39 protein-coding genes, 1 tRNA gene and 2 pseudogenes are annotated in these 42,896 nt (G+C 65.3%); 18 read left to right on the top strand and 24 right to left on the bottom strand.

Annotated elements, in window-relative coordinates:
• Positions 1-34: 34 nt before the first annotated feature.
• Both crcB (A9W95_RS06485) and crcB (A9W95_RS06480) read right to left on the bottom strand, forming a co-directional pair.
• The gene (crcB, locus tag A9W95_RS06485) at positions 35-400 is read right to left on the bottom strand and encodes a fluoride efflux transporter CrcB (protein ID WP_067409831.1); all 366 of its coding nucleotides are present in this window, start codon (positions 398-400) and stop codon (positions 35-37) included.
• Complete coding sequence (gene crcB, locus A9W95_RS06480) at positions 397-795, bottom strand: fluoride efflux transporter CrcB (protein WP_067409829.1); 399 nt, start codon at positions 793-795, stop codon at positions 397-399. The genes crcB (A9W95_RS06485) and crcB (A9W95_RS06480) overlap by 4 nt, the downstream gene beginning before the upstream one ends.
• Positions 796-876: 81 nt before the next feature.
• Here crcB (A9W95_RS06480) and pgm point away from each other — a divergent pair, with 81 nt between their 5' ends.
• Together pgm and A9W95_RS06470 are read left to right on the top strand one after the other, a co-directional pair.
• Entirely contained in the window at positions 877-2,508 is a 1,632-nt protein-coding gene (pgm, locus tag A9W95_RS06475) for a phosphoglucomutase (alpha-D-glucose-1,6-bisphosphate-dependent) (RefSeq protein WP_067409828.1), read from the top strand.
• Between the two features lie 62 nt (positions 2,509-2,570).
• Positions 2,571-2,643: transfer RNA gene (locus tag A9W95_RS06470), tRNA-Ala, on the top strand.
• A gap of 798 nt (positions 2,644-3,441) precedes the next feature.
• Here A9W95_RS06470 and A9W95_RS06465 read toward each other — a convergent pair.
• The 7 genes from A9W95_RS06465 to A9W95_RS06435 form a co-directional block, all read right to left on the bottom strand.
• Positions 3,442-4,140, bottom strand: a complete 699-nt coding sequence (locus A9W95_RS06465) for a hypothetical protein (protein WP_156746047.1) — start codon at positions 4,138-4,140, stop codon at positions 3,442-3,444.
• A 286-nt stretch (positions 4,141-4,426) separates the two neighbouring features.
• Complete coding sequence (locus A9W95_RS06460) at positions 4,427-5,233, bottom strand: DUF1906 domain-containing protein (RefSeq protein WP_067409825.1); 807 nt, start codon at positions 5,231-5,233, stop codon at positions 4,427-4,429.
• A gap of 78 nt (positions 5,234-5,311) precedes the next feature.
• The gene (locus A9W95_RS06455) at positions 5,312-7,987 is read right to left on the bottom strand and encodes an adenylate/guanylate cyclase domain-containing protein (protein ID WP_253851581.1); all 2,676 of its coding nucleotides are present in this window, start codon (positions 7,985-7,987) and stop codon (positions 5,312-5,314) included.
• 38 nt (positions 7,988-8,025) lie between these two features.
• Positions 8,026-8,505 carry a nitroreductase family deazaflavin-dependent oxidoreductase gene (locus A9W95_RS06450; protein WP_067409843.1) on the bottom strand — a complete coding sequence of 160 codons (480 nt, stop codon included), beginning with the start codon at positions 8,503-8,505 and terminating at the stop codon, positions 8,026-8,028.
• A gap of 56 nt (positions 8,506-8,561) precedes the next feature.
• A complete protein-coding gene (locus A9W95_RS06445) occupies positions 8,562-9,566 on the bottom strand; it encodes a glycoside hydrolase family 6 protein (protein WP_067409823.1) in 1,005 nt (334 codons plus the stop codon).
• 210 nt (positions 9,567-9,776) lie between these two features.
• Positions 9,777-10,130: a hypothetical protein gene (locus A9W95_RS06440; protein WP_067409821.1), complete on the bottom strand. Its 354-nt coding sequence runs from the start codon at positions 10,128-10,130 to the stop codon at positions 9,777-9,779.
• A gap of 54 nt (positions 10,131-10,184) precedes the next feature.
• Complete coding sequence (locus A9W95_RS06435) at positions 10,185-10,931, bottom strand: alpha/beta fold hydrolase (RefSeq protein ID WP_067409819.1); 747 nt, start codon at positions 10,929-10,931, stop codon at positions 10,185-10,187.
• Positions 10,932-11,078: 147 nt separating this feature from the next.
• On the opposite strand from A9W95_RS06435, the gene A9W95_RS06430 reads away from it, so the two are divergent.
• Positions 11,079-11,954 (top strand): CoA ester lyase, encoded by an 876-nt coding sequence (locus A9W95_RS06430; protein WP_067409839.1) that lies wholly within the window; start codon positions 11,079-11,081, stop codon positions 11,952-11,954.
• On the opposite strand, the gene A9W95_RS06425 is transcribed toward A9W95_RS06430, so the two are convergent.
• Positions 11,944-14,463, bottom strand: coding sequence for a glycogen/starch/alpha-glucan phosphorylase (locus A9W95_RS06425; protein ID WP_082982938.1), 2,520 nt, complete (start codon positions 14,461-14,463; stop codon positions 11,944-11,946). The genes A9W95_RS06430 and A9W95_RS06425 overlap by 11 nt on opposite strands.
• A 264-nt stretch (positions 14,464-14,727) precedes the next feature.
• Here A9W95_RS06425 and A9W95_RS06420 point away from each other — a divergent pair, with 264 nt between their 5' ends.
• Entirely contained in the window at positions 14,728-15,378 is a 651-nt protein-coding gene (locus A9W95_RS06420) for an HD domain-containing protein (RefSeq protein ID WP_067409817.1), read from the top strand.
• Between the two features lie 9 nt (positions 15,379-15,387).
• Positions 15,388-16,221 (top strand): alpha/beta fold hydrolase, encoded by an 834-nt coding sequence (locus A9W95_RS06415; RefSeq protein ID WP_067409816.1) that lies wholly within the window; start codon positions 15,388-15,390, stop codon positions 16,219-16,221.
• Between the two features lie 3 nt (positions 16,222-16,224).
• Here A9W95_RS06415 and A9W95_RS06410 read toward each other — a convergent pair whose 3' ends face one another.
• The 4 genes from A9W95_RS06410 to A9W95_RS06395 form a co-directional block, all read right to left on the bottom strand.
• Positions 16,225-16,467 (bottom strand): hypothetical protein, encoded by a 243-nt coding sequence (locus A9W95_RS06410; RefSeq protein ID WP_067409814.1) that lies wholly within the window; start codon positions 16,465-16,467, stop codon positions 16,225-16,227.
• A 178-nt stretch (positions 16,468-16,645) separates the two neighbouring features.
• Positions 16,646-17,209 carry a hypothetical protein gene (locus A9W95_RS06405; protein WP_067409812.1) on the bottom strand — a complete coding sequence of 188 codons (564 nt, stop codon included), beginning with the start codon at positions 17,207-17,209 and terminating at the stop codon, positions 16,646-16,648.
• 121 nt (positions 17,210-17,330) lie between these two features.
• Positions 17,331-17,879, bottom strand: coding sequence for a TetR/AcrR family transcriptional regulator (locus A9W95_RS06400; RefSeq protein ID WP_067409810.1), 549 nt, complete (start codon positions 17,877-17,879; stop codon positions 17,331-17,333).
• Positions 17,876-18,199 (bottom strand): multidrug efflux SMR transporter, encoded by a 324-nt coding sequence (locus A9W95_RS06395; RefSeq protein ID WP_067409838.1) that lies wholly within the window; start codon positions 18,197-18,199, stop codon positions 17,876-17,878. The genes A9W95_RS06400 and A9W95_RS06395 overlap by 4 nt, the downstream gene beginning before the upstream one ends.
• 88 nt (positions 18,200-18,287) lie before the next feature.
• Here A9W95_RS06395 and A9W95_RS06390 point away from each other — a divergent pair, with 88 nt between their 5' ends.
• Complete coding sequence (locus tag A9W95_RS06390; protein WP_067409809.1) at positions 18,288-18,722, top strand: DoxX family protein; 435 nt, start codon at positions 18,288-18,290, stop codon at positions 18,720-18,722.
• Positions 18,723-18,760: 38 nt separating this feature from the next.
• On the opposite strand, the gene A9W95_RS06385 is transcribed toward A9W95_RS06390, so the two are convergent.
• The 5 genes from A9W95_RS06385 to A9W95_RS06365 form a co-directional block, all read right to left on the bottom strand.
• Positions 18,761-20,035 (bottom strand): serine hydrolase domain-containing protein, encoded by a 1,275-nt coding sequence (locus A9W95_RS06385; protein ID WP_067409807.1) that lies wholly within the window; start codon positions 20,033-20,035, stop codon positions 18,761-18,763.
• Positions 20,036-20,159: 124 nt separating this feature from the next.
• The gene (locus A9W95_RS06380; protein WP_156746046.1) at positions 20,160-21,491 is read right to left on the bottom strand and encodes a glycosyltransferase 87 family protein; all 1,332 of its coding nucleotides are present in this window, start codon (positions 21,489-21,491) and stop codon (positions 20,160-20,162) included.
• A gap of 61 nt (positions 21,492-21,552) precedes the next feature.
• Complete coding sequence (locus A9W95_RS06375) at positions 21,553-23,079, bottom strand: Hsp70 family protein (RefSeq protein WP_067409803.1); 1,527 nt, start codon at positions 23,077-23,079, stop codon at positions 21,553-21,555.
• Between the two features lie 38 nt (positions 23,080-23,117).
• A complete protein-coding gene (locus tag A9W95_RS06370) occupies positions 23,118-25,382 on the bottom strand; it encodes a carbon starvation CstA family protein (RefSeq protein WP_371328031.1) in 2,265 nt (754 codons plus the stop codon).
• 51 nt (positions 25,383-25,433) lie between these two features.
• Positions 25,434-26,963, bottom strand: a complete 1,530-nt coding sequence (locus A9W95_RS06365; protein WP_067409799.1) for an ATP-dependent DNA ligase — start codon at positions 26,961-26,963, stop codon at positions 25,434-25,436.
• Between the two features lie 103 nt (positions 26,964-27,066).
• On the opposite strand from A9W95_RS06365, the gene A9W95_RS06360 reads away from it, so the two are divergent.
• Together A9W95_RS06360 and A9W95_RS06355 are read left to right on the top strand one after the other, a co-directional pair.
• Positions 27,067-27,825, top strand: a complete 759-nt coding sequence (locus tag A9W95_RS06360) for an SDR family NAD(P)-dependent oxidoreductase (protein ID WP_067409797.1) — start codon at positions 27,067-27,069, stop codon at positions 27,823-27,825.
• Positions 27,826-27,922: 97 nt separating this feature from the next.
• Positions 27,923-30,088, top strand: a complete 2,166-nt coding sequence (locus tag A9W95_RS06355) for an acyl-CoA dehydrogenase (protein ID WP_067409795.1) — start codon at positions 27,923-27,925, stop codon at positions 30,086-30,088.
• A gap of 77 nt (positions 30,089-30,165) precedes the next feature.
• Here the strand turns inward: A9W95_RS06355 and A9W95_RS06350 are convergent, their stop codons facing one another.
• Positions 30,166-30,507, bottom strand: coding sequence for a Zn-ribbon domain-containing OB-fold protein (locus A9W95_RS06350; protein WP_067409794.1), 342 nt, complete (start codon positions 30,505-30,507; stop codon positions 30,166-30,168).
• A 55-nt stretch (positions 30,508-30,562) separates the two neighbouring features.
• Here A9W95_RS06350 and A9W95_RS06345 point away from each other — a divergent pair, with 55 nt between their 5' ends.
• From A9W95_RS06345 to A9W95_RS06330, 4 genes are all read left to right on the top strand, one after another.
• Positions 30,563-31,756 carry a thiolase family protein gene (locus A9W95_RS06345; protein ID WP_067409836.1) on the top strand — a complete coding sequence of 398 codons (1,194 nt, stop codon included), beginning with the start codon at positions 30,563-30,565 and terminating at the stop codon, positions 31,754-31,756.
• Positions 31,735-33,189 carry a FadR/GntR family transcriptional regulator gene (locus tag A9W95_RS06340; protein ID WP_067409792.1) on the top strand — a complete coding sequence of 485 codons (1,455 nt, stop codon included), beginning with the start codon at positions 31,735-31,737 and terminating at the stop codon, positions 33,187-33,189. The genes A9W95_RS06345 and A9W95_RS06340 overlap by 22 nt, the downstream gene beginning before the upstream one ends.
• Positions 33,190-33,309: 120 nt before the next feature.
• On the top strand, positions 33,310-34,281 hold the full coding sequence (locus tag A9W95_RS06335) for a sensor histidine kinase (protein ID WP_067409791.1): 972 nt from the start codon (positions 33,310-33,312) through the stop codon (positions 34,279-34,281).
• Positions 34,282-35,031: 750 nt separating this feature from the next.
• Positions 35,032-35,568 (top strand): homocitrate synthase, encoded by a 537-nt coding sequence (locus tag A9W95_RS06330; protein ID WP_067409789.1) that lies wholly within the window; start codon positions 35,032-35,034, stop codon positions 35,566-35,568.
• A gap of 11 nt (positions 35,569-35,579) precedes the next feature.
• Here A9W95_RS06330 and A9W95_RS06325 read toward each other — a convergent pair whose 3' ends face one another.
• Complete coding sequence (locus tag A9W95_RS06325; protein WP_067409787.1) at positions 35,580-37,070, bottom strand: cytochrome P450; 1,491 nt, start codon at positions 37,068-37,070, stop codon at positions 35,580-35,582.
• Between the two features lie 116 nt (positions 37,071-37,186).
• Here A9W95_RS06325 and A9W95_RS06320 point away from each other — a divergent pair, with 116 nt between their 5' ends.
• Both A9W95_RS06320 and A9W95_RS06315 read left to right on the top strand, forming a co-directional pair.
• Positions 37,187-37,864 (top strand): TetR/AcrR family transcriptional regulator, encoded by a 678-nt coding sequence (locus A9W95_RS06320; protein ID WP_067409785.1) that lies wholly within the window; start codon positions 37,187-37,189, stop codon positions 37,862-37,864.
• A complete protein-coding gene (locus tag A9W95_RS06315; RefSeq protein ID WP_067409784.1) occupies positions 37,861-38,763 on the top strand; it encodes an SDR family oxidoreductase in 903 nt (300 codons plus the stop codon). The genes A9W95_RS06320 and A9W95_RS06315 overlap by 4 nt, the downstream gene beginning before the upstream one ends.
• On the opposite strand, the gene A9W95_RS06310 is transcribed toward A9W95_RS06315, so the two are convergent.
• Together A9W95_RS06310 and A9W95_RS06305 are read right to left on the bottom strand one after the other, a co-directional pair.
• The gene (locus tag A9W95_RS06310; RefSeq protein WP_067409834.1) at positions 38,731-39,774 is read right to left on the bottom strand and encodes a DNA polymerase IV; all 1,044 of its coding nucleotides are present in this window, start codon (positions 39,772-39,774) and stop codon (positions 38,731-38,733) included. The two genes, A9W95_RS06315 and A9W95_RS06310, sit on opposite strands and share 33 nt — an antisense overlap.
• Before the next feature lie 11 nt (positions 39,775-39,785).
• Positions 39,786-40,382 (bottom strand): TetR/AcrR family transcriptional regulator, encoded by a 597-nt coding sequence (locus A9W95_RS06305; RefSeq protein WP_067409782.1) that lies wholly within the window; start codon positions 40,380-40,382, stop codon positions 39,786-39,788.
• Positions 40,383-40,472: 90 nt separating this feature from the next.
• On the opposite strand from A9W95_RS06305, the gene A9W95_RS06300 reads away from it, so the two are divergent.
• The 4 genes and pseudogenes from A9W95_RS06300 to A9W95_RS06285 all read left to right on the top strand — a co-directional run.
• Entirely contained in the window at positions 40,473-41,039 is a 567-nt protein-coding gene (locus A9W95_RS06300) for an NAD(P)H-dependent oxidoreductase (protein WP_067409780.1), read from the top strand.
• Between the two features lie 493 nt (positions 41,040-41,532).
• Complete coding sequence (locus A9W95_RS06295; RefSeq protein ID WP_067409779.1) at positions 41,533-41,772, top strand: redoxin NrdH; 240 nt, start codon at positions 41,533-41,535, stop codon at positions 41,770-41,772.
• A 34-nt stretch (positions 41,773-41,806) separates the two neighbouring features.
• The gene (gene nrdI / locus A9W95_RS06290) at positions 41,807-42,319 is read left to right on the top strand and encodes a class Ib ribonucleoside-diphosphate reductase assembly flavoprotein NrdI (protein ID WP_253851580.1); all 513 of its coding nucleotides are present in this window, start codon (positions 41,807-41,809) and stop codon (positions 42,317-42,319) included.
• Positions 42,286-42,742, top strand: a pseudogene (locus A9W95_RS06285) (ribonucleotide-diphosphate reductase subunit alpha); the annotation flags it as partial. The gene nrdI and the pseudogene A9W95_RS06285, both read left to right, overlap by 34 nt.
• Before the next feature lie 53 nt (positions 42,743-42,795).
• Here the strand turns inward: A9W95_RS06285 and A9W95_RS28370 are convergent.
• A pseudogene (locus A9W95_RS28370) lies at positions 42,796-42,858 on the bottom strand (hypothetical protein); the annotation flags it as partial.
• Positions 42,859-42,896: the final 38 nt, after the last annotated feature.

The raw sequence follows: 42,896 nt of genomic DNA, 5'->3' as shown, positions 1-42,896 counted from the left end.
CCGAAGTAGGCGGTCAGCTTCAAGCTCGGTCCGCTCATATATGCTCGGCAATCCATTGACCGGCCAGCACCGCCGCCAGCCCGAGCACGACGCTGACCGCGAGGTTGGCGAACGCTGCAGGCAACTGGCGCTCCTCGCCAAGCCGTTGCGTCTCGAGCATCCAGGTGGAGAAGGTGGTGTAGGCGCCGACGAAGGCGGTGCCGGCAAGGAGTGCCACGTCCTTCGAAAGCGCTAGTGCGCCGAGGAATCCCAGCAGCGCGGCGCCGCTGATGTTTACCGTCAGGGTGCCGAACGGAAACGATCGGGCGACTCGCCGGGCGACCGCGCGATCTATCAGGAAGCGCGACACCGAACCGACTCCGCCGATGAGCGCGACACCGACCCAAATGGCGGCCGTCACGCGCGCACCCGCGCGCGGCGCACCAGTCCACTGGCCAGATGGACCGCCAGGAGTCCGACGGCGATGCTCACCGCGGTGTACGTCGTGGCCAATACCCAATGTCCGTGTTCGAGCATCTTCACCGTCTCGACTTGCATCGTGGAGAAGGTGGTGAGCCCGCCGCAGAATCCGGTGCCCAGCAGGGGGCGGCGGTAGCTGGACAATGGCAGCCGTTCCAGCAGTCGGGTGGTGAAGTAGCCGACCAGAAAGGCGCCGGCGATGTTGACGATGAATGTCGGCCAGGGCCAGCGTGCCGGGTCGGTGACGAAGAGTGTGGCCAGGCCTGCCCGGGTCAACGCGCCCACGGCTCCGCCGGCGAAAATTGCGGCCAGCTCCCGATAGTCGCGGCTTGCCACTGGTTGTTTCCCTTCGCTGTGCCAAATGTGCGCCTACGCAGCCTAGGGCCGGACCGGCCGGTATGGGCACAATTGGTAGCCATGGCCCACCCGCGCGCCGGACAGCCGGCCCTGCCCGAAGACCTCGTCGACCTGCCGCACCTCGTGACGGCGTATTACTCGATCGAGCCCGATCCCGATAACGTCGCCCAGCAGGTGGTGTTCGGCACCTCGGGGCATCGCGGTTCGGCCCTCAATGGAGCCTTCAACGAGGCGCACATCGTGGCGATCACGCAGGCGATCGTCGAGTATCGGGCGGCGCACGGCACCACCGGACCGCTGTTCATCGGTCGTGACACGCATGGCCTTTCCGAGCCCGCCTGGGTGTCGGCCTTGGAGGTGCTGGCCGCCAACGACGTCGTCGCCATGATCGACTCGCGGGACCGCTACACCCCGACACCCGCGGTCAGCCATGCCATCTTGACCTACAACCGTGGCCGCACCGACGCGCTGGCCGACGGCATCGTCGTCACGCCGTCACACAACCCGCCACCGGACGGCGGCTTCAAGTACAACCCGCCCAACGGCGGGCCGGCCGATACCGACGCCACCAACGCAATAGCCAAGCGCGCCAACGAAATACTGCGCGACGGGTGGGCCGCGGTGCAACGGGTACCGCTTGCCCGCGCGCTGGACAGCGTGCAACGGCACGACTACGTGGGCAACTACGTCGACGACCTGCCCAACGTTGTGGACCTCGCGGCGATCCGCGACGCACAGGTTCGCATCGGCGCCGACCCGCTGGGTGGGGCCAGCGTGGATTACTGGGGCGAGATCGCTGAGCGCCATCGGCTGGATCTGACCGTCGTCAATCCATTGGTCGACGCGACGTGGCGGTTCATGACGCTGGATCACGACGGCAAGATCCGAATGGATTGCAGTTCACCGGATGCCATGGCGTCATTGATTGCCAACCGGGATCGCTACCAAATCGCCACCGGCAACGACGCCGACTCCGACCGGCACGGCATCGTCACCCCGGACGAGGGGCTGCTGAATCCGAACCACTACCTGGCGGTGGCCATCGACTATCTCTACACCCATCGGCCGAACTGGCCGGACGGTATCGCTGTCGGCAAGACCGCGGTCAGCTCGTCGATCATCGACCGGGTGGTGAACGGGCTGGGCCGCAAGCTGGTCGAGGTTCCGGTCGGGTTCAAGTGGTTCGTCGACGGGCTGATCAGCGGTTCGATCGGGTTTGGCGGCGAGGAGTCGGCGGGGGCGTCGTTCCTGCGGCGCGACGGCTCGGTATGGACGACCGACAAGGACGGGATCATCCTGGCGCTGTTGGCCTCGGAAATCCTGGCCGTCACGGGCAAGACACCGTCGCAGCGGTACGCCGAACTGGGCGCCGAGTACGGCGCTCCGGTCTATGCGCGGGTCGACGCGCCCGCCAACCGCGAGCAGAAGGCGCGGCTGTCACGGCTGTCCGCCGAACAGGTCAGCGCCACCGAGCTCGCAGGGGAGCCGATCGTGGCGAAGTTGACCGAGGCGCCCGGCAACGGCGCACCGCTGGGCGGGCTGAAGGTGACGACGGCCAATGCGTGGTTCGCCGCTCGACCGTCGGGGACCGAGGACGTCTACAAGATCTACGCCGAGTCCTTCAAGGGCCCGGATCACTTGGCCGAGGTGCAGCAGACAGCACGCGAGGTGGTCAACGCGGTCATCGGGTGAGGATAACCAGCGACTTTGAACCCGTTCGGCCGGTGGTGTAGCTTCGATGGGCACGACTTCTCGGGGCTATGGCGCAGCTGGTAGCGCACCACACTGGCAGTGTGGGGGTCAGGGGTTCGAGTCCCCTTAGCTCCACCGTATAATCGCAGTTCAGAGCGTTAAAAACACCACTCAGTACGCTGCGTCAACCCTGCGTCAACGATGCACGGTGCTACGCGAAGTTGGCGGCACATGCAGCCCCAGTCAATACTGGCCTCGACGGTTCCAGCCAATTCGGTAACTGCAGTAGCAGGAGAACTTACCTGCGGTCGAGGCCAGATGTCTGTTGCGTAATACATGAGCGGTGGTCACAGTCGCGCTTGCATTCCGCAAAGACATAGACGACGACCGAGATTGCAGAGCCCGATCATGGTCGACTGGGCGCGTAGGGGGTTGAGCTGCTAACCGTGACACTTTGAGTCTCCATTGGGCGAAATCGGTGTGACCTCGCCTTCCACCCCGCCGACAGGCCCCGATACGGCGATTGCTCATCCGCTGCGCCATCCACACTGGCGCATCAATACGATTTTCCAACTAAGCGCAAAGCGGGCAAGCGGGCCAATTACGGCTGCCGTCGCGAACTGCTAGGCAAGGGCAACAACGAGAATCACAATGACGATTGCGGCGACAACGAGCAGGCCCATGACAACCCAGAACCGCATGTTGTCGTTCTTTCGGTCTGTCCCGCTCGAGTGGGCCGTGGGAGGGTACGACCGAGGCGCGCCGGCGCTCGGCGGTGCTGCTGAAGGAGGCGGTAAAGCGCGGGCACCTGTGTTGTTCCAGCTCCCATACTCCTCTGGCTTCCCTCGCTGTAATGCGTTCGACCGATCCGCATTGGAGGCGCTTTGTGGCCCGAAGTCTCCGTTGCCCATAAGCGTGTCCGTTCGAGTTCAGCTACCCTTTGCTGCTGAGCTTATCGCTTAAAGTGTCTTCTGGCCCAAGGATTCTTCGTGCGAAGACTTCGATATCGTCAGGGCTGAATTGGTCGGCATGGTCGCCGGACAGGGACCACAAGAGCGCCAATTCGAGTTTGTAGATGGTCGGCCTGCTATTCAGATCGAGAAGCAAGTCGTCCGAAACCGTTTCTCCGGGTTCGATCCAAGCATGTTCTCGCAGGATTTCGAATACACGGTCGACGGTTTCGGCGGCCGAAGCGGTTCGTCTCGCAAGCTGTAGGAACTGCCATCTGAACTCGTTGTGTTCTGGATTGGCCGGCAAACCCACCCGTAGGCCAGAGCCATACTGGTTTAGCGCGACCATCGAAGCACCGATGTTGGTGACCCGAACTCGGACATGGAGCACGTCTGTGTCGTTCAACCGTCTCCACTGGCCGGACAGGTCGACGGCGAGCCTCGGCCGATACGTTCGACCACGTACGAACTTGAAGTAAGCCCAGCAGCCACCGACCACCACACCGGCGGCCGTAACGAGGCTCTGTATGCCGCCGGTTAAGTCTTTGAACGACGCTGCACCAAAGTGTAGGTGCCACGGCCCGAGCCCGGACACGGTCAGCACAACTACGGCAATCGAGCCGCCGCTCAGCAGCAGCAGGATAGAAGCCCAACGAAAGCCCCTTGGCCTCCACTTCGACACGTTGAACAGTGTGAACTGCAGACCCGGCGGAAATCCGTAGCGACGCGAATCGGGCTAAGAGAAATCCGCAGTCGGTGTCAGGCTTCTCCCGACTCTAACTTGAGGGCCACGAGTCGACTTTTGAGTGAGATAGCCGGTTGCACCGTTGACATCTTCACTCGCGCGCTGATTCGTCGTTTATGGAGCCGCTCACCTTAAGAGTCGCCGGTGCTCACCTGACATTGACATCAAAAGAATTCTGCTGAACCAACTTAGCTCCACCGAATTTCCCGCCCATGCCACGGGCTCAGCGGTGCAGGCTCCACTGACCGCAGTCCTCGGCAAGAACATCGTTGACGTCGACTTCCAGGCCCCCGACAACCGGACCCGGATTCGACGCCGTACTGACCACCCGTTGGTACAGGACCGCTGCCGGATAGATCTGACCGTGGGACCAGGCCTTCGTCTGCCAGGCCCACTTGTGGCCGGGGGTGCGCGAGTTCCCGATGACGCCGTCGTCGGCAGCCCACTTGCACACGTCGAGACCGCCGTAGACGCCGGTGCGCTGCACGCCCAGTACCGAATTAATTCCGCGAAACCACTTGAGGGCCAAAGTGTTCCAGGTGTCGTGATTGATGTCCTCGTCGATGCTGAAGAAGATCGGGGCACTCTGACCGCCACCGGCCGCGGTATGCAGCTTCCAGGCGGTGCGGGCATCGGCGACACCACCGTCGAAACCGCGCCGGAAATCAGACGGTGCTGTCCCGCCCGGCTTGCCGTATTGGTAGTTGCTGACGATCATCAACCCGGCAGCGGTCAGCTGCTCGGCGTACGGCCGGGTGATCGGCTTGGCGCCCATGGACGAGCCGGGACGCGATAGCGAGACGTAGTTGATGACCCCGTTGTAGCCAGCAGCTCGAATGTGCTCGGCGGGAATCTGGCGCATGGCGAAGTCGATCAGTTTGGGAGGGGCGGCAGCCGCCGCAGGCAGAGGGACACTTGCCGCTGCCGCGTACAACCCTGGCAGTGCCGACACGGCGATGGCATAGCGCAATGCGTCGCGCCGGGAAATTTCTGATCGCCGGAGGCGCGACTCCAGCGACAAATCGTGCATCGCGTGATGTTAAATATGTGACTTCTGTCAACAGAAGTAGCGTGTGTCAGCTGATACCGAATTGGTCTCGTTTGTGACCTATTCAGAAACCGCATTGAGTTCTATTCGGGCTTGGTCGATCTGGTCGTAGGCGTATGTCGCCATGGCCGCGACGGTCATCGTCTCGCCCTGGCGGGCGAGCACTTCGTAGGTGTGGTCGCCGAGGACATCCCGGAGGTGGGTAATCGCGGTTCCGAGTTCCGGCAGGGTCACTGCGGCCATGGGTTTGACCGCTGCGAAACCGGCGATGGTGGCCGCTGGCTCGTAGCGCTCGAGCCGGTCGAGAAGAACGGCCAGCACGGCCAGTGGGTTGGACAACATGCCGATGTTGCCCGACTCGTGGTGGTTGCGGATAGCCACGGCTAGGTACGCCAGCGCCGCCATCGGATCCCCCTGCTGAGCCTCGAGTCCGGAGAACCAATAGGTGAACTGAGTCTCGTAGAAACGGTTGCCGCTCTCCCGGGAGACGAGCACGCTGCGGCGCAACGCCCCGAGCGTGCGGCCTGGCTCGGTGTCGCGGAACGCGTACCCCCAAGCGAAAAGTGCGTACGCAAGCACCCACGGATTGCCCGTCGCCTCAGCGTCCTCGATGAGGCCGCTGGCGGTTACCATCGCCTCTTCACTCGAACCGGAGACGGCCAGGGCGAACACCAAATTGGCCTTGCCCATCACGTTGGTCGGGCCGGTGCGGGTCAGCTGGGCGCGGCATAGCTCGACATACCGTTCGGGCCGACCGACGAACAGGTACGCACTGCCGAGGAAGGCTTCGCCGAAGTACGCGACTTTATCCCGGGCAGCGGCGATGACTGTCTGGCCGACGTCGCTGTAGTGCACGGCATCCTCGAAGCGCCCGACGAGACCGCACAACGATGCCCCGACGCATGCGGCGGGGAGCCGGGGATGTGTGACGGCCCGCAGGGGTTCTATCAGTTCTTCGGCCCACGCGATGGGTTCGTAATTCTCGAGGAAGGGGCCAAGCAACGCCGAATACGCCGCGATCGCGGCCGCCGCGTCCAAATCGCCTTGCTCGGTGGCCCACCGAAAGGCGGTGCGCAGATTGGCCCACTCGAGCGTGAGCCAGTCATATGCCTCACGCTGGCGCGGGCCGTCCCACAAGCCCATGGTGTCGGATTCTCGTCCGGCGTAGTAGCACGCGTGGGTGGTCCGAATTTCGGGTGCTTCCCCGCGGGCGATCAGTTGCTCCTCGGCGAACTGGCGGATCGTTTCCAGCATCGAATACCGGGTCCGCCCGCCGGACCGCACAGCCAATACGAGGGATTTGCGGACTAGAGCGTCGAGCGCCTCCAGGATGGCGTACTCGTCGCGGTCCGCTGATCCGGCCACCGCGCAGGCGCTCTGCAGGTCGAATCCACCGGCGAACACCGAACATCGTTCTAGCACCGTCTTTTCGGCGTCTCCGAGAAGGTCGTAGGACCAAGCCACAGCGTGGCGCAGCGTGTGGTGGCGTTCCAGACCGCGCCTCGAGCCGACCAACAGTCTGAAGCGGTGATCAAGCCGATCACGCACTTCGCTGGCGGTCATCGACGCCATTCGGGAGGCGGCCAGTTCGATGGCCAGAGGGATCCCGTCGAGACGCTGGCAAATCTCGGTGACCGCGGCGGCTTCATCGGGATCAACCATCGAGAATCCCGGCGCAATGCCTCGTGCGCGTTCGACGAACAGGCGCACCGCCGCAGACTCGACTCCGGCTGCGGCGTCCAGCGAGCGCACCGGCCGAACCTGCTCGTCCGCCACGCCGAGTCCTTCGCGGCTAGTGGCGAGAACGCGTACCGATACCGAGTCTGCGAGTATCGCTTCGATCAAACAGGCGGCAGCGTCGAGCACGTGTTCACAATTGTCGACCACCAAGAGCCGGACCCGGCCCTCCAACGCAGCGGCCACCGACTCACTGACTGTCTTACCCGGCTGCTGGGTGATGCCCAGCACCGCCGCCACCGCATCGGGTACAGCCGCAGGATCGGTCACCGCTGCTAATTCGAAAAGCCACACCCCGTCGGGAAACTCGTTAGCCAGGTACGTCCCGACTTCCACCGCCAGGCGGGTCTTGCCGACCCCGCCCACGCCGGTCACCGTGACCAATCGATGGGCCTGCACCGCCGCTGCGATGTCGGCGACCTCGGACGCCCGTCCGATCAAGCTGGTAGTCGCAGGACGCAGATTTCCCGGATCTGTATCGAGCGCCCGCAACGGGGGAAAGTCCGTGCGAAGCCCCGCGGCGCACACTTGAAACACCCCTACCGGCCTCGGTACATCGCGCAACCTTCGCAGCCCCAGGTTGACGAGGTCTACTCCACCCAGCAGACCCGCCGTCGACTCCGCCACGAGAATTTGACCACCATGGCCGACGGCCATCACCCGCGCCGCGCGATTGAGCACCGTACCGAAGTAGTCCCCATCCCGCGGTTCGGCTTCGCCGGTTGCGATGCCCATCCGGACCGGCAATTCCAGCTCCCGCTGTGCGGCCACCGCGGCATCCACCGCCGATCTGGGTGAGGCGAACGCGGCGCAGACACCGTCGCCGGTGTGCTTGAACAACCACCCGCCATGCGACTCGATCGCGTGACGCAGCACCTGATCGTGGGCGGCGAGCGCCGCGCGCATCTCATCGGCATCGGCTTCCCACCGACGGGTCGAGCCCTCGACGTCGGTGAAAAGAAAGGTCACCACCCCGGTAGGCGGCACCTCCGTAGCCACCCGCAAAGAATGTCACATAAGGCCAGCGCCGAGGTGCGTCAGCGCGGCTGCAGGATGATCACTGGGATCTCCCGTTCGGTCCAGCTCTGATAGGTGTCGAAATCTGCGTAGAGGTCGACCAGACGCGGCCAAAGCCGTGCTCGCTGCTGGGCGTCGGCCACGACAGCGCGCACGGCGTGCCGCTCGGAGCCGATCTCGACGAATGTGTCCGGGTTGGCTACCAGGTTCCGGAACCACTGGGGGTGTTCTGCCCGGCCGCCCTGCGAACCGACGATCACCACATCGACCCCGTCGCGCATGTACAGCAGCGGCGTGACAAAGACCTTGCCGGACTTACGGCCGCGATGTTCGAGCAGCAGAGTGGGCACCGGCTTGCGGAAACCCGCGCCAATGCGCCATTTTCCGCCGATGCGGCCCCCGGTGCGACGGTAGATCCACACGTGCCCTTTGCCGACGTACTTGAACATCTTGGGCAACACGGGGGAGTCGAGTTGCTTAGGTCGATTGGGTGCGGCCATCACTGCCTTCCGAGGTACTGGGCGGCTGAGCTACCGTCGCTTGGCCACCGGGCTTGCTAGTGGCCTGCACCGCGAGCCAGGTCGATGGCGAACTGGTTGACGAAGGTGCCCGCCGGTGGGTCGCCTTTGTCGCAAGTGCCGTCGGATTCGCCGGGACGTTTGATCCATAAGTAGGCGTCGGCGTGCGCACCCCCGGTGGCCGCGGTCGGCGCAGTGCCGAGTGCTCGGCCGCTGGGGTTACACCAGTTGAGCGCCGAGTCGGGCGCTGGTCCGGCGCCGTTGCGCGAGGTGTCGATCACGTAGTGTGAACCATTCGTCAGCCCCGAAATGGCTTCGCCGTAGCCGATTTCATCCTCGGTGGTGAAGAAGTTCGCCGTGTTGACGCTGAAGCCCCGGGCGCGGCCCACACCGGCCTGGTTGAGCCGGGCGGCCATGTCCTCGGCACTGTGCCAGCGCAGGTGCCCGGCGTCGACGTACACGGCGGCGGCCGGATCGCGGGTCAGCGTTTCGACGGCGTAGCGAATCAAGTCGTAGCGTTCCTGGCGCTGGTCGGCCGAAAGGCAGTCGGCCATGGCCAGGGCATCGGGTTCGACGATGACTGCGGCCGGCGAAGAACCCAGGTCGGCGGCGATGCCGTCGATCCAGCCGCGGTACTGCGCCCCTGACCCGAATCCTCCCGCGGCGAAGCTGCCGCAGTCGCGGTGTGGAATTCCGTAGAGCGTGAACACCGGCATGGCGCCGGCGGCAGCCGCGTCACCGGTGTACTTGGCGACCGTGGCTGCCGAGGATCCGGGAACAATCCAGTACGCCTGCGGCGTATTGGCGACGGTAGACAACTCCGCGCTCGGGGGGTTGGCCCCTTGCGCGGCGCGCATAGCCGCCGAGTTGGGATTGACGTAGAACGGCATGCCCGCCAACGGATTAGCGTCAGCAGTCAAACGCAACCCCGGCGCGGGGCTGACCCGCGTTGGGCTGACGACAAACCCCATGGCGGCAACGGCCGCCATCGTCAACAAAGGGGCTATCCATCTCGTGACCGCACCAGCAGCTGAGAACATCACCCCAGGAAATTAGCGTCTGAGGACACAGCCGGCCAATCGCGGGGGGCCTCGCGCCGCATCGTGGCCTCTCCAGTGGTCACTTCAGTCACTTCGGTCACTGGGGGTCGTTGCTGTCTTTCTGCCCGCCTGCTAGCGACAACAGGGTCTGTCGCTGTGAGGCGGGCAAGAATCAGGTGGTTGTGGCGGACGCACCGCCCGCCCGGTGAGCCCCTACTTCCGTTGCTGGTGCTTAGGGTCGCGAACGGCGTCGGCCGCTTCGCGCACCTGCCGGAACAACTGTCCGAAATCAGGCATCCGGGCTCGTGCGGCTACCAGCGGCGCCGGCGAGCCCGCCACTTCGGGCAGATCGAGAACGAGCCACGCCCCGAACTGGTGGGGTTGTACTCGCAGTTGCAGCGTGTCGAGTTCGTCTTCGAGCACGACGGGTACCTTGACGAACTCACCTTGTTCGGCGTCGTCGAGCCGCCGGCGGACGTCCTCGAGATCGACGTCGGTCGCCAGACGCCAGCGCAGTTCCTGGCCAGTTCGGTGAGTCGACGAGTAGAGCACGAGATACTTCGCCACGACTTGTCCTTCGCCTAGTGCCGACTACGAGAGCCTAAGAGAACGGCCGTCCGATTAACCAAGCGAATCCCAGAACTTGGTGAGGGCGGCCGCGCCGCGCTGCGGGTCCTGCGTCATCCACCAGTGGCCCAGCCCGTCGAGCACCTCAATGCGCGCCCCAGCCCGCTCGGAGGCCCGGCGCCGGATCTCCTCGGGACCCGCGTATGGATCGTCGGTGGCAATCAGGGACAGGCCCGGGCGGGCTGCCGCCTTTTCCAATTCCCGACCGGCTTCGGCTATAGCCGGTTGGGCCGCAGAACGGTAGAGCTGCAGGATGGCCCGGCCCATCTCCGGGCCCTGCGCCACGGCAAGAGAGGTCGCGATGTCAGTGGGTATCCCCAACCCGGCCATCTGGTTGGCTCGGTCCCGCAGCGTTCCACCGAGCATGGTGCTGACCAATTGCTCGCCTTCGCCGGGGGTCTGCCACACCTGGGCCAGGTCGTGCCAGACGTAGTCCGGGTCGAAGACACCGACGACGTCGCTGACCCAGCTGCGCACCAACTCGGGTCGGTGCATGACCACGTTGACGACGTGCCCGCCGCCCCAGTCGTGACCGACGAGATCGATCGCGTCGTCGATGCGCTCCAGTTCCTCCTCGAGCCAGTCGCGGTAGGCGAGGTAGGTGGCGGGGAAGTCGTCCGGTAACGGTGCGCCGAATCCCGGCGGCGACAACCGCACCACGTCTTCGCGACCGAGGGCATCGACCAGCGGGCCCCAAATAGCGTCGGTCTCGGGATTGCCGTGCACCAACACGACGGTCATAGTGGGCTCCTTTGGTCGCCGAACCCGCTTATTGTCGCGCCGAGGCGGGCAAAAGCGACACCCTCTCTTCCGGACAGCACTGCGGCAATGTCGATGCCCTACGCTGACGGATGCTCGATCACCGCACCAGAAGAAAGCGAACTCGCCATGGCGCCGACGCTGCGCCCACGCCGATCGGCCCTCTACCTTCCGGGCAATAAGCCCCGCGCGCTGGAGAAGGCGCAGACCCTCCCCGCGGACGTTCTGATCTTCGACCTGGAGGACGCCGTTGGCCCGGACGCGAAAGTCGAGTCCCGGAGCAAGGTCTGCGAGGCCATCTCGTCGGGCAACTACGGCCCGCGCGAAATCGTGGTGCGCATCAACGGATTGGGGACCGAATGGCACGACGACGATTTGGTCGCCGTGACCGAGTCGGCGGCCGACGGCATTCTGATACCCAAAGTCGAAACGGGGCCGCAGGTTCAAGCGCTGGCCGGCAGGCTGGCGAACGCCCCGGAGAATCTGCAGCTTTGGGTGATGATCGAAACGCCCAAGGCCTTCTTGAGGATTGAGGAAATCGCCTCGGCCAACGACCGCCTCGCGGTGCTTGTCGTCGGCACCAACGATCTGGTGAACGAGCTGCACGGGCGGCACGTGCCTGGGCGCGCACCGATCGTGCCCGCGTTGGGACTGGCGGTGTTGGGGGCGAGGGCCGCCGAAAAGGTCGTTCTGGACGGTGTATTCAACGACATCACCGACACCGACGGCTTTGTCGCCGAGGCGCGCGAGGGCCGCGACATGGGTTTCGACGGCAAGACGCTGATCCATCCCGCACAAGTCGCGCCGGCCAACGAGGTGTTCGGCCCCTCCGAGGAAGAGCTTGCCGACGCCAACAAAATCGTCGCGGCTTATGAGCAGGCTCGGGCCGCAGGGCAGAGCGTCATCACCGTCGACGGCCGCATGGTCGAGAGTCTGCATGTGCGCGAAGCGCAGCGTATTCAGACGCTGGCCGCACGCATCGCCGAGGCGCGCTTCACATCTTGACGGTCAGCGGCCACACGTTCCAGATGTCGTCGCAGTACTCCGCGATGGCCCGATCCGACGAGAACTTCCCGCTGCGTGCGGTATTCAGAATGGACATCTTCGTCCAGGACTCCTTGTCCTGCCAGGCCGCGCTCACTCGGTCCTGACAGTCGACATAGGCCGCGTAGTCGGCGAGCACCAGGAACGGGTCGTCGTAACGCAGATTGTCCACCAGTGGCTTGAACACTTCGCTGTCACCGTTCGAAAATGTCCCGCCGGCAATGAGATCGAGCACCGCGCGCAGTTCCTCGTTGCGGTCGATGTAGTGGGCCGGGCGGTAACCGGTCGCCTTGAGCGCCTCGACTTCCTGCACCGTCAACCCGAACAGGAAGAAATTCTCGGCTCCGACCTCTTCGCGCATCTCGACGTTGGCTCCGTCAAGCGTGCCGATGGTCAGCGCCCCGTTCATCATGAACTTCATGTTCCCGGTGCCCGAGGCTTCCTTGCCCGCAGTGGAGATCTGCTCGGACAGATCGGCTGCTGGGTAGATCAGGTGTGCGTTCTGCACGTTGAAGTTCGGGATGAACGCCACCTTGAGGAAGCGGTTCACCTCGGGGTCGCTGTTGACGGTCTGGCCAACGGCGTTGATCAGCTTGATGATTCGCTTGGCGATGAAGTAGCCGGGCGCGGCCTTGCCGCCGAAGATAAATGCGCGGGGCGGAATCGACGAACCGGGGTTCTGCTTGAGCCGGTGATAGAGCGTCACGATGTGCAGGACATTGAGATGCTGGCGTTTGTACTCGTGGATGCGCTTGACCTGGATGTCGAACATCCAATCCGCTTTGAGCTCAACACCCGTCGCCGAACGGATGTAGGCGGCCAGGCGGGCCTTGTTACTGCGTTTCACATCGCGCCACTGCTGGCGGAACGAGGAGTCGTCGACGTACCGCTCCAACCCACGCAGGCGATCGAGATCGGTCAGCCAACCATCGCCGATGGTGCGATCCAGCAGTTCGCGCAGCCCGGGATTGGCTAATGCGACGAAGCGTCGAGGCGTCACGCCGTTGGTTTTGTTGCTGAACCGCTCCGGCCACAGCTCGTAAAAGTCTTTCAGCACACTGATTCTGAGCAGGTCGGAGTGCAGCGCGGCGACGCCGTTGATGGCGTGGCTGCCGACGGTCGCCAAGTGCGCCATCCGGACGTTCTTGCCGCCGTCTTCGCCGATCAGCGACATCCGCCGCAGTCGGTCCTCGTCGCCGGGGAATCGGCCGCGCACCTCGTCAAGGAAGTGGCTGTTGATCTCGTAGATGATCTCGAGGTGGCGAGGCAGCGACTGGGCGAACATCTCCAGCGGCCAGGTCTCCAGCGCCTCGGGCAGCAGGGTGTGGTTGGTGTAGCCGAACGTCGCTACCGTGATCTCCCAGGCGTCCTCCCACTCCATGTGCCGCTCGTCGATCAGCAGCCGCATCAGCTCGGCAACTCCGATCGAGGGGTGAGTGTCGTTGAGCTGCAACGCGAACCGTTGAGGAAGTTCCTGAACCGAGACGTCGGCCAAATCGTCCATGATGTGCAGGACGTGCTGCAGTGAGCAGGACACGAAGAAGTGCTGTTGCAGCAGCCGCAGCCGCTTACCCGCCTCCGGTTCGTCGTTGGGGTAGAGCACCTTGGTCACCGTCTCGGAGGTGACCTCCTCCTCGACCGCCTTGTAGTAGTCGCCGGTGTTGAAGGCGTCCAGCGCGAACGACTTGACCGCCCGCGCGCTCCACAGCGTCAGCACGTTGCAGGTGTTGACGCCGTAACCCTGGATGGGTGTGTCGTAAGCGACGCCTTTGAGCATCATGCCCGGGACCCAGCGCACGCGTTCGTGGCCGGAGTCGTCCGTATAGCGCTCGGTGTGCCCACCCCACTTGACCAGATAGTTGACGTCGGGTTTCGGGATCTCCCAAGGGTTTCCGCTGTCCAGCCAGTTATCGGTCTGCTCGACTTGCCACCCGTCGTGAATTTCTTGGTCGAAGATGCCGAATTCGTATCGGATGCCGTAGCCGATGGCCGGACGCTCCAAGGTGGCCAGCGAATCCAGGTAACACGCGGCCAGCCTGCCCAGGCCGCCGTTGCCCAGCCCGGGTTCCTCCTCGCAGGCCAAGACCTCGTCGTAGTTCTGACCCATCGCGGCCAGCGCGGCTCGCGCGTCTCGCTCCATGCGCAGGTTCAGCAGATTGTTACCCAATTGCGGACCCATGAGGAATTCGGCCGACAGGTAGCACGTCACTTTCCGGCCCAGGTCGAGCGACACCTGCGTCGACGCCGCGCGGCGGTCCTGCATGCGGTCGCGCACGGCCAGTGCCAAGGCCCGGTAATAGTGCACCGGCCGCAGGGCCGCGGCCGGACGGCCGATCGAATACCGCAGATGATCGGTGATTGCGCGCTGTAACGCGGCGGCGCTCATCCCGGTGCGGGAGTGCTCGGAAAGTTCGCGCCCGGTGCTGGCGGCGGAAAGCCCGTCCGAGGGTGTCTGATCAAGGTCGGTCATGGTGAGTCCTACTCCCTAGCGCTTGCTCAAGGCACCCGTCAGTCTGGCAGCGATGTTTGCACACCGGACCGGCAATTGACGTCAGTTACGTAAACGCAATCCCACGTATGCGCGACGGATCGGCTTCGCCGGCCGTCGGAGGCGTTCTCGCAGCGACCGCGCCGCGGCGATGGCACGTTCTGTGGGAAATGTGGCACTAGCAAACATCGCAGATGAGCCCGATTCGGCGTTTGATCGAGTACATCAGACGGAAAGGAGCGAGCCATGACCGCCACATCCACCCAGTCCACCGCTGGCATCGTCATTCCCGACACGCCGCTGGTGCGTGACATCACCGAGTACATCCGCGACACCGAAGACGAGTTGCTGTTCAACCACTCGCGCCGGGTGTATCTGTTCGGCGCCTTGCAAGGGCAGCGGCGCGGTCTGCAGCCCGACCTGGAATTGCTCTATGCCGGCGCTATGTTCCACGACATCGGGCTGACCGAGGGCTACCGCACCTCCTCGCTGCGCTTCGAGGTTGACGGCGCCAATGCCGCGCGCAAGTTTCTGTTGGAGCGGGGCGTCGACGAGGCCGCCGCGCGCAAGGTGTGGCTGTCCATCGCACTGCACACCACCCCGGGAGTCCCGGAGTTTCTGGAGCCCGAGATCGCGCTCGTCACCGCGGGCGTGGAGACCGACGTGCTCGGCATCGGCCGCGACGACCTGTCCAGCGAGGACATCGAGGCGGTGACTGCCGCCCATCCGCGGCCCGACTTCAAGAACCGCATCCTGCGGGCGTTCACCGACGGTATGAAGCACCGGCCGCGCAGCACCTTCGGCACCGTCAACGCCGACGTGCTGGAGCACTTCGACGACTCGTTCGTCCGCGACGACTTCGTCGAGATCATCCGCAACAACAGCTGGCCCGAATAGGACGTCGTGATGGCCACCGTGGTTTCCCGCGACGGGACCGTCATCGGTTACGAAACATGCGGTGCGGGAATGCCTTTGCTGCTTGTGCATGGCAGCACAGGCACCCGCGCCCGGTGGTGGGCGGTGCGGGCCCGGTTGGCGCAGCGCTACACCGTCCATCTGATGGACCGGCGCGGCCGCGGGCTCAGCGCCGTTGAAGCCCCGGGACCCTACCGTCTGCAACGTGAAGCCGAGGATGTGGCGGCCGTCGCCGAAGCCGTCGGTGGCAACGTCTATGTGGTCGGGCATTCCTACGGAGCATTGGCTGTCCTGGAGGCCGCGCTGATCACGCCGGCGTTTCGGCGCATCCTGCTCTACGAGCCGCCGCTGCCCACCCCGGGCCGGCAGGTCGTCTCACCCGACGCGTTGGCGCGACTGTCCGCCATGGCCAACCCGCGGGAACTTCTGCAACAGTTCTACCGCGAAACCCTGCGGCTGGCCGAACCTGCTGTCAAGGACCTCGCCGATCGCGAATTTCCTTACGTCGCAGACTCTATCGCGCATACCGCCGTCCGCGAGCTCACCGAGGTGGGCGCCTACCGCCCCTCTGAACGGCTCGCTGGCATTGAGGTGCCTACACGAATCCTCCTGGGCAGCAAGAGCCCAGAGTACTTCCGCACGGCCGCGGCCGCTGTCGCCGCCCGCATTCCCGGCGCCACGATGGCTGCGCTACACGGGCAAGGGCATCAGGCCATCGACTACGACCCGCGTCAGTTCGTGCGCGCGGTCATCGATTTCGACGCGCGCCGGAACGCGGGCGCCGTGATGGTCCGCCGGGGCTGCTTGAGCCCCGAACGCTGCTAGGTCTCAGTACAGGGTCCCCGGTGTGCCCGGAGGCGGCGGCGCGGGCATCACCCAGTTGCACGGCACCCAGGTGCGAAACGCGATCCAGGCGCACTGCTGTTCTGGACTAAGCTGCGGACCGGCCGGGGGCCCAGGTGGCGCCGGCTCGGGATCATCGGGGTCGGCCTGCGCCAGGCCGGCCCCGGCGAAGCCACCCACGACCGTGGCAAGTGCTGTGACGGCCAGCAAACGTCGGAATCGAATCATGTTGGGTCACAACTCCTCCCATATCACCGGACGCGGTCGCAACTATTCAGCATGCTGGGTCGTGCCGCTCACCCGCAGAGGGCGTCTGAACAGCACTTTGACAACAATCCTGACACGCAGTCGCAGTCATGGGAATACCTTCGACGGACACCTCTGCTGGGCGGCCGCAGGCTACTGATCAGTTGCCGGCAACGCGTGCCAGCTTCCGGCTGACTCCAGTCGCGATCTGCCCGGGACGTTGTTGTTCGCCCTGCTGAGCGCCCAGCAGGAGGATCGTGCCCGTCAGCGCGGGCACCAGCCACTGGGCGTAGCGCAGTTGCTGCTGTGCCGAGGCGACGTCACTCGGTGTCGACGAGGACGGTTCGGTCGCCCCCTGCACCGAATCACCTTGCCCCTGAGCGGCTTTCATTCCCAGCACGCGAGTGTAGACGGTGGCGCCCAGAGCGGCGCCCGTGACGATCAACTTCGTGACGGTATTCGACGTGACGCCACTTTGATACTTGGCGCGATCCCGGTTGTTGTAGAGGATTGCGCCGCCACCGATTAGGTGCGCGCCGATGGCGGCGGCGTTGACCGGCGCCCATTTCGCCCAGCCCGCGGCTGCGACGCGAGCGCGGTCTTTGGGGTCTCGGACGGCGGCGCTCGCGCCGTTGACGCCGACGGCGCCCATCAACGACCCGCCGAACCAGGCGGCCGCGCCCAGGTCGTGCAGGGAACGAACAAAAGTATTGCGTGACGACATCGACGTCTTTCCTCTCAATTGGCATGCGCGACATGGCGGGGCGCAGTGGGCAGGGTTCACGTTTCCGAGGGGCTGAAACCAGAACCTGCCGAGGGAAACTGCCGAAGGGTTACCGGCTTGGTCACACGAGCCGGGTGATCGCGTCGGTCAGAGCCGCCGTGCTCAGCGGGGTACCCGTGATGAGCGAATGCAGCGTGGCTCCGTCGAGAAAGACGGTGACCGCCTCGGCGGCGCGCCGACCGATCCGCGGTTCGAGCAGCGCCAGGAGGCCTTCCGGCCACATCTGAGCGAGCCGTTGCAGTTCGGGCTGATGGCTGGCCGCGACGTACAACTCGTTGAGAGTACGGTGGCGGTCTTGGTCGGTGAGGTATTCGGCGGTGAGCCGCGCCAGGGTAGCGGGCAGATCCTCGTTGTCGTCCAGTTCGTGTCGCCACTGCTTCAGCCAGCTGGCCGCGCTGGTGGCGGCGTGAGCCAGTGCGGCTTCGCGCAGCGCGCGCAAGTCGCTGAAGTAATAGGTCGTCGACCCCACCGGAACATCGGCTTCCGCGGCCACCCTGCGGTGGGTGAGCTGGCCTAGGCCGCGGCGGGCGATCACCCGTCCGGCCGCCTCCACGATCGCCTGCCGGCGACCCACCGGGTCGCGCGGCCGTCGATCAGCCACGGCCGTCAATGTGCACCGGCCAAGTTCAGCGTGAGGACGCCGGCAATGATCAGACCGACGCCCACCAGTTTGGGCAACGACAACGTCGAGCCCAGAAACAACACCGCGATCAAAACGATGGCTGCCGTTCCGATCGCCGACCACAGCGCATACGCCACATCCGTCTGCATCCCGCGCGCGATCGACATCGCCAACAGCGCGAACGCCGCGGCATAACCGATCAGGCACACCACCGTCGGCCACAGCCGAGTGAAGCCTTCCGTGCTCTTGAGCAAGCTGGTCGCCACCACCTCCGCGGCGATCGCGCACAACAGCAAGAGATAAGCCACCACGCCTCCCACATGTACCGATGTACATGTACAAACGTACAAAACGCTGCTGCGGTGCTGTCAGAGCCACGTCGTAACCTCTGTGGGCATGACGACTAACCTCGACCGGCGGCTTGCCGGTTATTCACCGGTGGTGCTGAGCTTGTTCCGGTTGGTCTACGGTCTACTTTTCGCCGGCTACGGGTCGATGATCCTGTTCAGCTGGCCGGTGGACTCGGGTCATCCGGTGCGGGTCGGGGAGTGGCCGGGGTGGTATGCCGGATTGATCGAGTTCGTCACCGGCTTGTTGATCGGCGCCGGATTGTTCACCCGCGCCGCGGCGTTCGTCGCCTCAGGCAACATGGCCGTCGCCTACTTCTGGATGCATCAGCCGAAAGCGCTGTGGCCGATCGGCGATCCGCCTGCAGGCAACGGCGGAACCATGGCCATCCTCTTCTGCTTCGGGTTTCTTCTGCTGGTGTTCACCGGCCCGGGGCAGTACTCGATCGACATGGTGCTTGCCAGGAGATCGCGCCGCCGCTAGTCCATCGATCTCCCGTGCGCGGCGGGCATGCCGCTTCGTTACCGCGCGCTGGAACTCGGCAGCGCGGGTGCTGTAGCCGGCGCACCGAACCTCGGCACCGGGATGAAGCCGCTGGCGTGCGCCGCCGTCGTAGCCCGGCGAATCGGGAAAATCAGCGGCCCCATCAAGATCTGGTCCACCAGGATCGGGGTGACGAGCCGGTTGTGCACAAAGGCGAACGCGCTGCGGCTGGCCGGATCCGCCCAGCCGATCGTCCCGCCCAATCCGGCGTGCCCGTAGCCTCGCAGCAGCCCCGGTACCGGCGAACCGTGGTAGCCGAGGTGAAAGGACATCGGAACGACCATGTTCAGGTCGGGCCGCAAGCTCAATTTGCCCAGCAGGCCACGCGCCAGGTCCTTGGACACCAGCTGCGTATCGCCGGCGCGACCGCCGTTGGCCAACGCGCCATACATCCGCGCCAGACCACGCGCCGTCACCACGGCGTTGACCGACGGAATCTCACTGTCGAGCAGGGGAGTGTCGCCCTGAATCAATGAGGTAATGCCGCGTACATACATCGCCCCCAGGCCGCCTGCGACGGGCAGCTCAGCAAGCCGGGGCGCCAGCAGGTCGAACACCGGATTGGCCCGCTGGGTCTGCGGGAACATGATCTGCGCGGCGGTGGTCGGCGCGTCGGCCGGGGGGCGGCCCAGGTGGATGCCGTCGGTGTCCAGCGGCTCGGCGATCTCGCTGCGGAACAACTCCCGCATGCTTTTGCCCGTCACCGCCCGGGCCAGCCCCGATGTCAGCCAGCCATAGGTGAACGCGTGATAGGCCGCGCGACCGGCATTGCGGTCGACGGGCGCGGCCGCCAGCCGTTCCTCCATGAGGTGTTGGTCGAGCAGTTCGTCTTTGGTGACCCTCGGCAGGTGGGACAGGCCCGCGCGGTGCGCGAGCATCTCTCGCACCGTGATCTCGGATTTGCCGTTGGCGCCGAACTCTGGCCAGTAATGGGCCACGGGTTCGTCGTAGGAGAGCAGTCCGCGGTCGGCGAGCCGGTGGATGACGGTTGCCGCCACCCCTTTGCTCGCCGAGAACACCATGGCTCCGGTGTCAGCGTCCCAGGGCGTCTCGCCGTCGCGGTCCGACCAGCCGGTCCACACGTCTACGACGGGTTCTCCCTCGACGTAGACAGACAGCGCTCCGCCGCCGAACCGCGGACCGGGGAACAGCTTGCCGAATGTGTTCACCACGCACGCGAAACGCGGATCGGCGGCGCCCTGAACGTGCGACGGAAGACCGTCCTCCGTCTCCAGAAGTGATGCTTGCGTCATTGCCAGCTCCCGTACGTAGGGCCTACCGCTGCTCCCGACCTGAAGAGCGGCAGTGGAGGTATATGAGAACGATGTTACCAATGACGATAACGTCGTTTTAGCACTCGTCGGACTGGCCTGCGCGTCACTGCTGTGGCGCCGGTTCGGCGGCGTCGGTAACCGTCTTTCGCCGGACGCGGTCGCGACTGATGACCCATGTCGCCGCCGCGGCGAGGATGACCGCGTAGAGCAGGATGTACAGATTGGCCAGCACTTCCCACGGCGCCCACGTGTCAGGGAACATGAACAGCCCGATCCGCGGCTCGAGGTCCATGGGAAAGCGGTAGGGCCAGGCTCCGATCAGCAGGAACAGGCCAGCCGCGGGGAGCCACCACCGGGCGTTGCCTTGGGCGCGATGGACCAGGTAGACCAGCAGCGGCACGAACCACACCCAGTGGTGCGTCCAGGAAAACGGTGACACCACGGCCGCGGTCAGTCCGGTGATCGTCACGGCCAGCAGTCGCTCTCCGGCACGGTGGAGCCGCACGACGACCCACATGCTGGCCCCCGTCACCGCCAGGGCCGGCAGCAGCCACGCCCACATCGGTAACGCATTACCCGGCAGGTGGCCGATCGGACTGTCGGGGTGCGGAGCGGTCAGCCGCGCGATCGCACCGCCCAGCGACTGGTTGGACGGGTGCAGTGGGTCGTCGCCGATGCGCTTGGAATCGGCGAACGTCCCCGACCAGTACTGCCGAGAATCACTCGGCAGGGCAGCCCAACCCACCACGATCGTGGCGACAACCGCGGCCAGCGCCACCGCCGTGGCCCGCCATTGCCGCACGGCCAGGTAGTACAGGATGAAGTAAGCCGGCGTGAGCTTCACCCCGGCGGCGAGTCCGACGCCGACGCCTTTGAGTCGACTCGCCGCACCTCGCGCGCCGTCCCACAGCACCAGCGCCAGCAGGACCAAGTTGATCTGACCATGCAGCAACGTGCTGCGAACCGGTTCGAGAAAGGTGCACACCGCGCTCAGCAGCAGAGATTGCGCGAGCAGGTACGGCGTGAACCGATAACCCAAGATCCGCCAGCACAGCAGGACCGCGGCGATGAGGACGACAACGTTGAACGCCAGCCAGATATTGGTGTCGGTCCCGAACGGCAGCCACGAGAACGGCAGGAACACCACGATGGAAAACGGCGGGTAGGTGTAGAGATGCTGGTGAATCAGCGGCTCGGCATAGAGCGGTGAATGCGCGAGCACGTGCTGCACGCCATCCCGGTAGGCGTCGAAGTCGTCACCGCCGCCCAACAGGCCGGCCCGTGGCGTCCGCAGTGGGACGGTTGCCACCAACAGCACCGCCGCGGCGACCGCCCAGATCGACATGACCGCCAGGGCCGGCCAACGGAAGGTCAGCGTTCGAGGTTGCGCCTCGCGGGATTCCGACGCCGCACTCTTTGCGATTGCGCCACTCACTTCTCTACGGATCCGTGGGCCAAGACGCGCTTACGCCCAACGGCGGACGAGGATCAGCGTCTCACAAGCGTGCGGTGGCGCGCCTTTCCAATCGGAAGGTGCGCTTGAAGCCGGCGGGTTGCGTGGTGAGCGTGACTTCGACCGCACCGCCGGGGGCTACTACGTAGCGCTCCTCGACATCGGGTCCGTCGGTACACCGGCCCACCGGTTGGCGCAGCAGGTCTTCGCGGTCGTGTAGGGCCGGGTCGAACGGGAACAGCACCGGATCGTAGGGCGTGACATCGCCGTCGGGCCGCCCGTTGACCAGGCGGCTGCACTCGACGAACCGGAAGTGTCCGATGTTGTGGGCCGCCCGGTAGCGGCGACTGATCACCAGCGGAGTGCGTCCGTCCGAGGGCAGCGCGGCGTCCTTGGGCACGATCGGGTCGAAGACGACGTCAGCGCCGGCCTGCGCCTCCCGGAAGACGCCGAAATGCCGCGAAAAGCGCTCCGAGAGCACAAAGCCTGAATCGGTGTCGAGGAAGACCGCCAGACCGATCGCCGTCGCGGCGAACGGATGCGGCGAGCGCTTGACTCGCTTGTCCCCGAAGTTCTTGCGCAGCATCCGGGACACCAGGGGGAAGCTGCCGGCGCCGCCCACTACGTAGATGCCGGCGACCTCGGACCATCCGACGTCTCTGCCGTCACCGGCCGGGTCGCGCAAGACGCGCCCGAGCAGCTCGCTGGTTCGATCCACCAGTGGTGCACAGACGGCATAGACGTCGTCGATCCCGCAGGAGAAGGGCGGCCGATCGAGCCCCTTGACCACCGCGAGGTCTACCAGAAAGCGCCGCGTCTGCGGACCCACCGCTTCCTTGCGCGCGGCGCACTCTTCTTTGAGCAGCTCGTAGGAGTCGGCGTCGACCGGCAACCCAGATTTCTCCTGGACCAGCCGCGCGATGGCGTCGTCGAAATCGTCGCCGCCTAGGCGTTGAATTCCTTCGCTGACGACGACCTCGTTGACGTGTCCGGCCATTTTCAGCAGTGAGGCGTCGAAGGTGCCGCCACCCAGGTCGTAGATCAGCACGTATTCCCGTTTGGCGGTGATGGTGGAGCGATAGCGGTGGGCGTATTCGAGCCCGGCCGCTGACGGCTCGTTGAGCAGCGCGACCACCTGAAATCCGGCCGCCGCGAAGGCGTCCAAGGTGATGAAGCGTTGAGCGCTGGTGGCGTTGGCGGGGACGCTGATGGCGGCCTCGATGGACTCGCCTGCGGCGGCGCCGGCGTTCGAACGGTGGCACAGATCGTTTCTGAGCTGGCTCAAAAAGGCGGTGAGCAGATCGGCCAGCCCATAGCTGCGCCCGGCGAGCGTGACCTGAGTTTGGGGTCCAGCGTCGGTGAGCAGCCGTTTGAACGACCGCAGAACCGACCACCCCGGCTCATGACGGACGGCGGCGGCATCCAAGCCGAAACGCAATTCGCCGTCCCGGTTGGCGGCGATCAGCGATGGCCAAGTCTCGAACCCGTCGAAGGACACGACCGGGTAATTGCCTCGGTCGACGACCGCAGCAACGGTGTGGGTGGTGCCGAAGTCGATGCCGACTCTCATTCCGCCCGATTTTAGGGCCCGCGCAGAGCAGTTGGCACTTACTTGGGCAGAGCCTGGTCGCTCGGCGCGCCGCCCGTGCGGGCGTATGCGTCCCACTTCCGTTGCACGTCGCGTTCCGGGGCGGTCGGGATCAACCCCGCCGGCGCGAACCGCACGGAATCGACCGGGGCGTCCTCGGCAAGTGGCCGGGCGGCTCCGCGGATTGCCCGCAGTGCGACGCCCACGCCGGCGATGAAGACGACGACAACCGCCGCGGCGAACAGGATCGACAGCGTGCCTTGGATGAAAGTGTTACGGATGACCGCGTCGAGCTGATGGGTATCGCTCGCCGAGCCGAACGCGGTCTTTCCGGCGTGCTTGGCCGCCGTGTACTGCGCGTGCTGGGTCCAGTAGCCGACCGCGGGATCGCCGGAGAAGATCTTCTGCCACGACGCGGTCAGGGTCACCGCGAGATCCCAGATCAGCGGAACCGCGGGAATCCACGCCCACTTCAGGTGACCCATCTTGACGACGACGACTGTGATGACCGTCAGCGCGATCCCGGCCAACAGCTGATTGGCGATTCCGAACAGCGGATACAGGGTGTTGATCCCGCCGACCGGATCGGTGACGCCGAGCAACAGGATGCTGCCCCACGCCGCGACCACCACGAGGCTGCACACCCACGCCCCGACTCGCCAGCTCGGGTCCTGCAGCTTGCGCAGCGGACCGCCCAGGTTGCTCAGCGCGTCGGAGACCATGAACCGCGCCGCGCGGGTGCCGGCATCGACGGTGGTCAGAATGAACAGAGCCTCGAACATGATCGCGAAGTGGTACCAGAACGCTTTGAGGGCGTCACCGCCGAACACCCGGTGCAGCATCTCGGACATGCCGAACGCCAGCGTCGGCGCTCCGCCGGTTCGCGACACGATCGATTGTTCGCCCACGCTGGCCGCGGCCTGATCGATCTGTTGTGCGGTCACCGAGGTGCCGGCGAGTCCGAGCCCGTTGACGTACCGCGCCGCGCCGGCCGCCGTGTCGTGCGTCTGAGCCGAAGGCGCGTTGAGGGTGAAGTACAGGTGCTGGTCGAGGATTGTCGCGGTGATCAGGGCGACGACAGCCACGAACGACTCGGTGATCATGCCGCCGTAGCCGATCAGCCGCATCTGGCCTTCCTTTTCCAGCATCTTCGGGGTGGTGCCCGACGAGATCAGCGCATGGAACCCGGAAAGCGCTCCGCAGGCGACGGTGATGAACAGGAACGGGAACAGCGAGCCGGCGAACGCGGGCCCGTTGCCTTTGGTGGCGAAGGAGGAAACCGCTGGCGCGGCGAGCACCGGTCGCGCCACGCACACGCCGACGGCCAGCAGCGTGATGGTGCCGACTTTCATGAAGGTGGACAAGTAGTCACGTGGCGCGAGCAGCAGCCATACCGGCAGCACCGAGGCCGCGAACCCGTAACCGATGAGGAACCAGGACAGGGTGACCGGTGACAGACCGAACCACTGCGCGCCCCAGGGGGTGTTCGCAACCCAATCGCCCGAGATGACGGCGAGCAGCAGCAGGCCCACTCCGATCACGGACACTTCGGCCACCCGCCCGGGACGCAGGAAACGCAGATAGCAGCCCATGAACAGCGCGATGGGAATGGTCATGGCAATCGAGAAGACACCCCACGGGCTTTTGGCCAGTGCCCGCACCACCACCAGAGCCAATACCGCGATGACGATGGTGATGATCACCGGAATGCCGATGAGCGCGGCGACGCCGGCGCCGGCGCCGAGTTCGTCGCGCACCATTTGGCCCAGCGAGCGTCCGCGCCGTCGGGTGGAGATCCACAACACCAGGTAGTCCTGCACGCATCCGGCGAACACGGCGCCGACGACTATCCAGATGGTGCTGGGCAGATAGCCCATCTGTGCGGCGAGCACGGGGCCCACCAGCGGTCCGGCTCCGGCGATGGCCGCGAAGTGATGCCCAAAGACCACGCGTCGGTCGGTGGGCACGTAATCGGTGCCGTTGTCGAGGACTTCGGCGGGGGTGGCGTGATCGTCGCGGGGGCGGACGATCTTCCGTTCGATCAGCCGGGCGTAGAAGCGGAAGGCGATGAGGTAGCTGCAGGCCGCGGCCACCACCAGCCATACCGCGTTGACCGTCTCGCCGCGGGCGAACGCGATGACGGCCCACGCGGCGGCGCCGACCACCGCGATGAGGGCGAAGACGATCTTGTGCGCAACGGTGAGGGGCGAGCGATCGATGATCGCCACGGGCGGCAGGTCGGTGTCGGTGTGGACGTAGCTGACGGTGTCGTGGGGTCCTGCCACGCCGGAAACCATACTTCGAGAAGGCGGCCGGCGTCTGTCCGGCGGGTTACGTCAATACAACGCGCGCACCGCGTCGATGGTGTCGGCTTCGGCCGGAGGTTTGTCGTCGCGGTAGCGCACCACCCGAGCGAATCGCAGCGCCACTCCGCCCGGATAGCGCGTCGATCCCTGCACTCCATCGATGGCCACCTCGACTACCTGCTCGGGCCGAAGGTGGACCACGTACCCGTCGGTCCCGTCGACGGCCAGTTCGGTGAACCGTTCGGTCTGCCAGTCCAGCATCGCGTCGGTCATACCCTTGAAAGTCTTTCCGACCATGACGAATTCGCCGCTGGCCGGGTCTCGCGCGCCGAGATGGATGTTCGACAGTTTTCCGCGCCGCCGCCCTGAACCCCATTCCACGGCGAGCACCACGAGGTCGAGGGTGTGCACCGGCTTGACCTTCAGCCAGCCCGCGCCACGGCGGCCCGCTTGGTATGGCGCAGCCGGCGCCTTGGCCATCACCCCCTCATGCCCGGCGGCCAGCGTCGCTTGCAGGAAGGCGTCGGCGGCGGAGATATCGGCGGTGAGCAGCCGGTCGACTCGGTGTCGTGCCGGGGCCAAAGCGTCCAGAGCGGCCAAGCGCTCGGTGGTCGGTGCGTCGAGCAAATCCTCGCCGTCGCGATGCAAGATGTCGAAGAAGAACACCGAAAGTAGCTGTGCTGCTTGGGCTGCCGCGACGTCGACCTTGCGGCCGAACCGCGATGCGGTGACTTGGAAGCGATGTGGTCGGTTGTCGGGGCGCAGCGCGATGGCTTCGCCGTCGGCGATCAGGTCTCGCACCGGCAGCGCGAGCGTCGCGGCCACCACTTCAGGTAGCCGGGCGGTGACATCGTCAAGAGTGCGGGTGAACACCTTGACCTCGTCACCGGCGCGGTGGATCTGAACCCGGGCGCCATCCAGCTTGGCTTCGAAAAGTGTTGTGCCGCCGTGACGTTCGAGCGCGTCGCCGACTCCGGTAGCCGTCTGCGCCAGCATCGGGCCGACCGGTTGGCCCACCTGCAGGGTGAATGCGTCGAGCGCCGCGGCACCTCCGGAGAGCCCGGCCGCCGCCACCGCCGGCAGATCACCCCCGAGCATGGCGGCGCGCTGTACCACGGCCGCGGGGATTTGAGCTGCCTTGGCGACTGCGTCGGCCATGATGCCGACCAGCGCGCCTTGGCGAAGTTCGCCGCTCAATAGCCGCACCAGAAACGTCTGCTCGGGCGCGGTCGCGGCGGAGAACAACTGGCCGATGAGCCCGGCGCGGCGCGCCTGGGACCCCTTGCCGGACACTTCGCGGATCTGCGAGAAGGTCGCGTGCACCTGGCCGACGGTCAGTACGGGATCCGACGCCGTCGGCGGCAATGATCGCAACGACGCATAGCCGACGCCGATCTGGCGCTGCGGCAACTCGCCGGACAGCCACGACACCACGATCGCGACCGTGTCGGGTTCGGCCGCGGCGCGGCGCAGCAGCTCGGCGATGCGGGCCACCTTGGCCAGCCGCGACGACGTGCCGCCGACCTCCTGCGATGTGCGTGCGACGTCAACAAGGAGCACAGTTATCGAGCTTGGCATGGCTCGCCGACAAGCCGGATGAGGCGACGCGCTAGCGTGCCTACTTAACGTTACAAATTGCAGGGATTCTGACAAGGAGGTCCGGATGGAGATCAGCGGGAAAAAGGTCGTCGTCATCGGCGGCGCGTCGGGCATGGGCCGCGCCAGCGCCGAGCTGTTGGCCCAGCGTGGCGCGCAGGTCGCCGTCCTGGACCGCGAGGGTTCGGACGGGAAGACCGTCGCCGAAGGGATCGGCGGCAACTTTTATCCGGTCGACGTCACCGACTTCGCCGGCACCGAGGAGACGTTGCAGAGCGCGGTCGACAGTCTGGGTGGCTTGCACGTCATCATCACCACTGCCGGTGGGGGCATCGCCAAACGGACGCTGACCAAGACCGGGCCGCACGACCTGGAATCGTTCCAGTCCGTCATCGATCTCAATCTCATCGCCACCTTCAACATCAGCCGGCTGGCGGCTGCGCACATGGCCAAGAACGAGCCCGAAGACGACGAGCGCGGAGTCATCATCAACACCGCGTCCATCGCGGCCTTCGAGGGTCAAATCGGGCAGGTCGCCTACACCGCCGCCAAGGCCGGAATTGCGGGCATGTGCCTGACCATGGCGCGCGATTTGGGTTCGGTCGGCATCCGGGTGCTGGCCATCGCCCCGAGCCTGTTCGCCACCGGCTTGACTAAGGGAATTCCTGACGAGTTCGCGACGGCCCTGACCAAGGACGCGGCATTTCCCAAGCGCCTAGGCCGGCCCGAGGAGTACGCCAAGTTGGTGGCGGCCATCGTGGACAACCCGATGCTCAACGGTCAGTGCTTGCGGCTGGACGCCGGCCAGCGGTTCGCTCCCAAGTAACGCCCCCAGCGGTCCGGCCCATCGGGAATAAGTACACTCTTTAGGCAATCGCAGTCGGCACTGGTGCCGGCTGCGGAGCGCCGCGAGGAGGACCCTGATGGGTATCGCACTGACCGACGACCATCGTGAACTCGCCGAGGTAGCGCGTGGGTTCCTGACCTCGCAGAAGGCCCGCTGGGCGGCCCGCGAGCTGCTCGACGCCGCCGAAGAGTCGCGACCACCGTTCTGGCAGAACATGGTCGAGCTCGGTTGGCTCGGCCTGCACATCGAGGAAGAACACGGCGGCTCCGGGTACGGCCTGCCCGAGCTGGTCGTGGTCGTCGAAGAACTCGGTCGCGCCGTCGCCCCTGGACCGTTTGTGCCGACCGTCATCGCCTCGGCGGTGATCGCCAAAGACGGCTCTTCCGAACAAAAGGCCCGTCTGCTGCCCGGGATGATCGACGGAACAGTCACCGCCGCAGTGGGCTTGGCGGGTGAAGTGCGGGTCTCCGACGGAGTCGCCGATGGTGATGCGGGCATTGTGTTGGGTGCGGGACTGGGTGAGCTGCTGCTCATCGCTGCCGGTGACGACGTGCTGGTGCTGGAACGCGACCGGTCCGGCGTCTCAGTCGAGGTGCCCGAGAACTTCGACCCCACTCGGCGTTCCGGCCGCGTCCGATTGCAGAACGTCAGCATCAGCGCCGACGACATCTTGTCGGGCGCACGTGCGTCGGCATTGGCCAGGGCGCGCACGGTACTGGCCGCCGAGGCGGTGGGCGGCGCGGGCGACTGCGTGGACGCCGCGGTCGACTATGCCAAGGTGCGTCAGCAATTTGGCCGCACCATCGCGACTTTCCAGGCGATCAAGCACCATTGCGCCAACATGTTGGTGGCCACCGAATCGGCGATCGCCGCGGTGTGGGACGCCGCGCGTGCGGCATCAGAGGACGAAGACCAGTTCCGCCTGATCGCCGCGGTCGCGGCCGTCCAGGCGTTTCCCGCCTACGCGCGCAACGCCGAACTCAACATCCAGGTGCACGGCGGGATCGGATTCACTTGGGAACACGACGCGCATCTGCATCTGCGCCGGGCGTTGGTCGTCGCTGGGCTGTTCGGCGGTGACGCACCCGCCGCCGACGTCTTCAACCGCACAGTGGCCGGGACCAAGCGGGTCAACAGCCTCGACCTGCCGCCCGAGGCCGAAGAGCTACGCACCCGAATCCACGCTGACGCAGGAGAAATCGCTGCCCTGGACAAGAAGGCGCAGCTCGACAAACTGATTTCGACGGGATATGTGATGCCGCATTGGCCGCAGCCGTGGGGCCGTGCCGCCGATGCGGTCGCGCAGCTGGTCATCGAGGAGGAGTTCCGCGCGGCAGGCATCAAGCGCCCCGACTACTCCATCACCGGTTGGGTCATCTTGACTTTGATCCAGCACGGAACCCCTTGGCAGATCGAACGATTCGTGGAGAAGGCGCTGCGGCAGGAGGAGATCTGGTGTCAGCTGTTCTCCGAACCCGACGCCGGATCGGATGCGGCGTCGGTCAAGACGCGCGCCACCCGGGTGGACGGCGGCTGGAAGATCAACGGCCAGAAAGTGTGGACCAGCGGTGCGCAGTACTGCGCCCGCGGACTGGCCACCGTGCGCACCGACCCTGAAGCGCCCAAGCATGCCGGTATCACCACGGTCATCATCGACATGAAGAGTCCCGGCGTCGAGGTGCGGCCCTTGCGGCAGATCACCGGCGGATCAGAGTTCAACGAGGTGTTTTTCAACGACGTGTTCGTGCCCGACGAGGATGTGGTCGGGGCGCCGAATTCGGGCTGGACCGTCGCTCGCGCCACATTAGGCAATGAGCGGGTCACCATCGGCGGCAGCGGCGGTTACTACGAAGGGATGGCGGCCAAGCTGGTGCAGCTGGTGCAGCACCGCGGGGATGCGCAGGCGGGCAGCAAGATTCGAGTTGGCGCCTTCCTGGCCAACGATCACTCGTTGCGCCTGCTCAATCTGCGCCGCGCTGCGCGCAGCGTCGAAGGCGCCGGTCCGGGGCCAGAAGGCAACGTCACCAAGTTGAAGGTGGCCGAACACATGATCGAGGGTGCGGCGATCTCCGCGGCGCTGATGGGTCCTGACATCGCGCTGAGCGACGGGCCGGGCGCGGTGGTCGGCCGCATGGTCATGGGTGCCCGCGGCATGGCGATCGCCGGGGGAACTTCCGAGGTGACGCGCAATCAGATCGCCGAGCGGATCCTGGGTATGCCGCGGGATCCGCTGATCAACTAGCGTCCCCGTTTTGGCCGAGCAGACGCAAACTCGCACGTCGCGCGCCCGTTTCGTGCGATTTTGCGTCTGCTCGCGGGTTAGGCTGGGGCGAACAACGGCGCGCCGCCGGCGCCCTTCTCCGGCCGGATACCGACTGGCATTCCGCACGTCACCGAATCCGGTTCGCAGTCAACGATGTTGGCGGCCACACGAAGACCGCTTTGCTCCGCGAGTTCGACGAGCGCGATGACGTACGGCGTGGGCACTTCGGGGTTGTACGGGTGGTAATTGACCGTGTAGGTGAACACCGTGCCCTGACCGGACACCGGCCGGGCCGACAGCGAGTCGCCACAGTCACGGCAGGTGCCGGTCGCGGGATGGACCCACTTGGCGCAACTCTCGCAGTGCTCGATCAACAACGGGGACGTCTCGGCCGACACGACCAATACAGTACACTCTATTGATTCCAGTCAGCGATGCGTGCGGGCGGTGCAGATGAGCTATTTCGAGAAAGACGCGATCCTGTCCGGCATCGGGATCTCGCGTATCGGCCGTCGTACGGGGATCCCCGGACTGGACCTGACCATGGAAGCCGTGCGCACCGCCATCGCCGACGCCGGCCTGGCGGCCACCGACATCGACGGCATCGCAACGCTGGGGGACACTCCGGCCGCGGAGGTCAACGCCGAACTCAACATCGAAGCCGCCGACTGCGGCAGTGGGTTCGGCACCGGCGGGCTGCTCAGTCCGGTGATGTCGGCGTGCCGGGCGGTGGCCGAGCGCCGCGCCCGGCATGTGGTGGTTTACCGGACTATTCAGATGCTGGGCGGCACCGTACCGGTCAAACAGGAGGAGGACGCACCGCCTCCGCCGCTGGCGCGCATGTTCGAGACCCCCGAAGGCGAAGAGCCTCCGGCGGTCGGAGCGATGGACGACATCAACGACCTTGTTGCGGCACAGGCCTATTCGGCCGCGAATTGGCTGGCGCTGAACTGTCGCCGTCATATGGAACTGTATGGCACCACCAAGGAGCAATTGGGCTGGATCGCGCTCAACGGCCGGCGTAACGCGGCGCTGAATTCCCTTGCGGTGTACCGGGAACCGATGACAATGGCCGATTACCTGTCGGCGCGGCTGGTGTCCACCCCGTTCGGGCTGTTCGACTGTGACGTACCCATCGACGGCTCGATCGCGGTGGTCGTTTCGAGCGCGGAGTACGGCGCCGACTGCCCGCACCGTCCGGTGCGGGTCGAGGCGATCGGCGGCTCCGACGGCGCCGGCGGGTGGTTTCACCGCGCCGACTACCCGAAGATGGCGATGTCGGATGCGGCGGCGCAGATGTGGTCCCGCACCGACTTGAGGCCGACCGACCTCAATGTCGCGCAGCTCTACGACGGCTTCACCTTTCTCACCCTGGCTTGGCTGGAAGCGCTGGGCATCTGCGCCGACGGGGAAGCGGGGCCGTTTGTCGACGGTGGGGAACGGATCGCGCGCGACGGTGTCCTGCCGCTGAACACCTACGGCGGCCAACTGTCGGCGGGGCGCCTGCACGGCTACTGGGCGCTACACGAGGGCTGCCTGCAGTTGCGCGGAGAGGCGGGACAGCGTCAGGTGTCCCAGCGGCCCGAGGTGGGCGTGGTGTCGGTGGGCGGCGGTCCCGTCGCGGGATGCATGCTGCTGACCTGTTGAGCGAAACGGACAAGCGGGCAGCGCAGATCGCCCGTCGCATCGAAGCCGACATCGTTCGTCGGGGCTGGGTGGTCGGGGAAACGCTCGGATCGGAAAGCGCTCTGCAGGAGCGCTTCTCCGTGAGCCGTTCGGTGCTGCGCGAAGCCGTCCGCCTCGTCGAGCACCACCAGGTCGCCCGCATGCGCCGCGGACCCAACGGCGGACTGATCGTCTGCGAACCCGACGCCGGCCCGGCCACCCGAGCCATTGTCATCTACCTCGAGTACCTCGGCACCACGCTCGACGATCTGCTCAACGCCCGGTTGGTCCTCGAGCCCTTGGCCGCGTCACTGGCCGCTGAGCACATCGACGAAGTCGGCATCGACCGGCTCCGGGCCGTGCTGGACGCCGAAAGACAGTGGCAACCGGGCATGCCGGCACTGCGCGACGAATTCCACGTGGCCTTGGCCGCGCAGTCGAAGAATCCAGTGCTGCAACTGTTCGTCGACATCGTCATGCGCCTGACCCGGCGCTACCTCCGCCAGTCGCGGACTGCATCGGCGGACGAAGCCGTCGAGGCGGTCGACCATATGCACCGCGACCACTCGGACATCGTTGCCGCGGTTATCGCGGGCGATTCGGCTCGCGCCAAGACGCTCACCGAGCGTCACGTCGAAGCGGTGACCGCCTGGCTGCACAAGTATCGCCGCGTCGACAGCGCCCAAAATCGCGCCCGATCACGGCGGAGAGCACCACGGCTGGACCCGGAAGCATCCCGCGGCAAGCGGGCCGAAGTGCTAGCCGCCACCATTGGCGGTGACATCGCCGCGAGTGGCTGGCCCGTCGGCGCCGTTTTCGGCGCGGAACCGGAGTTGGTGGAGCGCTACCGAGTGAGCCGCGCGGTGCTGCGCGAGGCGGTGCGGCTGCTCGAGTACCACTCCGTCGCGCGAATGCGCCGCGGGCCCGGCGGTGGACTAGTCATCACCCGACCACACGCGCAGGCCAGTATCGACACGATCGCGCTGTACTTGCAGTACCGCCGCCCGAGCCGCGAAGACCTACGTTCTGTGCGCGACGCGATCGAGATCGACAACGTCGTCAAGGTCGTCAAGCGCCGGTCGGATCCGGACGTCTCGGCCTTCCTCGACGTGCGCCGGGCAACCGACGCCGTCGGCGCCGACGTGCGCGAGGCCGCGGTCGAAGAATTCCGGTTCCACGTGGGGCTGGCGCAGCTGGCCGGCAACACGCTGCTCGACCTCTTCCTGCGCATCATCGTCGAGCTGTTTCGTCGGCAATGGTCGAGCAGCGGCCAAGCGGTGCCCGACTGGAACGACGTCGCCGCCGTCGAGCACGCTCATCTGAAGATCGTGGACGCCATCGACGACGGCGACGACAGCTTGGCCCGCTATCGCATCCGGCGCCACCTTGATGCGGCGGCATCCTGGTGGTTTTAGTGTGACGCGTCTCAAACTTCGGGCCTGCATACCGGACATCGATCTGGGGTACCTGAGGAAGCAAGTAGCGGCTGGTTCGGGAACCGGCCGGTCGGTGAGATCAGCGGAGCCCTCTCAGTTATGACCACGACCACGGAGACCAAGCGGCGAGGCTTTGTGCATTCCGCGCTTTTCTACCGCTCCAAGCGGGAGTACCGCGACTTCGTTGTCCGTTTCGTGGCGGACGGATTCGCCGTCGACGAACCCATCATGGTCGCCATCCCCGGAGATGAGTTGGCCTGGCTGCAGCCGGAGCTGATGGACGCCCGCGCCGGTTCCGACGCCGAACTGAACTTGGTGGACATCACTCAAGTCGCGCGCAACCCTGGCCGGTTCCTGGCCATAAAGCGTGACTTCGTCGACAGATATCTCGGTCAACGCGTGCGGATCGTCAGCCAGCTGGTGTGGCCGGGCCGCAGCTCCGACGAGTGTGTGGCTTGTATCGAGCACGAAGCGTTGGTCAACGGAGCGTTGCGGCACGACGACGTGATGGGATTGTGCCTCTACGACGCCGAGCGGTTGGACGACGACGTCCTCCAGGGCGCTCGCAGCACTCACCCGTTGCTGTGGCAGTGCGGGTCGGCCTACCGCAGCTCCGACTATGCGCCCGACGACGCGTTGGCACGCTGCAACCAACCCCTGCCCCAAAACCCCGGGGCCGTCACCTACCTGGTCAGAAGTGGCGTGGATCTGCGGCCTGCGCGGTCCTTCGCGGTGGACTATGCCGGCTGGGTCGGGTTGTCCGAAGATGGCGTCGAGGATCTTCAATTGATCGCGACGGAGCTTGCGACCAACAGCTTGCAGTACACCGGCGGCGCGTGTCAGCTGGCGTTCTGGCAAGACGACGGACATGTCGTCTGTGAAGCGCGGGACGGCGGACGGTTTGACAACCCACTGATCGGCCACCATCCACCGGAGCCGCACGCGACGGCCAGCCGGGGACTGTTCCTCGTCAACGCGATTGCCCATCTGGTGCGCATGCACACAACGGCAACCGGCACGACGATCCAGGCCTACCTACCGCTGCATCCCTTGCCGGGCGCGACGGGCTGATACCTAGCGGCTCTCCGAACAGTCGTGCCGGATGTTATCCCGGTCACGCACATGGCGTGTCTTTGCGGCGCTGCTGAATGATGTTGCAAACGGGCAACACTCAGGTCCTACCCGCCGGGGACTCGTGCGCAGCTTCGCAATTCTGCTGCTTCGCAACGGTCCCCGGCGGACCCCCGACGTCTAGGTTGCCGCCGACGTTCGGCTACTGCGTAGGTGCATCACTCGACGGCAACGGATTCGGACTTGGAACCTGCTGCGCGCAACCGGCGGAAACCACTGCGGCCGTCGTAGCGAGCGCCGCGACTACGATGCGAATCGCCTGCTTGACTCCGCTGCTTTTCCCCGCGCTCATCGACTGCGCCTTTCGTATCCTGATCCACACCCGTAATCAAGGAATTCCCCGCTAGCCGATGCTATCGCGATCCTGGCCAATGCGAGGCGTTTTCGGGCTCGCGAGCATCGTCACACTCTCGAACCTGCCAGCTCGGGCCGACAAGTGGATGCGGAAATCGTTGGTGCAATAAAGCTTCGGTGTGGTCTGTGCCGAAACTGCGGACGGCGCGAACAGGGCCGGCGCGAAAATGATTTGCCCTGCATAGGTGCAGGGGTCTAATGTCACCGCTCGTGCGTCTTTTCACGCGTGTGGTAGTAGCCAGTACCCGCAGCGGGGTCTGATCCAGACCGACTCCCCGCTGTGGGTGGAAAGCTACTACCGTCGGTCGCTTCCGCGAACCAGAGAAGACCGACAGCATGACAATTTCCTATCTCGATTCCGTCGAGAATGCTTCCGCCAGCGACGCTCTCGCGGGCCCATCCGCTCGGCGCAGCGCCGCCAGCTCGTTCGTCCGCCAATTCGGTGTGGCCCTGCCTCGCGGACTTCGCGAGCAGGCCGAAGCGATCTCCTGGGAATCTTTCGTGGCCACCTTCGCGCCCACCACCGGGCCACTGCGACTAGGACAGTGGGCGTGTATTGATCCCGAGCGGCCCGCCGGCCGACTGGGGCCGCAGCCGCGCAACTATCGGGCCATGGTCGCCATCGGCGACAGCATCACTGCCGCGACCGCGTCGGCGAGCGGACCGGTCGCGGCGCTCACCGCAATGTTGCATGGTCGCGGAATCACGGTGGAGATACTGCGCTTCCACCAATTCGACACAGCCTGCGACACTGCCGCCTTCGTCTATGGCAGCAATGGCGCCCGCGCCGAGTGGGGGCTGGGCATGTCGGCGGATCGTACTCAGTCCGCGCTGCGCGCGCTCATCGCTTGCGCCAACCGGCTGACGGCGTAGATACGGTCAATTCACAACGGCCGCAGCACAATCGGCATTCCGTCCATCGGGATCGGGATCGTGCGGTAGTCCCACTTGGCCTGGTAGCCCGGCCGGGGCAGCTCCAACCGGTAACGACGCAACAGACGATGCATGATCGTCTTGATCTCCAGCTGCCCGAACGTCATCCCGATGCACTTGTGGGCACCGCCGCCGAACGGAGTCCAGGCGTAGCGGTGCCGCTTGTGCTCGCACCGCGGTTCGGTGAACCGTTCCGGGTCGAATGTCAAGGGATCGGTCCAGATCTCGGGCAGCCGATGATTCACTCCGGGGAACGCCGTCACGTTCGTGCCCTCGGGAATGTAGTGGCCGAGCAGCTCGGTGTCGCGCACCGTCCGCCGCATCGCCCATTGCACCGGTGACACCAGGCGAATCGCCTCGTTCATCACCAGGTCGAGCGACTCCAGCTTTTCCAGCGATTCGATGTCGAGCGGTCCGTCGCCCAAGCGGTCGGACTCGTCACGGCAGCGCTGCTGCCACTCCGGGTGGGCGGCCAACTCATAGGCCATGTTCGTCGCGGTCGTGGTGGACGTGTCGTGCGCGGCCATCATCAAGAAGATCATGTGATTGACGATGTCCTCGTCGGAGAACCGGTTACCGTCCTCGTCCTCGGTGTGGCACAACACCGACAACAGGTCGTCGCCGTCTTTGCGGCGCTGCTCTTTGACTCGTTCGGCGAAGTAGTCCTCCAGCAGTCGTCGTGCCCTCAGCCCGCGCCACCAGGTGAACGGCGGCACGCCGGTGCGAATGACCGCGTTGCCGGCGCGCACGGTCATGGTGAACGCCTTGTTCACCTTCGTCACCAGATCTCGGTCGGTGCCAGGTTCGTGACCCATGAACACCATGGAGGCGATGTCGAGGGTCAGTTCCTTCATTGCCGGGTACAGCAAGAATCGCGCGTCGTTCGCGACCCAGTCACTGCTGATCACTTGTGACACGACGTGGTCCATCTGCTCGACATAGCTCGCGAGCCGGGACCTGACGAACGCCTCCTGCATGATCCGCCGGTGGAAGAGGTGCTCTTCGAAGTCGAGCAACATCAGACCGCGGTGGAAGAAGGCGCCGATCACCGGTGTCCAACCCTGCTGGGAGTAGTCCTTATTGCGGTTGGAGTAGATGGCCTGGGCGGCGTCGGGTCCGAGCGCTGCGACGAAGGGCAGAACGGGTGAATCCCCAAACACCAACGGGCCCTTGGTTTGGTAGAGGAACATCAAGTAGTCGGGCCCACCGCGCAGCATCTCGATCATGTGCCCGAGGATTGGTAGTCCTCTGTCGCCGACGACCGGCTTGAGTCCACTGCCCGGCGGCGGATCGGCGAGTTTCGTCTCCGGGAACTGGGTGTTCAGCAGCTTGCGCTCGGCAAGGCCCATGCCGGGAAGATTGTTGACCGACGGCGTGAGTCGCCGCCTGGCTTGGTCAAGAAGGTATGCCGGAGTGCTGATTGTCGCCGCACCTGTCCCCATTGACGCTCCCTTCGGCTGTGGCAGCCGTCACTATTCCACCATCCTTCAAAACAAAGTTGACGCCTGTCAAGTTTTCTTTCGAGCGGCGTGGTGTAAAGGTCATGGAGTGATGGACAGTGGATAGCCACGCCGAACGCCGGGACCAGGGCGAGCCTGCTCTGCGGCGCCGGGGTGACAAGCACCGCCAGGCGATCGTGCAGGCGGTCCGTGAACTACTGGAAGAGCGACCCTTCTCCGAACTGTCGGTCAGCACGATCAGCCTCAGAGCGGGGGTGGCCCGCTCCGGCTTCTACTTCTATTTCGACTCCAAGTACTCCGTACTCGCCCAGATCCTGGCGGAAGTCACCGAGGAACTCGAAGAACTCACCCAATATTTCGCTCCCCGCCAGCCCGGTGAGTCACCCGAGCAGTTCGCCAAGCGCATGGTCGGCAGCGCCGCCGTGGTTTACGCCCACAACGATCCGGTCATGACCGCGTGCAATGCCGCTCGTCACACCGACATCGAGATACGCGACCTGTTGGACAAGCAATTCGAGGTGGTGCTGCGTCAGATCGTGGGCGTGGTCGAAGCAGAGGTGAAGGCCGGCACGGCACATCCGATCAGCGCCGACCTTCCCACGCTGATCCGCGCTTTAGCGGGTATGACTGCGCTGACGTTGACCGGCGATCCGCTGCTCGTCGGTCGAAACGATCCAGGTCCGCGTGACCCGGAGCGGCGCGTGCGGGTCCTGGAACAAATGTGGCTCAACGCCCTGTGGGGCGGATCGGTACCGCCGGTATCGTCACGGCCATGACGCAGAGGGACGCGGAGCGGTATTTCGCGGGCAAGCGGTGTTTTGTCACGGGTGCGGCCAGCGGCATCGGGCGCGCCACCGCGTTGCGCCTCGCCGCGCAAGGTGCCGAACTGTATCTGACCGACCGCGACCACGAGGGGTTGCAGCAGACCGTGGCCGACGCCCGGGCGTTGGGAGCTGAGGTGCCCGAGCACCGGGTCCTCGATGTATCCGATCACGGCGAGGTGGCGGCGTTCGCCGCCGACATCCACTCCCGGCACCCGAGCATGGACGCGGTGTTCAACATCGCCGGGGTTTCGGCGTGGGGGACCGTCGATCGGCTCTCGCATGAGCAGTGGAGCAAGATGATCTCCATCAATCTGATGGGGCCCATCCACGTCATCGAAAACTTTGTTCCCGAGATGGTGGCGGCTGGTCGCGGCGGACATCTGGTCAATGTGTCTTCGGCGGCCGGTCTGGTCGCTTTGCCGTGGCATGCGGCGTACAGCGCCAGCAAATACGGCTTGCGCGGACTATCCGAAGTGTTGCGCTTCGACTTGGCGCGGCACCGGATTGGGGTGTCGGTGGTGGTGCCCGGAGCCGTCAAGACTCCGTTGGTCAACACCGTCGAGATCGCCGGCGTCAACCGCGAAGATCCGAAGGTGGCCCGCTGGGTCGATCGGTTCAGCGGCCATGCCGTCTCCCCGGAAAAGGCAGCCGAGAAGATCCTGGCCGGAGTGGCCAAGAACCGGTATCTGATCTATACCTCGCCTGACATCCGGGCGCTGTATGCGTTCAAACGACTGGCGTGGTGGCCCTATAGCGTGGCGATGCGGCAGGTGAATGTGGTCTTCACCCGCGCGTTGCGGCCCAGCCCGGTAACGCGCTCACCGCGCGAGCTCCAGGCGCACCCCGAGTAATCGGATGGGGCGGTCGAGGTCGAACAAGTCCAGGATCTTTAGCGCCGCAACGGTGATGACTTCGCGATCCACCGTCGGTTCGGCCAACTTGCGGATCTTGGTGCGGGTGTAGAACGTCGCGGTGCGCACGGTCACCGCAACTCGAGTGACGATTCGCTCCTCCGCCAGCACGTCGTCGAGCGCCTGATGGGCTAAACGTGTAATGGCCGAGTTCATTTCGGTCCGGTCGGTGAGGTCGCGCGGGAAGGTGACGACATGGCTGCGCGAGCGTGGAACCCACGGCTCGGCGCTGACCTCCGAATCGCCGCCGCCCTTGGCCAATAACAACAGCCACAACCCGGTCCGCGGGCCGAACGTCGAGGTCAGTAACTCGGCGTCGGCGTGCGCGAGCTGCCAGACCGTCGTAATGCCAACTGTGGCAAGCTTTTTGGCGGTCTTAGGACCCACGCTCCACAGGGCGTCGACGGGGCGGTCGCCCATCACGTCCATCCAATTGGCGTCGGTGAGCATGAAGATGCCGGCCGGTTTGGCGAATCCGGTGGCGACTTTGGCGCGCTGTTTGTTGTCGCTGATCCCGATCGAACACGACAGCCCGGTGGCCGAAAGTACCTCGGCGCGGATGTGTTCGGCCACCTCGACGGGGTCGACGGGATCGTCGGGTGTGAGTCCCACATACGCCTCGTCCCAGCCCCAGACTTCGACCGGGTGGCCGATGTCGCGCAACAAGCCCATCACCTCGTCGGAGGCCGCGTCGTAGGCGGCCGGATCGGCAGGCAGGAACCTGACCCCCGATTCTGGCGGGCACCGGCGAGCGGCGGCCCGCAACGGCATGCCCGCACGCACTCCGAATTCCCGGGCCTCATACGAGGCGCAGGTGACCACCTTGCGCGGTTCGGTCGGATCGCCACTGCCGCCGACGATTACCGGCAGACCGACCAGTTCGGGGTGCCGTCGCAGCTCTACGGACGCCAGAAACTGGTCGAGGTCGACATGCAAGACCCAACGCGGCATCGCCGACGCTTTCACCGCCCACACAGCTTGCGCGCCACGCTTTCCCACGCATCACCCAACGTCTGCAGGGTGTGCCCGTGGTGGTGCAGCCGATGTTCGATGTAGTCGGCGTCGAGCAGGGCCAACAGCGCATCGGTTTGGGTGTCCAGGTCGCCGGTGGTCTGCGCCGACTCGAGCAGCATCCGCACATGCATGCGGTGCACCGCGACCGGCGCACTATTGCGGGTCAGCGGGTGAGCCTCGGAGAGCAACTCGTGGTGGGCGTGGACGAAACGGATCCGCTCCCGGCCGAATGCCAGTAGCCGATCCAGCGGGGGCGCATCCGGACCCAGCGGCGGCGGCCCGAAGAGAAAGGCCTGCTGGCTGGCACGTTCGTCCTCGTCGAGCAGCACCATCATCAAACCGGCGCGGCTGCCGAACCGGCGAAACACCGTCCCTTTGCCGACGCCGGCGGCTGCGGCGACGTCATCCATGGTGACCGCATCTGCGCCTCGTTCGGCCACCAGGCGGCGCGCCGCCTCCAGTAGCAACGCCCGGTTGCGCGCCGCGTCGCCCCTTTCCTGCGGAGCCGAGACGGGCAACTCGCTCAGCCGGTCCGCACTACTCACTTCTGCACTTTAGCGCGACTGGAATAATCCGGACTATAGTCCGGTTAGCTCGTGCGAGGATGTAGGCCAACAACCGAAGGGAATCCAGACGTGTCAACCACCGATATCAAAGTCTTGGCGTTGGTAGGCAGCCTGCGAGCTGCGTCGATCAACCGCCAGATCGCCGAACTGGCGGCGGCAGTCGCCCCGGAGGGGGTCACCGTCACCATCTTCGAAGGGTTGGGCGAATTGCCCTTTTACAACGAGGACATCGACGACGCAATGAACGGCGAACGGGACCAACCGCCGGCCGCGGTGGGCGCGCTGCGGGATGCGGTGGCTGAGGCCGATGCGGTGTTAGTGGTCACGCCGGAGAACAACGGCACCATCCCGGCGGTCATCAAGAACGCGATCGACTGGCTCTCGCGCCCTTACGGCAACAGCGCGGTCAAGGGAAAGCCGCTGGCCGTGATCGGCGGGTCGCTCGGTCGATACGGCGGGGTGTGGGCGCACGACGAGACCCGCAAGTCGTTCGGCATCGCCAGCGCGCGCGTCGTTGACGCGATCAAGCTGGCCGTGCCGTTCCAGACGCTGGGCGGCAGCGCTCCGGCCGACCATGCCGAACTGACCGCCGAGGTCCGCGATGTGGTGGGCAAGCTGGCCGCGGAGGTCGGCTGACCACACCCGCTTGCCGTTCAGCGCCCACTCGGCGTTAAGCAACTAGTCAAAGCCGCCAGCGGTGCGCTGGCGGCTTTGCTGGCTGAAAGGCCGGTGGCGCCGTCGACCGATTGTTGTCGGTGGCGGCTGATATGCCCATCAGCATGCACGCCCGGGTTCTGAGTTGTGATCTGCGACACGCCGAAGCGACACGGTGCGCAGCCTTACGACCAGGGAATTTCAAAATTGTTATTCCGAACATGTTGTATCCCTTCTCGTTGTCACCCCCCAGGTGTAGTGTTTCGAGCACCGACAGATCCCAGGTTCGCCGAGTCCCGCCTGGTCCACTGGACTCGATGAACTTCCCCGAATCGGCATCACCGGGTCACTCGACTCGGCCGTCGCAAAACGGGAATCTGGGGCGCCGTCGGGTCGCTGAATATGGCGCAGATGTACCACCCCAGTCGTTGCCAGTCCGTGTCACCCCCTACTCCCGCAAAGGAGCGGTACGCCCATGAGCATCACCGTCTACAGCAAGCCCGCTTGCGTGCAGTGCGTCGCCACGTACAAGGCGCTGGACAAGCAGGGCATCCCTTACGAGAAGGTCGACATCAGCCTGGATGTCGAAGCGCGCGACTACGTCATGGCGCTGGGTTACCTGCAGGCGCCCGTCGTGGTCGCCGGCGACGACCACTGGTCGGGCTTCCGGCCGGATCGCATCAAGGCGCTGGCCGGCTCGGCGCTGAGCGCCTAGCGCAGGTAAAGGCGAAGGAGGAGGTTGCGGTGCCATGGATGTTCCGGTGCGCAACCTAGGTGTGATCAGTGACGAACCGCTACGCCCGGCGGCACCGCGGTTTGGATCACCGTTGGTGTACTTCTCGTCCGTGTCGGAGAACACTCACCGCTTCGTCCAGAAGCTGGGTGTTCCCGCCACGCGGATACCGCTGCATGGCCGAATCGAGGTGGACGAACCGTATGTTCTGGTGCTCCCCACCTACGGCGGCGGCCATGCCACACCCGACCTCAACCACGGTGGCTACGTTCCCAAACAGGTCATCGCATTCTTGAACAACGAACACAACCGATCCCTGATCCGCGGCGTCATCGCCGCGGGTAACAACAACTTCGGTGCCGAATTCGCCTATGCGGGCAACGTGGTCTCCCGCAAGTGTGGCGTTCCCTACCTTTACCGCTTCGAACTCATGGGCACCCCGGACGACGTCGACGCCGTCCGCACAGGTCTCGCCCAATTCTGGAAGGAACAGACGTGCCACCAACCGTCACAGCTGCAGAGCCTGTAACCACCGGCGCGCACGCGCTACCGGGGGAGACCGACTATCACGCGCTGAACGCGATGCTGAATCTGTACGACGCCGACGGCAAGATTCAGTTCGACAAGGACGTGCTCGCGGCACGGCAGTACTTCCTGCAGCATGTCAACCAGAACACCGTCTTCTTCCACAATCAGGACGAGAAGCTCGACTACCTGATCCGGGAAAACTATTACGAGCGTGAAGTTCTCGACCAGTACTCGCGCAACTTCGTCAAGACGCTGCTGGATCGCGCCTACGCCAAGAAGTTCCGCTTCCCGACCTTCCTGGGCGCGTTCAAGTACTACACCTCCTACACGCTGAAGACCTTCGACGGAAAGCGCTACCTGGAACGCTTCGAGGACCGGGTGGTCATGGTCTCGCTGACGCTGGCCGCCGGCGACACCGCGCTGCTTCTTACCCGAATTCAGGAACGTGGGCGTAGCCGGCTGGAACCGGCCGTCGATGATCTCGTCGACCAACTTCTCGGCCAGCGCGGTGTCGCCGGCGGCCAGCGTCAGCGAGACCATGACCACCCGGTCCTCGAAGCGTTCCAGGTAGCGCTTTC

It is taken from the genome of Mycobacterium sp. 1423905.2, from assembly GCF_001673155.1.
GTDB lineage: Bacteria > Actinomycetota > Actinomycetes > Mycobacteriales > Mycobacteriaceae > Mycobacterium.
Note: the sequence above shows the minus strand (reverse complement) of the source record. Positions and strands in the feature narration are given on the sequence as shown.

What these genes read in the sequence shown, in the direction of transcription:
- A9W95_RS06430 (WP_067409839.1), top strand. Translation starts at nt 11,079, where the DNA reads ATGGCGCCGACGCTGCGCCCACGCCGATCGGCCCTCTACCTTCCGGGC.
- A9W95_RS06450 (WP_067409843.1), bottom strand. Translation starts at nt 8,505, where the DNA reads ATGGCCGCACCCAATCGACCTAAGCAACTCGACTCCCCCGTGTTGCCC.
- A9W95_RS06355 (WP_067409795.1), top strand. Translation starts at nt 27,923, where the DNA reads ATGGGTATCGCACTGACCGACGACCATCGTGAACTCGCCGAGGTAGCG.
- A9W95_RS06315 (WP_067409784.1), top strand. Translation starts at nt 37,861, where the DNA reads ATGACGCAGAGGGACGCGGAGCGGTATTTCGCGGGCAAGCGGTGTTTT.
- A9W95_RS06360 (WP_067409797.1), top strand. Translation starts at nt 27,067, where the DNA reads ATGGAGATCAGCGGGAAAAAGGTCGTCGTCATCGGCGGCGCGTCGGGC.
- A9W95_RS06420 (WP_067409817.1), top strand. Translation starts at nt 14,728, where the DNA reads ATGACCGCCACATCCACCCAGTCCACCGCTGGCATCGTCATTCCCGAC.
- A9W95_RS06390 (WP_067409809.1), top strand. Translation starts at nt 18,288, where the DNA reads ATGACGACTAACCTCGACCGGCGGCTTGCCGGTTATTCACCGGTGGTG.
- nrdI (WP_253851580.1), top strand. Translation starts at nt 41,807, where the DNA reads ATGGATGTTCCGGTGCGCAACCTAGGTGTGATCAGTGACGAACCGCTA.
- A9W95_RS06375 (WP_067409803.1), bottom strand. Translation starts at nt 23,079, where the DNA reads ATGAGAGTCGGCATCGACTTCGGCACCACCCACACCGTTGCTGCGGTC.
- pgm (WP_067409828.1), top strand. Translation starts at nt 877, where the DNA reads ATGGCCCACCCGCGCGCCGGACAGCCGGCCCTGCCCGAAGACCTCGTC.
- A9W95_RS06405 (WP_067409812.1), bottom strand. Translation starts at nt 17,209, where the DNA reads ATGTCGTCACGCAATACTTTTGTTCGTTCCCTGCACGACCTGGGCGCG.
- A9W95_RS06325 (WP_067409787.1), bottom strand. Translation starts at nt 37,070, where the DNA reads ATGGGGACAGGTGCGGCGACAATCAGCACTCCGGCATACCTTCTTGAC.
- A9W95_RS06435 (WP_067409819.1), bottom strand. Translation starts at nt 10,931, where the DNA reads ATGACCGTCGTGTTGGTGCACGGCAATCCCGAGACCGACGCTATTTGG.
- A9W95_RS06345 (WP_067409836.1), top strand. Translation starts at nt 30,563, where the DNA reads ATGAGCTATTTCGAGAAAGACGCGATCCTGTCCGGCATCGGGATCTCG.
- A9W95_RS06335 (WP_067409791.1), top strand. Translation starts at nt 33,310, where the DNA reads ATGACCACGACCACGGAGACCAAGCGGCGAGGCTTTGTGCATTCCGCG.
- A9W95_RS06330 (WP_067409789.1), top strand. Translation starts at nt 35,032, where the DNA reads ATGACAATTTCCTATCTCGATTCCGTCGAGAATGCTTCCGCCAGCGAC.
- A9W95_RS06425 (WP_082982938.1), bottom strand. Translation starts at nt 14,463, where the DNA reads ATGACCGACCTTGATCAGACACCCTCGGACGGGCTTTCCGCCGCCAGC.
- A9W95_RS06410 (WP_067409814.1), bottom strand. Translation starts at nt 16,467, where the DNA reads ATGATTCGATTCCGACGTTTGCTGGCCGTCACAGCACTTGCCACGGTC.
- A9W95_RS06310 (WP_067409834.1), bottom strand. Translation starts at nt 39,774, where the DNA reads ATGCCGCGTTGGGTCTTGCATGTCGACCTCGACCAGTTTCTGGCGTCC.
- A9W95_RS06415 (WP_067409816.1), top strand. Translation starts at nt 15,388, where the DNA reads ATGGCCACCGTGGTTTCCCGCGACGGGACCGTCATCGGTTACGAAACA.
- A9W95_RS06460 (WP_067409825.1), bottom strand. Translation starts at nt 5,233, where the DNA reads ATGCACGATTTGTCGCTGGAGTCGCGCCTCCGGCGATCAGAAATTTCC.
- A9W95_RS06385 (WP_067409807.1), bottom strand. Translation starts at nt 20,035, where the DNA reads ATGACGCAAGCATCACTTCTGGAGACGGAGGACGGTCTTCCGTCGCAC.
- A9W95_RS06340 (WP_067409792.1), top strand. Translation starts at nt 31,735, where the DNA reads ATGCATGCTGCTGACCTGTTGAGCGAAACGGACAAGCGGGCAGCGCAG.
- A9W95_RS06295 (WP_067409779.1), top strand. Translation starts at nt 41,533, where the DNA reads ATGAGCATCACCGTCTACAGCAAGCCCGCTTGCGTGCAGTGCGTCGCC.